Below are 55,122 nucleotides of genomic sequence, written 5' to 3' on the forward strand. Positions count from 1 at the left end.
ACCACGGAATCCCCATGCCGACACCGACGCGTCCGCGTGCCCTGCCCGTCCTGCTCTGGCTCGCCCAGTCCTTCATCGCCATCTCCTTCGCCTGGGCCGCCTGGATGAAGCTGACGCAACCCATCGCGCAGCTGGCGGCGATGTGGCCCTGGACCGGCGAGCTGCCGGCGCCGGCCGTGCGGCTGCTGGGCCTCGTCGACCTGGCCGGCGCCGTCGGGATCGTGCTGCCGGCGCTCACCGGCATCCGGCCCGGCCTGACGGTGCCGGCGGCCCATGGCTGCATGGCGCTGCAGGCCTGCGCGCTGCTGTTCCATGCGTCGCGCGGCGAATGGTCGGTGCTGCCCGTCAACCTGGTCTTCTTCGCGGTGGCCGCCTTCGTTGCGCGGCAATGGCGCGGCCGGCCGGCCAGCGCGTAGTCACAAGCGCGCCGCCAGTTCCGCCCCTTCGCGGATCGCGCGCTTGGCGTCCAGCTCCGCCGCCAGCGCGGCCCCGCCGATCTTGTGGAAGCGCGGCCCGCCCCTGGCGCCGTCCGGGGGCATCAGGTCCGCCAGGCTTTCCTGCCCGGCGCAGATCACGACGTTGTCCACGTCCAGCAGCTGGTTGTGGCCGCCGACCACGATGTGCAGGCCGGCATCGTCGATGCGTTCGTACTGCACGCCCGCCATCATCGTCACGCCGTTGCGCGCCAGCGTGGCGCGGTGCACCCAGCCGGTGGTCTTGCCCAGGCCGGCGCCGGGCCGGGTGGTCTTGCGCTGCAGCAGCCAGATGCGGCGCACCGGTGCCGGCGCGCGCGGCGGCGCCAGGCCGCCCGGCGTGGCGACCCGCGGGTCGACGCCCCATTCTTCCATCCAGTCGTCCACCGGCACGGGCAGCGGCGCCTGCGGGTCGTGCAGCAGGAACTCGGCCGTGTCGAAGCCGATGCCGCCGGCGCCCACGATCGCCACGCGGGGCCCTACCTGCGCGCCGCCGCGCAGCACGTCCAGGTAGGACAATACTTTCGGATGCGCGATGCCCGCGATGCGCGGATGGCGCACGGTCACGCCGGTGGCGACGATCACGTCGTCGTAGCCGCCCGCCAGCAGGTCCTCTCGCGTCGCGCGCGTCCCCAGGCGGACGTCGACACCGGACAGTTCCAGCTCGCGCCCGAAGTAGCGGATGGTCTCGGCGAATTCTTCCTTGCCGGGGATGCGCATGGCCACGTTGAACTGGCCGCCGATGCGGTCCGCCGCGTCGAACAGGGTCACCGCGTGGCCACGCCGGGCCGCCACCGTGGCCGCCGACAGCCCGGCCGGGCCGGCGCCGACCACGGCGATGCGGCGCCTCGCGGCGGTCGGGCGATACACCAGCGTCGTCTCGTGGCAGGCGCGCGGATTGACGAGGCAGGAGGCGCGCCGGTTGGCGAACGTGTGGTCCAGGCAGGCCTGGTTGCAGGCGATGCAGGTATTGATGCGGTCGGCATGGCCGGCGGCGGCCTTGGCCACCCAGTCCGGATCGGCCAGGAAGGGCCGCGCCATCGACACCAGGTCGGCCTGGCCCTGCGCCAGCAGGCGCTCGGCGTCCACCGGCATGTTGATGCGGTTCGAGGCCACCACCGGGATGCCCACCGCCTGCTTCAGGCGCGCCGCCACCGACGCGAAGACGGCGCGCGGCACCGAGGTGACGATGGTCGGGATGCGCGCCTCGTGCCAGCCGTAGCCGGTGTTCAGGATGGTGGCGCCGGCCGCTTCCAGCGCGCGGGCGCTTTCCACGATCTCGTCCCAGGTGTTGCCGCCCTCGACCAGGTCGAGCACGGAATGGCGGTGCATGATGATGAAGTCGCGCCCGACGGCGGCGCGGATGCGGCGCACGATCTCCACGGCCAGGCGCATGCGGTTGCCGATGGCGCCGCCCCAGCGGTCGGTGCGGCGGTTGGTGCGCGCGCACAGGAACTGGTTGATCAGGTAGCCTTCGCTGCCCATCACCTCGACGCCGTCGTAGCCGGCGCGCCGGGCCAGGCGCGCGCAACGCACGTAGGCGGCGATGGTCTGCTCGATGCCGCGCTCGTCCAGCGCCTTCGGCTTGAACGGCGAGATCGGCGACTTCAGGGCGGAGGCCGACACGACCAGGGGCTGGTAGCCGTAGCGTCCGGCGTGCAGGATCTGCAGCAGGATCTTGCCGCCCTCCGCGTGCACGGCGCGCGTCACGCGGCGGTGGTTGAGCACGTCGCCGGCGACGTTGAGCGTGCCGCCGAAGGGCAGCAGCCAGCCCTGGCGGTTCGGCGAGATGCCGCCGGTGACGATCAGGCCGACGCCGCCGCGCGCCCGTTCGCGGTAGAACGCGGCCAGCTTGCCGTAATGGTAGAAACGGTCTTCGAGCCCGGTATGCATCGAGCCCATGATCACGCGGTTCTTCAGCGTGGTGAAGCCGAGGTCGAGCGGCGCGAGCAGGTGCGGATAAGGCGTGGTGTCGGGCATCGGTGAAGGCGAAGAAAAAACAATCCCGGCATTACACCGGGATTCGCTGGAGCCGTGCCTCTAAACGGCGTTACACCGGGTAGCTCTCGGGCGAACGCAGCTCGGCGAACTGCTCGATGCTGCCGATGCGCACCACGACCGGGTTCAGGCTGGCCTGCGGCGACATCGAGCGCCAGGCGAACTTCCACACCTTTTCGCGCGCCTGCGCGATGGGCGCCGAGAAGGCCTGGCCCAGGCGCGAGCGGATGCCGTATTCGACCGGGCCGTCGATGCCGGCCCAGTTGGGCAGCGTGCGCTGCACGGCGCGGTGCAGGCGCTCGCCGAACTCCTCGCTGTTGTGGATGACCAGGCAGCTGTCGGCCGGGCCGAGCATGTCGAACAGGTCGCGGTCCCAGGCGCTGGAAAAGGTCAGGATCAGGAAGCCGCCGGACGGCGTCAGGCGGAACTGGCCGGCGGTCAGCGCCTGTTCCAGGTCGGTGCGCATGCCATAGCGGTGCAGGGTCGGAGGACGTTGGTAGTCTTGCATGATGGTCTCGATTCGGTGTCGGTAGGTGGGTCGGCGCGGTCACTGCACGATGTTCGGGTAGTCGTGCATGTGCATGCGCATGTAGCGGAACGAGACGAAGGTTTCGCGCAGCAGGAACACGAAGCTGGCGATCAGGGCGACCATCGCCAGCACGAACATGCCGGCGATGTACTTGTCGAGCTGGATGTCGGTGGTATCGCCCAGGAACAGGCAGGCGATCACCAGGCACACGAGGAAGCCGCAGATGGTGCTGCCGGTCAGCGCGTAGTTGATCAGCTGCCAGCGCTGGTACAGCACGTCCAGCTCTTCGCGGTATTCCGGATCCGGTCCCTTGCGCAGCGCGTCGCGCAGCACGCGGGTGCGGTCGATGATCCGCGCCAGGCGGTTCATCAGCACCGTGAGCTTGGTCGCCACGCCGGTCAGCAGGAAGACGGGCGCGATCGCCAGTTGGATGATGTGGCCGATGTCGCTGATCTGGATGTTCATTCGCTGGCTTGCTTCGTCGCGTGGTGGGTGTGTTGTCAATAGTGTAGCAGCGCGTCCCGCTTCACTCGAAACGACCGTGGCGCTTGAACTGCTCGGTGGCGCCGACCAGGGCGCGCGCGATGCCGGTCTCCAGCGCGCCGTGGCCGGCGTCCGGGATCATGCGCAGGCGCGAGCCGGGCCAGGCCTGGTGCAGGCGGTACGCCGACAGCGGCGGGCAGATCACGTCGTAGCGGCCCTGCACGATCACGGCCGGCAGGTGGGCGATGCGCCCGACGTCGCGCACCAGCTGGTCGTCCTCGAGGAAGCCGCCGTTGGCCATGTAGTGCGACTCGAGCCGGCCGACGCCCAGGTCGAGCGTGTCGGACGGGTGGTCCTCTTCCTGCGGCAGCAGGAACACGCGGCGCCCCTCGAAGCGGCTCCAGGCGCGCGCCGCCGGCCAGTACTGCGCCGGATCGTCGCACAGCAGGCGCCGGGTATAGGCCCCCAGCAGGTCGCCGCGCTCCTCGAGCGGGATCGGCGCCACGAATTCCTCGTACAGCTCCGGATAGAACCAGCGCATGCCGTACAGGAAGAAGTCGATCTCGCCCGGCGTGCACAGGAAGATCCCGCGCAGCACGAAGCCCAGGCAGCGCTCGGGATGGGCCTGGCCGTACGCCAGCGCCAGCGTGGAACCCCAGGAACCACCGAACACCAGCCAGCGCTCGATGCCGAACATGGCGCGCAGGCGTTCGATGTCCTCGATCAGCAGTTGCGTGGTGTTGTTGCGCCACTCGCCCAGCGGGGTCGACTTGCCGGCGCCACGCTGGTCGAACAGGATCACGCGGTAGGCGGCCGGGTCGAAGAAGCGGCGGTGCTGCGGCGACAGGCCGGCGCCGGGGCCGCCGTGCAGGAAGACGACCGGGATGCCGTTCGGGTTGCCCACCTCCTCCCAGTAGATCGTGTGCAGCGCGTCGACGGCCAGCATGCCGTGGCGGTTCGGGAGGATGGGCGGGTACAGCGACGGAGGCATGGCGGTCATGGCGGTCTGGGGAACGGATGGGCGACGGTCGATTGTAGCCGCCCGGCCGCCCTAAAAAAAGGTGTTCAGTCCCTGGCGTACCGTGTAGTCGTCGTCCACGCCCAGCAGCAGCTGCCAGCGGTCGAAGGTCGTGCACGGGTGCGAGATGCCGCAGCCGACCAGGTCGCCCACCGCCAGCAGTTCGCGCACCGGCCCCTCGGGCAGCGACAGGTAGGCGTGCTGGTCGTTCATCCTGGCGATCGCGCAGCCGTCCGGCAGCCGCTGCGGCGTGCCGGGTCCGGGAGCGTGGCGGTACAGCGCGACCGGCAGGCCGGCATCGTGCGAGGCGTCGCGCTTGCCCATCGACAGGATCGCCAGGCCCGGCTCAGGGCGCGACAGCACCACGCTCCAGACTTCCAGCGCCGGGCGCAGGCCGGCGCCGGGATCGATGCCCTCGCGCACGTCCAGCTCGGCGATCGCGTCCAGGTACATGCCGTGGTCGCTGGTGACGTAGCAGCCGCTGCGCAGCACGACGCGCAGCGGCCGCGACAAGCCGGGCAGCGCGCGCAGGCCGCGCGCCACCAGGTCGAAATAGGCCGAGCCGCCGGCCGTCACCAGCACCTCGCCGGCGCCGAACAGGCCTTCGTCGTCGGCCTCGCGCACCAGCGCGCCCAGGTCGGCCACGAAGGCGGCGACGGCGCGCAGGTCGGCCGCGCGGTCGTCCGACACCAGCAGGCCCTCGTAGCCCTCGAAGCCGGCCAGCGCCAGCCCGGGCGCATGCGCGACGGCGCGCGCGACCGTCAGCGCCGCGTCGAGCGTGCGGCAGCCGGCGCGCTTGCCGGGCAGGCCCAGCTCGACCAGCACCGGCAGCGGGCGCGCCAGCGGGTGCAAGGCGACTTCCTCGGCCAGGCGCGCCACCCCGGCCAGCGAATCGGCCAGCACGACGCATTCGAAGTCGGGATCGTCGCGCAGCAGCCGCAGCAAGGCGCGCACGTCGCTGCGCGCCACCAGCTCGTTGGCCAGCAGCGCGCGGCGCACGCCGAAGCGGTGCGCCACCTGCACCTGCACGGCATTGGCCAGCGTGATGCCCCAGGCGCCGTGCGCCAGTTGCGCGCCGAACAGCTGCGGGCACATCGTCGTCTTGCCGTGCGGCGCCAGCGACACGCCGTGGCGCAGGCAGAAGTCGCGCATCCATTCCAGGTTGTGGCGCACGACGGACGTCTTGAGCACGGCGACCGGGTAGCTGGTGTCGCCGTGCAGCACGTTCCAGCCCTGCACGCCGATCGCGCCCTGGCGCAGCGGTGCCGTGACGGCCAGGCCCTTGGTGCCGGGCGGCAGCAGTTGTTCATCGAGGCCGGACAGGGCCAGGCCGCCGGGCAGCAGGGGATTCATCTCAGTCGTCTCCAGCGCGGGCTCGCCGCATCGATTCCTGTCGCTTCAGTTCGTCCTGCAGGTCGGCGCGCAGCAGGCCGGGCGTCGGCATCGTGCCCTTCGACCCCGGGGTGCGGAAGATGCCGGGCACGATGCCGTCCTGCTGCAGCTGGGGCAGCAGGCCGTCGAGCAGCTCGTCCAGGCCGAACGCCTGCGCCTCGTAGCCTTCCCATTCGAACTCGGCGCACAGCTGCGCGAATTCGCGCTGCGGCCACATCGCGAACACCAGGGTGCCGTCGTCCTTCGTCGCCAGCGCCCAGCCGTTGCGGTACAGGCCCCACGCGACGCCGCTGCGCGCCACGTCGGCGACAAACACCGTGTAGCGCTGCGGCGCCGGCAGCCTGACCGTTTCCTTCAGTTGTTGCGCATCGATCGTCATCGCCTTCTCCACCGGGCCCGGCGGCCGCCGTCGCTCCGAGGATACGCCAAGCGGGAGGCAGCGCGGCGCAGCCTTCATTCCTCGTCATCGAGCAATTGTTCGAGGCGGCGGGGATAGTGGTTCAGGAAATCGCGCGTGATGGCGTAGTGCTCGGTGTCCTCGTAGGCGACTTCCGTGATGCCGGTGGCGTCGAAGGCCAGGCGCTTCGCGCGCGGATAGGCCAGCAGGATCGGCGAATGGGTGGCGATGATGAACTGGGCGCCGGCCTTCACCAGCCGGTCGATGACGGCCAGCGCGGCCAGCTGGCGGCTCGGGGACAGCGCCGCCTCCGGCTCGTCCAGCAGGTACAGGCCGTCGCCGCCGAAGCCTTGCAGCACGTCCATGAAGGATTCGCCGTGCGAGCGCAGGTGCAGCGACGGGCCGCCGCCGGGCGGGAGTTCGTCGAGGTAGGTGAATACGTTGAACAGGCTCTCGGCGCGCAGGAAGTAGGAAAAGCGCGGGCGCTTCCAGCCCTTGGCCAGGCGCAGCACGGCGTGCAGCGGCGACGCTTCCTGCTGGACGCGGTGGACGTTGCGCGAGCCGCCCTCGGCCGGCAAGCCGAGCGCCACCGCGATCGCTTCCAGCACCGTCGACTTGCCGGCGCCGTTTTCTCCCACGAAAAACGTCACGTCGGGATGCGGCTCGAGCAGGCCCATGTCGCGCACGGCCGGGATGTCGAAGGGGTAGCGCGTGACGTCGATGGCGGCACGCGGGTCGATGTGGACCGAGCGCAGGTAGGGCTTGGCGGCGAGGGACATGGCGGCTCCAGCGGATCCGGACCGGCAAAAAACATCGTCCCGGCGCAGGCCGGGACCCAATGTGCACGCGCTTCGATCACGTGCGCAGCACTTGGATCCCGGCCTGTGCCGGGACGACGGGTCTGGTGACAATACTACCTTACTGCATGTGCTGACCGCCGTTGATGGCGATGTTGGCGCCGGTCACGAACGCCGCTTCGTCCGAGGACAGGTAGGCGACCAGGCCGGCCACTTCTTCGGGCTTGCCCAGGCGGCCCATCGGGATCTGCGGCAGGATCTTCGATTCCAGCACCTCGCTCGGGATGTCGGTAACCATCTTGGTGCCGATGTAGCCCGGCGAGATGGTGTTCACGGTCACGCCCTTGCGCGCCACTTCCAGCGCCAGCGCCTTGGTGAAGCCATGGATGCCGGCCTTGGCCGCCGAGTAGTTGGTCTGGCCGAAGGCGCCCTTCTGGCCGTTGACCGACGAGATGTTGATGATCCGGCCCCAGCCGCGTTCGACCATGCCGTCGGCGACCGGCTTGGTCATGTTGAACACGGAATCCAGGTTCGTCTTCATGACCGCGTCCCAGTTGACCTTGTCCATCTTCTTGAAGGTCATGTCGCGCGTGATACCGGCATTGTTCACCAGCACGTCGACCGGGCCGACTTCCTGCGCCACCCTGGCCACGCAGGCCTGGGCCGAATCGTAGTCGGACACGTCGCATTCGTAGGCCTTGAAGTCCTGGCCCTGCTCGCGCATCGACGCCAGCCAGCCTTCGGCCTTCTTGCTGCCGGGCGAGTAGGTCGTCACGACGCTGTAGCCGAGTGCCGCCAGTTTGATGCAGATTGCTTCGCCGAGGCCACCCATGCCACCGGTCACTAATGCCACTCTAGCCATTGTCTTCTCCTGTTTTTCAGTACTGTGGTTCGAAATTACCTGGATTGCTGCGCGTGCGGCCGCCTGCACGCGGCCGGCCGCACGCCTGCCCGCTCAGCGCTCGACCGCCAGGGCCACGCCCATGCCGCCGCCGATGCACAGGCTCGCCAGTCCCTTCTTGGCGTCGCGGCGCACCATCTCGTGCAGCAGCGTGACCAGCACGCGCGCGCCGGAGGCGCCGATCGGGTGGCCCAGCGCGATGGCGCCGCCGTTGACGTTGATCTTCGAGGTGTCCCAGCCCATCTGCTTGTTGACGGCGACGGCCTGGGCGGCGAAGGCTTCGTTGATTTCCATCAGGTCGACCTCGTCGTGGGTCCAGCCGGCCTTTTCCAGGCACAGCGTGGCGGCCGACACCGGCCCCATGCCCATGATGGCCGGGTTCAGGCCGGTCAGCGCATAGGCCTTGATCTTCGCCAGCGGGGTCAGGCCCAGTTCCTTGGCCTTGGAGGCCGACATCATGATCACGGCGGCGGCGCCGTCGTTCAGGCCGGACGCGTTGCCGGCGGTGACGCTGCCTTCCTTGTTGAAGGCCGGACGCAGGCTGGCCAGGCCTTCCAGCGTGGCGCCATGCTTCGGGTACTCGTCGGTATCGAACACGACGGTGCCCTTCTTGGACACGATCTCGACCGGGACGATCTCGTCCTTGAACTTGCCTTCCTTCATGGCGGCCTCGGCCTTGAGCTGCGACTGCAGCGCGAACTCGTCCTGCTCGGCGCGCGAGATCTCGTATTTCTTGGCCACGTTCTCGGCCGTCACGCCCATGTGGTACTGGTTGTACACGTCCCACAGGCCGTCGACGATCATCGTGTCGGTCAGCTTGGCGTCGCCCATGCGGAAACCGTCGCGCGAGCCGTTCAGCACGTGCGGCGAGGCGCTCATGTTTTCCTGGCCGCCGGCGATCACGATCGAGGCGTCGCCGGCCTTGATGGCCTGCGCCGCCAGGTGGGTGGCGCGCAGGCCCGAGCCGCACACGACGTTGAGGGTGGAGGCCGGCACGCTTTCCGGCAGGCCGCTCTTGATGACGGCCTGGCGCGCCGGGTTCTGGCCGGCGCCGGCGGTGAGCACCTGGCCCATGATGACCTCGCTGACCGAGGCCGGATCGATGCCGGTCTTGGCCAGCAGGTGCTTGATCACCGTGGCGCCCAGCTCGGTGGCGGGAATCTTGGCCAGCGTGCCCCCGAATTTGCCGATGGCGGTTCGGCCGGCGGCCACGATTACGACGTCTTCCATATCAGTCTCCGGTAGCCCGGCCCCAGCGGCCGGGGTTCATTGATGGACAGCCCTGCTGTCGGCATGCCGGTCCGCGGGCAAGCGGCCGTCGTCGCGCCACGGCAGCCTGGCGCGTGGATGACGAGCGATTCGAAGTTTTTGCCCATGCTTGGACCGAAGCCAACAATGTTATCTACTTCACATAGCGAATGTTTAAGCAAAATCAATCTTATCAGCTTATTCAAGAAAACGACCGAAGATTTGCGGCAATTGTGTTATTGCAGAGCATGTTTTTTGCCTCGATTTTTACCCCAAGAAACAGGCGTTGCCGACCATAAGCACGGTTGCGGAACCTTTCCCGTTTTAATAAATTTCACAGTAGAATGCTCGGGCTAGTGCCCAACCACATTCCCCATGACAAATAGCCAGAGCTCCCTGCCCATCGAGATCAAGATATCCACGGTCGTGGCCATTTCGACCATCCTGCATTCGGCGGATCCGGTCGCGATCGATGCCGCGCTGAAGCAGATGACGGGGGGCGTGTCGGACTTCTTCGAGGACGAGTTCGCCGTCATCGACGTCGCGGGCATCGCCGAGGACGCGGCCCAGATCGACTGGGAAGCGCTGGTCGCCCTGCTCAAGCGCTACCGCCTGAACGCCGTGGCGGTGCGCGGCGCGCCACCCGCGCTGCACGACGTGATCCGCGCGCACGACCTGTTCCTGGACGACGGCTCGGGCGCGCATGCGCGCCCGCATGCGGACAACGACGCGGCGCCGGCCCCGGCGGCGCCGGCACCTGCCGCCCCCGCGGCGGCGCCGACCCTGGCGCCGGCCGCGCCCGCCTTCACGCCGGCCGTGGTCATCGATACCCCGGTGCGCGCCGGCCAGCGCATCTACGCACGCGGCACCGACCTGATCGTCACCGCCGTGGTCAACAATGGCGCCGAACTGATCGCCGACGGCAGCATCCACGTGTACGCGCCGCTCCACGGCCGCGCGCTGGCCGGCGCCTCGGGCAATGCCGCGGCGCGCATCTTCGCGATGCAATTGGCGCCGGAACTCGTATCGATCGCCGGCGTGTATCGCACGTTCGACGAAGGCGTGCCCGCAGACATGGCGCGCCAGCCAGTACAAATCCGTTTGGTCGGCGACCGAATCGAGATATCATCGCTGGGTTCGGCGAGTCGCAACTGAACACCGGATCTTTCGGCACTCCCAGAACTGAAAAGGACTCAGATCTTTCATGGCAAGAATTATTGTTGTAACGTCCGGCAAGGGCGGTGTGGGCAAGACCACTTCGAGCGCCAGTTTCTCGACCGGCCTGGCGTTGCGCGGCCACAAGACGGCGGTGATCGACTTCGACGTCGGCCTGCGCAATCTCGACCTGATCATGGGTTGCGAGCGCCGCGTCGTGTATGACCTGGTCAACGTCATCAACCGCGAAGCCAGCCTGACCCAGGCGCTGATCAAGGACAAGCACTGCGACAACCTGTTCATCCTGCCGGCCTCGCAGACGCGCGACAAGGACGCGCTGACCGAGGAAGGCGTCGAGCGCGTGCTGAACGAGCTGGTCCAGATGGGTTTCGATTACATCATCTGCGACTCTCCGGCCGGCATCGAGCACGGCGCGCTGATGGCGCTGACCTTCGCCGACGAGGCGATCATCGTCACCAACCCCGAAGTCTCGTCGGTGCGCGACTCCGACCGCATCCTCGGCATCCTGCAGGCCAAGTCGCGCCGCGCCCAGAGCGGCGGCGAGCCGGTCAAGGAACACCTCTTGATCACGCGCTATTCGCCGCGCCGCGTCGAAGCGGACGAAATGCTGTCCTACCAGGACGTGCAGGAGATCCTGCGCATTCCGTTGATCGGTATCATCCCGGAATCCGAAGCGGTGCTGCATGCATCGAACCAGGGCAATCCGGCCATCCATTTCAAGGAGACCAGCGTGGCGCAAGCCTACCAGGACGTCGTCGCGCGCTTCCTCGGCGAAGACGTCCCGCTGCGCTTTACCAACTACGAGAAGCCCGGTCTCCTGCAGCGTTTGTTTGGGGTAAAGTAATATGGCCTTGCTTTCATTCCTGTTTCCTCAGAAACAGAAAAGCGCGAATGCGGCGAAGGAAAGGCTGCAAATCATCATCGCCCGCGAGCGCACCAACCGCGCGGGCCCGGATTTCCTGCCCGCGCTGCATCGCGAGCTGATCGAGGTGATCTCGAAGTACACCAAGGTCAACGCCGAAGACATCAAGATCTCGCTCGACCGCCAGGGCAACCTGGAAGTGCTCGACGTCAACGTCGTCCTGCCGGACGCCTGAGTCGCGCCGCCGGGCCGGCCGGCGGCACCTCCCCTATTCCTTTTCCTGCGGCGCGTTGAGCACCACCTCGCGCGCCACCTTCACGCACGCCTCGACGTGCTGGTACCCCATCTGCCGGAACAGCGCGAAGCCGATCGCCGCCGAGGCGATCTGGCCCGCCAGCGGCACGACCTTGGCCGCCGACTTGGCGGCCAGCTTGGCGCCCGACTTTTGCAGCAACTTGATCACCAATTCTTTCGTGACCAGCTTGCCGACCAACATTCCACCCAGCGTGCCGACTGCCTGGTAGGCAACCACGCGCATGCGTGGATTCAACCTTTCGATCTGTTCCGGCGTCAGGCCGAACGCACGATTGATGTCTTCGACCATGCTGGCGAAGCTGGTCAGGTCGGCGGCGATGTCGACTCCTGGTATCGGTACCGCGGCCACGCCGGCCGAGATGACGGCGCGCTTGCGCACCAGCGCCCGGCAATGCTCGCGGACTTGCTCAATTTCGTCATTTGAAACGGGCAGCAATACCAGTTCACTACCAGGCTTCCTCTTTTTGAACATATTCCCTCCGATCGGCTGCGTCAGCCCCAGTGTAACCGCGAGTCCGTTGGCAAGCTGTCACGAGTGTGACGTAATTACCCAACGAAAATGTGAATTTATTTTCGGCATGAGTAGCATTGCTTTTTGGATGTCTGTTATATTTAGTGACATTGTAGGAGTGTTCCTACATCAACTCAGTTACAACTGTCGAGACAGCCCCATCATGAGAATAGCCGTACTGGATAACGATAACTCCCAGGCAGAACTCATCTGCCAGGTTTTGAATGGCGCTGGACATAGCTGCCAGGCGTTTCATAACGGCAAAGACATGTTGGGGCAGTTGCGCAAGGACAGCACCGATCTCCTGATCGTCGACTGGCAGGTCAACGATGTGCCGGCCACCGAAGTATTGCGTCGCGCCAAGGAAAAAATGGCGCCGAACACGCCGACCATGTTCCTGGCCGGCAGCTCGGCCGAGGACGACATCGTGGCCGGCGTCACCGCCGGCGCCGACGACTACCTGGTCAAGCCGCTGCGCCGCGGCGAACTGGTGGCCCGCGTGCAGGCCCTGCTGCGCCGCGCCTACCCGTCGCAGAACGGCGCCGAGCAGCTGCAGTTCGGTCCGTACATCTTCGAAACCCGTCCGGGCCGCCTGATGATGGATGGCGAACAGATCGATGTGACCCACAAGGAATTCAACCTCGCCCTGTTGTTCTTCCGCAACCTCGGCCGTCCGCTGTCGCGCGCCTACATCCACGAATCGATCTGGGTGCGCGAGACCGCGGTACCGTCGCGTACGATGGATACCCACGTTTCGCGCGTGCGCAACAAGCTGCGCCTGCGGCCGGAAAACGGTTTCCGCCTGGTCCCTGTCTATAGTTATGGATACCGTCTGGAAAAGCTGGGGGCATGAAACCCTGCGCGCAATCGGGGTATAATGCGCGGACTGCCTAATTTTTGATCAACCATGCAACTCCTTGCCGTCGGCCTGAACCACACCACCGCACCGGTTTCCCTGCGCGAGCAACTGGCGCTGGGGCCGGAGCAGCTGGGCGCGGCGGTGCAGGCGGCGCGCGGCTGGTTTTCCAGCCATAACAGCCGCGACGCCCACGGCGAGCACGAGGCGGCGCTGCTCTCGACCTGCAACCGCACCGAGATGTATGCCGCCAGCGACGCGCCCGATCCGCTCGACGCCTCGGCGCGCTTCCTGGCCGACTACCACCGGCTGAACTTCGCCGACCTGCGCCCCCACCTGTACATGCTGCCGCAGCACGACGCCGTGCGCCACGCCTTCCGCGTCGCCTCGGGCCTCGATTCGATGGTGCTGGGCGAGGCGCAGATCCTGGGCCAGATGAAGGATGCGGTGCGCGTGGCCGACCAGGCCGGCGGCCTGGGCACCTACCTGCACCAGCTGTTCCAGCGCAGCTTCGCCGTCGCCAAGGAAGTGCGCACCACCACCGAGATCGGCGCCCACAGCGTGTCGATGGCCGCCGCCGCGGTGCGCCTGTCGGAACGCATCTTCGATCGCATCAGCGAGCAGAACGTGCTGTTCATCGGCGCCGGCGAGATGATCGAGCTGTGCGCCACCCACTTCGCGGCCCAGAACCCGAAGTCGATCACCATCGCCAACCGCACCCTGGAGCGCGGCGAACTGCTGGCCGCGCGCTTCTCGGGCCGCGCGATCCGCCTGGCCGACCTGCCGGACATGCTGCCGCAGTTCGACATCGTGATTTCCTCGACCGCCTCGACGCTGCCGCTGATCGGCAAGGGCCTGGTCGAGCGCGCGCTGAAGGCGCGCCGCCACCGCCCGATGTTCATGGTCGACCTGGCGGTGCCGCGCGACATCGAGCCGGAAGTGGCGCGCCTGAGCGACGCCTTCCTGTACACGGTCGACGACCTGGCCGACGTCGTGAAAAGCGGCGTCGAGAGCCGCCAGGCCGCCGTTGCCCAGGCCGAGGCCATCATCGAGACGCGCGTGCAATCCTTCATGCACTGGATCGGCGACCGCGCCGTGGTGCCGGTGATCCGCGACATGCACGACTCCAGCGAGGCGCTGCGCCTGGCCGAGCTGGAGCGCGCGCGCAGGCTGCTCGCCCGCGGCGAGGACGTCGACGCCGTGCTCGAGGCGCTGTCGAAGGGCCTGACCGCCAAGTTCCTGCACGGCCCGCAGCAGGCGCTGCACCGCGCCCAGGGCGACGAGCGCGCGCGCCTGGCAAGCCTGTTGCCGCAGCTGTTCCGCGGCCGCCGTTAGCACCGTTCCGCCGTCCGCGCCCGCTTCTGCTATCCTGCGGCGGGCGCCGCCCCATGCCGCCCCGCGGCTCCGTTCGTTCCTTCACACCCGAATACTATGAAACCATCCATGCTGGCCAAGCTGGACCAACTGGCCAACCGCCTCGTCGAACTGGACGAACTGCTGATGTCCGAGGACGCCACCGCGAACATGGACAACTTCCGCAAGATGAACCGCGAGCGCGCCGAACTCGAGCCGCTGGTCCTCGTCTACCGCCAGTACCAGACGGCGCAGGGCGACATCGCCGCCGCGCAGGAGATGCTGGGCGATCCCGACATGAAGGCATTCGCCCAGGACGAGATCGATGCGGCCAGGGAACGCATCGCCGCGCTCGACCTCGAACTGCAGAAGATGCTGCTGCCGAAGGACGAGAACGACGAGCGCAACATCTTCCTCGAGATCCGCGCCGGCACCGGCGGCGACGAATCGGCCCTGTTCGCCGGCGACCTGCTGCGCATGTACACGCGCTATGCGGAGCGCAACCGCTGGCAGGTGGAGATGGTGTCCGAATCGCCGTCCGACCTGGGCGGCTACCGCGAGGTGATCGTGCGCGTGGTCGGCCAGGGCGCCTATTCGAAGCTGAAATTCGAGTCGGGCGGCCACCGCGTGCAGCGCGTGCCGGCCACCGAGACGCAGGGCCGCATCCACACCTCGGCCTGCACGGTGGCCGTGATGCCGGAAGCGGACGAGGTCGAGGACGTGAACATCAACCCGGCCGACCTGCGCATCGACACCTACCGCGCCAGCGGCGCGGGCGGCCAGCACATCAACAAGACCGATTCCGCCGTGCGCCTGACCCACCTGCCGACCGGCATCGTGGTCGAATGCCAGGACGACCGCAGCCAGCACAAGAACAAGGCGCAGGCCATGAAGGTGCTGGCGGCACGCATCAAGGACGTGCAACTGCGCGAACAGCAGAGCAAGGAAGCGGCCACCCGCAAGAGCCTGATCGGCTCGGGCGACCGCAGCGAACGCATCCGCACCTACAACTTCCCGCAAGGCCGCCTGACCGATCACCGCATCAACCTGACGCTGTACAAGCTCGACATGATCATGGACGGCGACCTGACCGAACTGACGAACGCCCTGTCCGCCGAACACCAGGCCGAACAACTGGCCGCCCTGGGCGATTGACCCACAACAAACCGGGGTCAGAGCCGGGGTCAGAGCCCGATTTTTGGCAATTTACCAAAACGGGGCTCTGACCCCGGCTCTGACCCCGGTGTTCTAAGCTGGGTCTAAGTTGCCAGAGTGAAAATGGCGGACCGCACGGCGCTGCTGCGCTTGTGCGAGAATCCGAAGATTGTTCCATCGACCACGCAACCAGGAAGCTTTATGCCCTCGTCCCGCAATCTCCTGCTTTCCATCGCCGCCATCAGCTTCGCCCTGGTCGGCGCGGCCCTTTATCTGCAGCACGCGAAGGACATGCTGCCCTGTCCGCTGTGCATCATCCAGCGCTACCTGTTCCTGGGTATCGGCATCTTCAGCCTGATCGGCGCGTTCTCCGGCAAGATCAAGACCTGCGCCGGCCTGGCGCTGCTGTCCGCCCTCGGCGGCCTGGGCGTCGTCGGCAAGCACCTGTACGTGATCGCCCACCCGGGCTTTTCCTGCGGTATCGATCCGATGGAAACCATGTTGAACAAGATCCCGACCGCCACCTTGCTGCCCTCGGTGTTCCGCGCCGACGGCTTCTGCGAGGCGACGCTGGACACGGTGCTCGGCCTGTCCGTGCCGCAGTGGTCGGCCGTCTGGTTCGTGCTGCTGACCCTGGCCCTCGTGGCCGTGCTGGCAAGGCGCGCCGGCCGATGACCGTTCGTGCCGGCACGCCCCTGGGCGCGGCGCTGGCCGCGCTGCCGCTCGATCCGCTCGAGAACCGCATCCTGCTGTGCCATGCGACGGGCCTGAGCCGCGTCCAGCTGATCACCCGCGCCGACCAGCCGCTGGGCGCGGACGAGGCGGCGCGCCTGGACGCGCTGGTGGCGCGCCGCCTGCACGGCGAACCGATCGCCTACATCGTCGGCAAGCGCGAATTCTTCGGCCTCGACTTCGAGGTCGGCGCGGCCGTGCTGATTCCGCGCCCGGACACCGAACTGATCGTCGAACTGGCGCTGGAACGCCTGCCCGCCGGCGCGCGCCTGCTCGACATGGGCACCGGCAGCGGCGCGATCGCGGTGGCGGCGGCGCATGCGCGGCCGGACGCGCGCGTCACCGCGTTGGACGTCAGCGAAGCGGCGCTCGAGATCGCCCGGCGCAACGCCGCCGCCAACGGCGCGCGCGTGGACTTCCTGCGCAGCGACTGGTTCGCAGCGCTGGACGCGGCCGACCGCTTCGAGGTGATCGCCTCCAATCCCCCCTACATCGCGGCCGGCGACGCCCACCTGTCCCAGGGCGACCTGCGCTTCGAGCCGGCGGGCGCGCTGACCGACCATGCGGACGGCCTGTCCGCGCTGCGCATCCTCGTCGAGGGCGCCCCCGCCTGCCTCGCCGGCGCCGGCTGGCTGCTGCTGGAACACGGCTATGACCAGGCCGCCGCCGTGCGCGCGCTGCTGGCCGCGCGCGGTTTCACCGAGGTGCAGAGCTGGCGCGACCTGGCCGGCATCGAGCGGGTCAGCGGCGGGCGGCTGGCGGCGTAGCACGCGATCGCCGCCACGGCGGCAAGACGGCGCGCGGCCCGCGCAACCGGTTTGTTACAATTCCCGATCCCCATCCCGGAGCCCTGCCGATGCGTCGACTGCTATCGACAATCCTCCTGCTCGGCCCCCTGGTCGCCGTTGCCGCCAGGGTGGAACCCGCACCACCCACCACCACCCCGGCCAGCGCCGCCGACCAGGCCCGCGCGCTGTTCGAACGCGACTGGCAATGGCGCCTGAAGCACCAGCCGGAACTGGCCACCAGCGTCGGCGACCACCGCTACGACGCGCAGCTGGCCGACACCTCGCTGGCCGGCGCCGCCGGCGCGATCGCGCACGAACGCCGCATGCTGGAGCTGGCGCGCGCCATCGACCGCGAGCAGCTGGCGGGCCAGGACCGCCTGTCGTGGGACCTGTTCGTGGCCGACAAGGAACGGCGCCTGGCCGGCGCCGCCATCGTCGCGTTCGACCCGCAACCCATCACGGCGCAGGACGGCCTGCAGATCCGCCTGCCGCAGCTGGTGGCGCAGATGCCCTTCGTCACCGAGGACGACTACCGCAACTACCTGGCGCGCCTGAACGCGCTGCCGCAGCACGTCGACGGGCTGGTCGAGCAGATGCGCGAGGGAATGCGCACCGGCTGGACCGCGCCGAAGGCCATCATGGCCGCGTTGCCGGAGCAGTTGCGCGCGCTGCGCGAGCACCTGCTCGACGGCGCCGTCGGCGCGCCGCTGCGGACCATGCCGGCCACGGTGGCGCCGGAAGCGCGCGAGCGGCTGGCGCTGGAAGGCACCGTCGCCCTCAAGACCGCCGCCGACGCGCTGCAGCTGCTGGAAGACTTCGTGCGCGACGAGTACCTGCCGGCCGCGCGCGCCACCATCGGCGCATCCAGCCTGCCCGGCGGGCCGGCCTGGTATGCCTGGCTGGCGAACGGCGCCACCACGACGACGCTGGCGCCGGCCGAACTGCATGCGCTGGGCCTGAAGGAAGTGGCGCGCCTGCGCGGCGAGATGCAGGCCCTGGCACCGCTCACCGGCTTTCGCGGCGGCTATGCGCAGTTCCTGGCGTTCGTGCGCAGCGACCCGCGCCTGTTCTACGACGACCCGGAAATGCTGCTGAACCGCTACCGCCGCACCATCGCACGCGTGTATGCGCGCCTGCCGCTGCTGTTCGGCGTCATCCCCGACGACGAGATCGCGGTCAAGCCGGTGCAGCAGGCCGGCGCCGAGGGCCAGGGCGGCGCCTACTACGAGGCCGGCAACGCGGCGCGCACGGCGGCGCTGGTCGTCAACACCTCGCGCCTGGACACGCGGCCCATGTGGGAAGTGGAGACATTGACGCTGCACGAGGCCGTGCCCGGCCACCACCTGCAGGTGGCGCGCGCGCGCGCCATCGCCGAACTGCCCGCGTTCCGCCGCTACGGCTGGTATCCGGCCTTCGGCGAAGGCTGGGCGCTGTATGCCGAGGGACTGGGAGCGGAACTGGGCCTGCTGCGCGATCCGTTCTCGCAGTTCGGCCGCCTGGCCGACGAGCAGCTGCGCGCGGCGCGCCTGGTGGTCGATACCGGCATCCACGCGCTCGGGTGGTCGCAGCGCCAGGCCGTCGACTGGCTGAACGCCAACACCGCCAATCCGCCGGCGGACAACGAGGTCGAGGTGGCGCGCTACATCGCCCAGCCGGGCCAGGCGCTCGCCTACAAGGTCGGCCAGCTGCGCATCGCCGCGCTGCGCGCCCGCGCCCAGGCCGCGCTGGGCGCGCGCTTCGACGTGCGCGCCTTCCACGACGCCGTGCTGGCCGAGGGCGCGCTGCCGCTGGACGTGCTGGAGCGGCGCATGGACGACTGGACCGCCGCGCAGCGCAACCCGGCGCCGGCCGTGCCGGCGGCACCCGCGGACACGGCGACGTTCGGGGCGCCCGCGCCCGCCGTCGCGGCGCCGTCCGCACCGGCAAAACCGGCCCCATCCCCGTAGTCAGGAAGCGGTCACTTTTTCTTGCTACGATAGCTTCGTGCATACAATCGTGATATCGATGGACGCCCGGCGCGCTCGGCGGATTTCGGTTACTCTCTGCACCTTCACGGCAGTATAAGAAAGGAAACCCTGTGTCGAACCAACTGACCCGCCGCCTGGCCCTGCTGGACGACGATGCCCACCGCGGCCTGCTCCTGCAGGGCCTGCGCGGCATCGAGCGCGAAACGCTTCGCGTCGACAAACAAGGCCACCTGGCGCGCACGCCCCATCCGGTCGGATTGGGCTCGGCCCTGACCCACGCGCAGATCACCACCGACTACGCCGAAGCCCTGCTCGAATTCATCACGCCGGCCGAGCACGACATCAGCCTGGCCCTGCACCGCCTGGACGCCATCCACCGCTACGCGTATTCCAAGCTGGGCGACGAGATGCTGTGGAGCCAGTCGATGCCCTGCGACCTGCCGCCCGAGGAAGACATCGAGATCGCCTGGTACGGCACATCGCACATCGGCATGCTCAAGCACGTCTACCGCCGCGGCCTGGCGCTACGCTACGGCAAGGCCATGCAGTGCATCGCCGGCATCCACTACAACTACTCGCTGCCGGAAGCGCTGTGGAAGGTGCTGGCCGAGCACGAAGGCATCGTGGAAGAACGCCGCAATGCGCTGCGCGACTTCCAGTCCGAGAGCTACATCGCCACGATCCGCAACTTCCGCCGCTACAGCTGGCTGCTGATGTACCTGTTCGGCGCCTCGCCGACGCTGGACAAGGGTTTCCTGCGCGGCCGCCAGCACCAGCTCGAGACGCTGTCCGACGACACGCTGTACCTGCCCTACGCGACCAGCCTGCGCATGAGCGACCTGGGCTACCAGAACGACGCCCAGTCCGGCCTGCGCCCGCATGAGAACAGCCTGGAAAGCTACGTCACCTCGCTGATGGACGCGGTCAACCGCCCGTATCCGCCGTATGCCGAGGTCGGCACCAAGAAGGATGGCGAGTGGGTCCAGCTGTCGACCAACATCCTGCAGATCGAGAACGAATACTATTCGACGATCCGGCCGAAGCGCGTGATCCGCACCGGCGAGCGCCCGGTGCAGGCGCTGTGCAACCGCGGCGTGCAGTACATCGAGGTGCGCTGCCTCGACGTCGACCCGTTCGAGCCGGTCGGCATCGCGCTCGAGACCGGCCGCTTCCTGGACGCCTTCCTGCTGTTCTGCGCGCTGGAAGACAGCCCGCTGGTCAACGCCATGGAAGGCCAGGTCTATGCGCGCAACTTCGCGCGCACCGTCAAGGAAGGCCGCCGCCCGGGCCTGACGCTGACCCGCAACGACCACGAAGTGCTGCTCAAGGACTGGGCCGAAGAGCTGCTGGAACGCATCCGCCCCATCGCCGAACTGCTGGACAGCGAGCACAATTACAAGGGCGCCCACGTCGAAGCGCTCGACGCGCAAAAGTCGAAAGTCGCCGACCCCGACCGCACGCCGTCGGCCCGCGTGCTGCAGGAAGTGCGCACGCTCGGGTCGTTCGCGAAATTCGGCCTGCGCCAGAGCGAGCTGCACGCGCAGGCCTTCCGCGCCGATCCGCTGATGCCGGCCGAGACCGCCCTGTTCGACGACATGGCCCGCGCCTCGCTGGAAGAACAGGAACGGATCGAGCGCGCCGACAGCGGCAGCTTCGACGATTTCGTTGCCGCGTACAACAGCAGTACACTATGCGGTAACAACTGAGTCGTCGCCGCTTCGGCACGCTTGCCGCCGTCGCCGGCGCCCGGTGTCACCGGCGCCGGGCGCCGCCGGGCAGGACGACCGGTTCATCCCATCGGATCCGCCACGAGGCCGCGTTGCTCACCTTCTTCAACGAACACCACGCCCACCACGCCACGCCTGCCGAACGGACCGAGCGGCCCGAACGGATCGACGCGGTGGCGGCCGAACTCGCCCGGCGCGGCCTGGGACGCATCGTCACCCCGCACGGCGTGCCGCCGTCCTCGCTGGAACGCGTGCACACGCCGCGCTACCTGCACTTCCTGCGCAATGCCTGGAGCGAATGGCTGGCGCTCGACGCCGGCAATGGCGGGCGCGCGCCGCTGCCATCGGCGTGGCCGGTGCACGGCATGCGCCGCGACATCGAGCCGGACAGCTTCGCGGGCAGGCTCGGCCTGTACGCGCAGGACCACGAGACGCCGCTGACGGCCGGCACCTGGATCGCCGCCAAGACCGGCGCCGACTGCGCCATCAACGCCGCGCACGCGCTGCGCCTGGGCGAACGCGGCAGCTTCGCGCTGACGCGCCCGCCCGGCCACCACGCCGGCGCCGACCAGTTCGGCGGGGGCTGCTTCCTCAACAACGCCGCGCTGGCGGCCCAGCACCTGCTCGACGACGGCCTGCAGCGCGTGGCCATCCTCGACATCGACTACCACCACGGCAACGGCACCCAGCAGATCTTCTATCACCGCAAGGACGTGCTGGCGATCTCGATCCACGCCGACCCGCGCACCGACTACCCGTTCTATGCCGGCCACGCCGACGAGACCGGCGCCGGCGACGGCATCGGCTGCACGATGAACCTGCCGCTGGCGCGCGGCGCCGGCGCCATCCCGTGGTTCGCGGCGCTGGAGACGGCCTGCCTCAGGATGGCCGGCTTCGCGCCGCAGGCGCTGGTGGTGTCGCTGGGCGTGGACGGTTTCGCCGGCGATCCGCATGCGCATTTCGGCCTGTCCAGCGCCGACTTCCTGCGCATCGGCGAACGCATCGGCTACCTGGGCCTGCCGACGGCCTTCGTGTTCGAAGGCGGCGCGGTCGTGCCGGAACTGGGCATCAACGCGGTCAACGTGCTCGAAGGCTTCGAGACGGCGGCCTGAATGTCGTCGCATCCCGTCGCACCTCAGCGTGTCTCATCGTATCTCTTGAATGGAATCCCAATGATCGAATGGCAGTTCAGCGGCTTCGACGACCTGGCGGTCGGCGAGCTGTACGCGATGCTGGCGCTGCGCCAGCAAGTGTTCGTCCTCGAGCAGACGTGCCTGTATCCCGACATCGACGGCCTCGACCCCGGCGCCCATCACCTGCTCGGCTGGCGTACCGCCGGCGGCCAGCGCGAACTGGTGGCCACGCTGCGCTGCCTGGCGCCGGGCGCGAAGTACGCGGAGATGTCGATCGGCCGCGTGGTCACCAGCGCCGCCATGCGCGGCACCGGCCTGGGCCGCGAACTGGTGGCGCGGGGCCTGGCCTGCGCCGACCGGCTGCACCCGGGCCATGCGATCCGCATCGGCGCCCAGGCGCACCTGGAAGGCTTCTACGGCGGCTTCGGCTTCGCCACGGTGTCGGCGCCGTATGACGAGGACGGCATCATGCACGTCGACATGGTGCGGCCGGCGGCCGGACCGACGGCATGAGCGACACGCCTACTTGAGCAGGCCCGACTTGCTCGGGTCCGGCATGCGGATCGCCACGACGCACGCGACGGCGCACATGACGCTCACGTACCAGTAGAAATACGGCTCGGTCCCCGCCTGCTTGAACCACAGCGCCACGTATTCGGCCGACCCGCCGAACACCGCGTTGGCCACTGCGTACGACAGGCCGACGCCGAGCGCGCGCACCTCGACCGGGAACATCTCCGCCTTGATCAGGCCGCCGATCGACGTGTACAGGCTGACGATGGCCAGCGCGCAGGTGATCAGCACGCCCGCCATCACCGGGCTGGTCACGCCGCCCAGCGCCGTCATGATCGGCGTGGTGCAGATCGCGGCCAGCAGGCCGAAGGCGATCATCGACGTGCGCCGGCCGATGCGGTCGGACAGCGCGCCGAACAGCGGCTGCATCGCCGCGTAGATCAGCAGGCAGACCGTCATCACGCGGCTGGCGGTCGTGGTGCTCATGCCGGCCGTGTTCACCAGGTATTTCTGCATGTAGGTGGTGAAGGCGTAGAAGATCAGCGAGCCGCCGGCGGTGAAGCCGAGCACGGTGACGAAGGCGCGGCCGTGGTTGCGCAGCAGCGAGGCGACGCTGCCGGCTTCCTCGCTCTTGCGCGCGTGCGCGGTGGTGGTCTCGTGCAGGGAGCGGCGCAGGTACAGCGAGACCAGCGCGGCGCCGGCGCCGGCCACGAAGGGAATGCGCCAGCCCCAGGCCACCAGTTCGTCGTGGCTGAGGAACAGTTGCAGGATGCCCAGCACCAGCAGCGCGGCGAGCTGGCCGCCGATCAGGGTCACGTACTGGAACGAGGCATAGAAGCCCTTGCGGCCCGGCTCGGCGACTTCGCTCATGTAGGTCGCGCTGGTACCGTACTCGCCACCCACCGACAGGCCCTGGAACAGCCGCGCCACCAGCAGCAGCACGGGGGCGGCCGTGCCGATCGTCGCGTAGGTGGGCAGCGCGGCGATCATCAGCGAGCCGCCGCACATCATCAGCACCGAGATCATCATCGCATTGCGGCGGCCGTAGCGGTCGGCGATGCGGCCGAACATCCAGCCGCCGATCGGACGCATCAGGAAGCCGGCGGCGAAGATGCCGGCCGTGTTCAGCAGCTGGGTCGTGGGATTTCCCTTGGGGAAGAACGCCGCCGAGAAATACAGGGCGCAAAACGAGTAGATGTAGAAATCGAACCACTCGACCAGGTTGCCGGACGAGGCGCCGACGATGGCGTAGATCCGCTGGCGCGGGGTGAGATCGTGGATGGCCTGGGCTTCCGCGGCATCCGAGGGGGCACTGGTGCTCATGGTATTCCTCCGTATCGTTCTTCGCATGCCCGGCAGCGCTGAACGTTTCACGGAAGGTCCGCCGGGCCAGCACGGCCGGTAAGCAAGGATAGCAGTTTCCGTGCTTCCGCGTTCGCGGCGCCGCGCCTGCGGTGCCTGTCAAGACAGGCGCGGCGCGGGCGCCGGATCCGCGCTGCGCCGTCAGAACGCGATGACGAAGCGCGCGCCGCCGGCCAGCGAGCGGGCGTAGCGCACCGTGCCGCCGTTCGCGTGCACCAGGTGGCGCACCATCGCCAGGCCGATGCCGCCGCCCTGCTTGCGGGTCGTGAAGAACGGCGTGAAGATGTGGGCCAGCAGCGCGTCGGGCACGCCCGGGCCGTCGTCGCTCACCTCGATGCGCAGGCGGGCGCCGCGCACCAGGCGCGCCTCCACCCGCACGCGGCCGCCGCCAGGATTGGCGGCCGTCGCCTCGAAGGCATTCTTGAGCAGGTTGAGCAGCGCCTGCTCGAGCTGGCCCGGATCGGCCACCAGCTCCAGCGACGCCGGTTCGACCGCGAACACGGCGTCGCCGCCGCGCGCGCGCCAGGCCGGCGCCGCCAGCGCCGCCACCCGGTCGAACAGCGCTTCCAGGCGCACCACTTCCGGACGCGCCGGCGCCAGGTCCGACAGGCTCCGGTAGCCGGTCACGAAGGCGACCAGGCTGTCGGCGCGGCGGCCGATCGCATCCAGTGCCACCGCGAGGTCGGCGCCGACGTCGGCCGGCAGCGCCGCATCGGCATCGGCGTCGTCCAGCAGCTCGCGCGCGGTGCGCGACAGCGAGGCCACCGGCGTCAACGAATTCATGATCTCGTGCGTCAGCACGCGCACCAGCTCGCGCCAGGCGTTCAGCGCCTCCGCTTCCAGCTCGCTCTCGACCGGCATCAGCGCGGCCAGGCGCCGGGGCCGGCCGTGCACGGTGAGCGAGGACAGCGCCGCCAGGCCGCGCTCGGCGCCGCGCTCGGTCTCGAACTGCAGCAGCGCGCGCCGGCCACCCGGCTGGGCCAGCAACTGGCGGTACAGGTCGGCCGGATCGCTGGCGCGGCCGGGCGCCACCAGCTTGCGCGCGCTGGCGTTCAGCGGCGCCACCCGCCCGTCGTCGCCGGCGCCGGCGCCGTCGTCGACCAGGAACAAGGCGATCGGCGCGTGTTCCAGGTGCGCTTCCAGCGCCAGCGCCTGGTCCAGCAGGCGACGCGCCTCGCTGCCGCCCGCGCCGTCGATGCCGGCCGGCGCTGCCGGCACGCGCAGCGCCGCCAGCATGCCGAGGCGGCGCCACAGCCAGGCCAGCGACGCCAGCGCGGCCAGCGCGCACAGCAGCGCCGGGCGCGGCGACGCGTGCAGGTAACCGGCGCCCCAGGCCAGCGCCGCGGCGGCGCCGGCGGGCGCCAGGACCGCCGCCTTCGCGCGCGCGTCAGATGCCATGCTTGCCCAGCTTGCGGTACAGCGCCGCGCGGCTCACGCCCAGCATGCGCGCGGCCAGGCTGATGTTGCCCCTGGCCTTGTCGAGGGCGGCGGCGATCGTCTCGCGCTCGAGCGTCCCGAGGCGGAAATCCTGCGCCGCCGACCCGGCCGGCGCGGGCGCCGCAACGGCATCCGGTAAGGGCGCGGACGCAGGCGCCGGCGCGGACAAGCCGAAATCCTCCCAGCGGTAGTCGGCGGCGGCGCCGAGGATGACGGCGCGCTCGCAGGCATGGCGCAGCTCGCGCACGTTGCCCGGCCACGGCCAGTCGCACAGGCGCTGCAGCGCGCCCGGGTCGAGTTCGCGCACGGGCCGTCCATACTGGCCTTCGTACAGCGACAGGTAGTGGTGCAGCAGGCCGGGCACGTCGTCCCGGCGCGCGCGCAACGGCGGCACCCGGATCACGATGGTGTTCAGGCGGAACAGCAGGTCGGGACGGAACACGGCCGCATCGAACAGGCGCGCCTCGTCGAGATTGGTGGCGCTGACGATGCGCGCGTCGATCGGCTCGGCGCGGTCGGCGCCGAGCGGCGTGACCTCGCGCCGTTCCAGCGCCGTCAGCAGCCGGGCCTGCGCCGCCAGCGGCATGTTGCCGATCTCGTCGAGGAACAGCGTGCCGCCGCGCGCGGACTGGAAGCGGCCGGCGCGCGCTTCCCTGGCATCGGTGAAGGCGCCCTTGCGGTGGCCGAACAGTTCGCTCTCGAACGTGGACTCGGGCAGCGCGCCCATGTCCACCGCCAGAAAGACGCCGGCGGCGCGGCGCGATTGCGCGTGGACGGCGCGCGCCACCACTTCCTTGCCGACGCCGTTCTCGCCCAGCACCAGCACATTGGCCTCGGTGGGCGCGACGGCGGCGACCAGGGCCTTCAGCTCGCGCATCGGCGCCGAATCGCCCATCGGTCCGGATGCCGCGGCGCCGGCCGTGGCGGCGCGCCGCGCCAGCGCCGCGTCGACGGCGGCCAGCAGGCGCGCATTGTCCCAGGGCTTGGTGATGAAATCTGCGGCGCCGCGCTTGAGCGCCTCGACCGCGAGCGGCACGTCGGCATACGCGGTCAGCGTGATCACGGCGGGCGGACGCGCCAGGGCGCGCAGGCGGTCCAGCACGGCCAGGCCCTCGGCGCCGTCGATGCGGCCCGGCGTGAAATTCAGGTCGAGCAAGACCACGTCGGGCACCTGCGCGCCCGCGACGGCGCCGGCGCCGGCCAGCAACGCCTCCAGGCGCGCCGGATCGTCCAGCGTGGCGACCGCGCCGTGACGCCGGCGCAGCAGCATCTGCGCGGCGCAGGCGACGTCGCGGTCGTCGTCGAGGATCAGGATGCGGGCGGTGGAATCGGCCATCGGAGCGGTAGGAAGGAATCGCCGTCATTCTAGCAGCGCGATCCGGCGGCGCGACCGGCGGCCGCGCACCTGTCCGCAAGCGCACACGTGTACCTGTCCGGAACCGGACAGTCGGCGGCGCGACGGCCCAGGACAGCCGCTTCCGCCCGCCGGATGGGCCATGGCACGGCGCTTGCAAAAGACAGCCGCATGACCACTTCCACGAACCCCATGGACCACATTCCTCCGCGCGCCGTCACCGGCGCCGCGATGGACGAGCACGTCCCGCGCCGTCGGCGCGGCCGGCGCGCCGTGCGTGCCGGCGCCGGCGCCGCCCTCCTCTGCCTCGCCGCCTGGGGCGGCTGGCAACTGCTGCCGCGCGGCCTCGAGGTCGCGGCGCGCGACGTGCGCATCGCCCGCGTGGCGCCGGGCGTCTTCCACGACGACATCATGGTGCGCACCAGCGCCGAACCGCTGCGCTCCGTCGTGCTCGATGCGGTCGAATCGGGCCGCGTCGAAGAGGTGTTCGCGCGCGACGGCCAGCACGTCGAGAAGGGCGACCTGCTGTTTCGCCTGTCGAACCCGCAGCGCCACCTCGAACTGCTGGCGCGCCAGACCGAGTACGCGCAGCAGATCTCGAACCTGGCCAACCTGCGCGTGGCCCGGGAAGCCGGCCGCACCGACCACCTGCGCCGGCTGTCCGAGCTCGCGTTCGCGCTGGAACAGGCGCGCAAGCAGCACGCGCGCAACGCCGGCCTGGCGGCGCGCGGCTTCCTGTCGGCGGCGGCGCTGGAGGACGCCGCCGACAGGCTGGCGCAGCAGCGCCGCGCGCTGGACGAGGAACGGCGCGCCAGCGCCGCCGAGGAACGCGTGCGCGAAGGCGCGCTGCGCCAGGTCGGCGGCGTGATCGAAGGGCTGCAGTCGGGCCTGAAGCTGGTGAGCGCGAGCGTCGACGCGCTGGCCGTGCGCGCCCCGGCCGCCGGCATGCTGACCGGCTTTCGCCTGCAGGTCGGCGAGACCGTGCGCCCCGACCAGCGCATCGGCCGCATCGACGATCCGCAGCGCTTCAAGCTCAGCGCCAGGATCGACGAGTTCTACCTGAGCCGCGTGCGCGTCGGCCAGCCCGGCCGCGCGCTGCAGGACGAGCGGAGCTATGCGCTGAAGGTCGCCACCGTCTACCCGCAGGTGCAGGACGGCCGCTTCACCGCGGAGCTGGAATTCGCCGGCGCGCAGCCGCAGGTGATCAGCGCCGGCCAGGGCATCGACGCGCAGCTGACGCTGGGCGAGCCGGCCCGCGCCCTGCTGCTGCCCAACGGTGCCTTTGCCCTCGATGGCGGCGGCGCCTGGGTGTTCGTGGTGGCGCCCGATGGCGTGCATGCGCGCAAGCGCAGCGTGCGGCTCGGACGGCGCAGCAATACCCAGGTCGAGGTGCTGGCGGGCCTGGCCGCCGGCGACGCCGTGATCGTGTCCGGCTACACGTCGTTCGGCAAGGCCGAGCGGCTCCGATTGACGAAGCGCTAGGGGCACCCGTGCCCACCCAACGAACGTCTTAAGATGCATCCATTACAGGGAACCCACACCATGCTCAAGCTATCAGGCGTCAGCAAGATCCACACCGCGGGCGAGATCCGCACCACGGCCCTCGACCGCATCGACCTCGAGATCGCCGCCGGCGAATACGTCGCCATCACCGGGCCGTCCGGCTGCGGCAAGTCCACGCTGCTGGGGGTGCTCGGCCTGCTCGACGTGCCGACCTCCGGCGACTACTGGTTCGACGGCCAGAACGTGGCCGGCTGGAGCGAGGCGAAACTGAACGCGCTGCGGCGCGGGAAGATCGGCTTCATCTTCCAGAGCTTCAATTTGATCGAGGAACTGAGCGTGCACGAGAACGTCGAGCTGGCGCTGGAATACAGCGGCGTGGCGGCCTCCGAGCGGCGCCGCCGCGTGAAGGGGATGCTGGAGCGCCTGGGCATCGACCACCGCGCCAGGCACCGCCCTTCGCAGCTGTCCGGCGGCCAGCAGCAGCGCGTGGCGATCGCGCGCGCGCTGGTCGCCAACCCCGTCATGCTGCTGGCCGACGAACCAACCGGCAACCTCGACACCGCACACGGCGAGGAAGTGATGCGCCTGCTGCGCGCCATCAACGCCGAGGGCACCACCGTCGTCATGGTCACGCACTCGCCGGCGCACGCCGCGCAAGCCTCGCGCACGCTGCGCCTGCTCGACGGCCGCGTCGTCGTCGACGCGCTGCTGGCGGCATGAAGGAGGCACGATGAACCTGCGCGATTTCCGCATCGGCTGGCGCCTGCTGCGCAAGGAGCCGGCGTATTCCCTGGTCACCATCCTGGGCCTGGCTGTCGGCATCGCCGCCTGCTTCCTGCTGCTGGGCTATGTGCGCCACTCGTTTTCCTACGACGAGCACGTACCGCAGCGCGAGCGCGTCTACCAGCTGACCAACCGCTGGAACCTGGCCCTGCTCGGCGACCGCTGGAGCGCCCTGTCGCCGCTGCCGCCGCGCGACGCCGCGCTGGCCAGCGGCCAGCCGCTGCTGGCCACGGCCTTCCTCGACCGCGCCATCGAGGCGCGCCTCGGCGGCCAGTTGCACAAGGTGCACGTGGGGCTGGTCGATCCCGACTTCGCGCGGATCTTCGCGCCGCAGGTGCTGGCCGGCGACCTGCACGCGGCGCTCACGCGCCCGGAAGCGCTGGCGCTGACGCGCGAGACGGCGCTGCGGCTGTTCGGCCGCGTCGACGCGGTCGGCAAGACGCTGGTGGACGACCGCGACACCTATGTCGTGGCGGCGGTGGTGGCCGACCCGCCGCCGGCCAGCACCCTGCCCTACGAGGCGCTGGGCGGCATCGGCGGCATCACGGTGCCGGACGAGTTTCGCAGGATGGCCAGGGAAAAGTGGGGCTTTTCGCCGGGCCGCGTGTACCTGAAACTGCTGCCCGGGGCCGACCCGGACGCCGTGGTCGAGGCGATGCGGCGCGGCCTGCGCGCGTCGCCGCTGGTGCGGCGCGAATACGCCGAGCAGGTGGCGGCGCTGGGCGGACGCGACCTGATCGAATACAGCCTGATGCCGCTGGCCGACGCCTACCTGGCCGACGTCGAGGACCCGATCGGCCAGCACGGCAACCGCCTCGCGGTGCTCGGCCTGGCCGCGGTGGCGCTGCTGATCCTGCTGCTGGCGGCCAGCAACTACGTCAACCTGGCCACCGTGCGCACGCTGGCGCGCCGGCGCGAGATCGCGATGCGCAAGGTGCTGGGCGCGTCGGCGCCGGCGGTGGCGCGCCAGTTCCTGGCCGAATCGGTGCTGGTATGCCTGGTCGCGACCGTGCTGGGCCTGCTGCTGGCCTGGCTGCTGCTGCCGGTGTTCGCCGACCTGGTGCAGCGCCGGCTCGACGCCGTGTTCGACGCCCCCGCGCTGGGCGCGGCCCTGGCGCTGGGCCTGGTGCTGGGCCTCGTCGCCGGCATCTGGCCGACCTGGTCGGCGCTGGGCGTGCGCGCCGGCGCGGCGCTGGCCGGGCGCGGCCACGCGGAGTCGGGCGGCGGCCTGTGGGCGCGGCGCGCGCTGACCGTGCTGCAGTTCGCCGCCGCCATGGGCCTTACCGCCACCACCCTCGCCGTCGCCTGGCAGACCCGCTATGCCAGCACCCTCGATCCCGGCTTCGACCCGGCGCCGCTATTGATGTTCCCGGCCGCGAACACCATGCAGGATCCGCGCCTGCGCGCCTTCCGCGACGAGGTCGCGCGCCTGCCCGGCGTGGCCGGCGTGGCGGTGTCGCACCTGCCGTTCAGCGTCGGCGACAACATCGTCACGCTGCGCCGCGACGGCGGCCAGGCGACGGACCTGAACCTGTATGCGGTCAGTCCGGAATTCTTCGGCGTGTATGGCCTGAAGCCCGTGGCCGGGCGCCTGTACGATCCGACGCTGGACCAGCCCAACGAACCCGAACGGGTGGTGATCAACACGGCGGCCGCGCGCCGGCTCGGTTTCGCCAGCCCGGCGGACGCGGTCGGCAAGACGGTCGCCAACCCCGCCGGCGGCAAGCCGATGCAGGTGGTCGGCGTGGCGCCGGACATGCGCCACCGCTCGGCGCGCAGCGAGCAGCGGCCGGTGGCGTTCTACCTGCGCGACCGGGTCGGCACGTTCACCGTGCGCTGCCAGGGCGACGTCGAGCCGGTGCGGCGCGCCATCGAGGCGGCCTGGCCGCGCTACTTCCCCAACGAGAGCCTGGGTGTGTTGCGCGTGCCGGCCCTGATCGTCGAGCTGTTCTACGCCGACGACCTGCGCCTGGCCCAGCTGCTGGCCGCGGCCAGCGTCACCGCCACCGCCATCGCCGCCTTCGGCATCTACGTGCTGGCCGCCTACAGCGTGCGCCGGCGCGAGAAGGAAATCGTACTGCGCAAGCTGTACGGCGCCGGCGGCGCGGCGATCGGGAAGCTGGTGGCGCGCGAGTTCGCCGCGCTGGTCGGCGCCGGCGCCCTGCTCGGGCTGCCGCTGGCGTACCTCGCCATCGAGCGCTGGATGGGGGGCTTCGCCGAGCGCGCGCCGATCGGCGGCTGGACGCTGGCGGCGGCGCTGCTGGTGGCGGGCGCCGTCGCGCTGGCCGCCACGCTGCGCCACGCGCTGGCGGCGCTGCGCATCCGTCCGGCGCTGGCGCTCAGGGAGTGAACGCGCGGCGCGTCAGATCTCGACCTGGGTACCGAGTTCGATGACGCGGTTGGTCGGGATCTGGTAATAGGCCGCCGCGGTGCGCGCATTGCGCTGCATCGCCACGTACAGGTGCTCGCGCCACGGCATCATGCCCTGGCCGGGCACCGAGATGATGGTCTGGCGCGTGATGAAGAACGAGGTCTCCATCATCTCGAACGTGAGCCCCTTGGCGGCGCACAGGCGCAGCACGCCCGGGATGTCGGCTTCGTCCTTGAAGCCGTAGCTGACGTTCACCTGGTAGCAGTCGTGTCCCAGCGCGACCACCTCGACCTGTTCCTGTTCCGGCACGTACGGCTCCTCGCGGATGCGCACGGTGAGGAACACGACGCGCTCGTGCAGCACCTTGTTGTGCAGCAGGTTGTGCAGCAGCGCGTGCGGCACGCCGTCGGTCTCGCCGCGCAGGAAGATGGCGGTGCCGGCCACGCGGTCGGGCGGGGCGATGAACAGCGAATCGAGGAATTCCTCGAGCGGGATCGCATGCTTCTCGAGGTTCTCGTAGACCAGTTCGCGGCCGCGCTTCCAGGTCAGCATGATGGTCAGCAGCACGGCGCCCAGGCACAGCGGGAACCAGCCGCCGTGCAGCAGCTTGAGGGTGCTGGCCGAGAACAGCATCACGTCCATCAGCATGAAGAAGCCGGTGGCGCCCAGGCACAGCGCCAGCGGCAGGTGCCAGCGGTAGCGGATCACGAAGAAGGTCAGGAAGGTGGTGGCGAACATGGTCGCCGTCACCGCGATGCCGTAGGCGCCGGCCAGCTTGTCGGACGAGCCGAAGCCGATCACCGCGATCAGCACCACGACCAGCTGCAGCCAGTTCACGGCCGGGATGTAGATCTGGCCGATCTCGCTTTCCGACGTGTGCATCACGCGCATGCGCGGCAGCAGCCCCAGCGCGATGGCCTGCTTGGTCATCGAGAAGGTGCCGGAAATGGTGGCCTGCGAGGCGATCACCGCGGCCATCGTCGACAGCACCACCAGCGGCAGCACGCTCCAGCTGCCGAGCTGGTGGAAGAACGGGTTGTCGATGGCTTCCGGATGCGTGATCAGGAGGCCGCCCTGGCCCAGGTAGTTCAGCGCCAGCGCCGGAAACACGACCAGGAACCAGGCGACGCGGATCGGCTTCTTGCCGAAATGGCCCATGTCGGCGTACAGCGCCTCGGCACCGGTGAACGCCAGCACCACGGCGCCCAGCGCGACAAAGGCGATGAACTGGTTGCGCACCACGAATTCGACGGCGTAATAGGGATTGAGCGCCTTCAGGATCACCGGCGCCTGCACGATGTTGATGATGCCCATGACGGCCAGCGCGGCGAACCACAGGATCATCACCGGACCGAACCAGCGGCCGATGCCCGCCGTGCCGTGGCGCTGCACGCTGTACAGGATCACCAGCACGACGATGGTCAGCGGCACCACGTAGTGCGACAGCGCCGGCGTGGCCACTTCCAGGCCCTCGATCGCGCCGAGCACGGAAATCGCCGGCGTGATCACGGAGTCGCCATAGAACATGGTGGCGCCGAACACGCCGATCAGCATCAGCGGGTACTGCCAGCGCGAATGGCGCTTCACCGAGTTCAGCGCGAGCGCCATCAGCGCCATGATGCCGCCCTCGCCGCGGTTGTCGGCACGCAACACCAGGGTCACGTATTTCAGTGAGACGATCATCGTCAGGCCCCAGAAGATCAGGGACACGATGCCGAGCAGGTTGGGGGTACTCAGTTCCAGGCCATGGGTAGGGTCGAAGATGGTCTTGAGCGTGTACAGCGGGCTCGTCCCGATGTCGCCGTAGACGATGCCGACCGCAGCCAGGGTCAGCGCCGCAACGCTGCTTTTCTTATGTTCGGACGTCAAGTTGTCACCGTAGGTTGTTCTGGTGCGTTGCACAATAGAATAATCAATCCGGAAAGACAAGGTTGTCCTTTCCGTCAGCGCTGTTATTTTCTCAAAGTTTTTTGCTTTGGATTCAGGCGCAAAGTGTGCACCATCGGGCGCGCGGCGAGCGCGCGACAGTGCGGCCGGCGGTGCGCCGCCGGATCGACCGCCTGCACGTTACACCGGGTTGCGGGATAATGACAGGTTCGCCAATCCATCCCCTCCATTCCCATGCGTACCGGCATCCTGTCCGCGGCCCTCGCCTTCCTGTGCTGGGGCCTGTTCCCGCTGTATTTCCACGCCATCGACGCCATCCCGCCGCTGCAGATCCTCGCGCACCGCATGCTGTGGTCGCTGCTGTTCCTGGCGATCGTGCTGCTCGTGCGGCGCCAGTGGGCCTGGCTGCACCTGGTGCGCCAGCCACGCGTCTTCTTCAGTTTCGTCGCCTCGGCGCTCCTGCTGAGCATCAACTGGCTGATCTATATCTGGGCCGTCAACAACGGCCACGTGATCGAGGCCAGCCTGGGCTATTTCATCAATCCGCTGGTGAACATCATGCTCGGCTACGTGATCCTGAAGGAACGCCTGCGGCCGGCGCAATGGATGGCGATCGCGGTGGCGGCGCTGGGCGTGGCCTGGCTGACCTGGCAGGCCGGCACGGTCCCCTGGATCGCGCTGGCGCTGGCGGCGTCGTTCGGCGGCTACGGCCTGCTGCGCAAGACGGCGGCGCTGGGCGCGCTGGAAGGCCTGTCGTTCGAGACCATGGTGCTGTTCCCGCTGGCGGCCGGCTACGTCGGCTGGCTGACGGCGCACGGCGCGAACGCCTTCCTCACCACCCCGTCGGACACGACCCGGCTACTGCTGGTGATGGCCGGGCCGATCACCGCGATCCCGCTGCTGCTGTTCGCCTCCGGGGCGCGACGGATCCCGCTGTCGATCCTGGGCCTGCTGCAATACATGTCGCCGACGCTGCAATTCCTGCTGGGCGTGTGGATCTTCCACGAAGCCTTCAGCCTCGACCGCCTGGTCGGCTTCGCCCTGATCTGGACCGCGCTGGCCCTGTTCGCCGCCGAAGGCCTGCTGCGCCGCCCCGTTCCCGCACCGAAACAAGCTTGACCTTCCACAAACCGGGGTCAGAGCCGGGCTCTGACCCCGGTTTGTGTTTGCGCAAATGGGGAATGGCGGGGCGGCGCGGAAAAGAGTGCTCTGGCCCCGAATTTTCAGTATGCTGTCGTCCTTTCAATCGCATTCACCAAATACTGATTACATGGCCAATTACGTCTACACCATGAACCGCGTGGGCAAGATCGTCCCACCGAAACGCCAGATCCTGAAGGATATTTCGCTGTCCTTCTTTCCGGGCGCGAAGATCGGCGTGCTGGGCCTGAACGGCTCCGGCAAGTCGACCTTGCTGAAGATCATGGCCGGCATCGATACCGACATCCAGGGCGAAGCGCGCCCGATGCCGGGCCTGAACATCGGTTACCTGCCGCAGGAGCCGCAGCTGGATCCGGACAAGACCGTGCGCCAGGAAGTGGAAAGCGGCCTGGGCGAAGCCTTCGAGGCGCAGGGCAAGCTGGAAGCCGTGTATGCTGCCTACGCCGAGCCGGACGCCGACTTCGACGCGCTGGCCAAGGAGCAGGAGCGCCTGGAATCGATCATCGCCGCGGCCGACGGCGGCAACCTCAACCTGCAGCTGGAAATGGCCGCCGACGCGCTGCGCCTGCCGCCGTGGGATGCGAAGATCGGCGTGCTGTCGGGCGGCGAGAAGCGCCGCGTGGCGCTGTGCAAGCTGCTGCTGTCCAAGCCCGACATGCTGCTGCTGGACGAGCCGACCAACCACCTGGACGCCGAATCGGTCGACTGGCTGGAACAGTTCCTGGTGCGCTTCCCCGGCACCGTGGTCGGCATCACCCACGACCGCTACTTCCTCGACAACGCCGCCGAATGGATCCTGGAACTGGACCGCGGCCACGGCATCCCCTGGAAGGGCAATTACTCGAGCTGGCTGGAGCAGAAGGAAGCCCGCCTGAAGCAGGAAGAAGCGACGGAATCGGCGCGCCAGAAGGCGCTGGCCAAGGAACTCGAGTGGGCGCGCCAGAATCCGAAGGCACGCCAGGCGAAATCCAAGGCGCGCATGGCCCGCTTCAACGAACTGTCCGAATACGAATACCAGAAGCGCAACGAGACCCAGGAGATCTTCATCCCCGTCGCGGAACGCCTGGGCAACGAAGTCATCGAGTTCAACAACGTCTCGAAGGCCTTCGGCGACCGCCTCCTGATCGACAATTTGTCGTTCACGATTCCGCCGGGCGCCATCGTCGGCATCATCGGCCCGAACGGCGCCGGCAAGTCGACGCTGTTCAAGATGATCGCCGGCATCGAGCAACCGGACAGCGGCGAAGTCAAGATCGGCCAGACCGCCCGCGTCTCGCTGGTCGACCAGTCGCGCGACAGCCTGGAAGCCAACAAGACCGTGTTCGAGGACGTCAGCGGCGGCGCCGACATGCTGTCCGTCGGCCGCTTCGAGATGCCGTCGCGCGCCTATCTCGGCCGCTTCAACTTCAAGGGCGCCGACCAGCAGAAGCTGGTGGGCAACCTGTCGGGCGGCGAACGCGGCCGCCTGCACCTGGCCAAGACGCTGCTCAAGGGCGGCAACGTGCTGCTGCTGGACGAACCGTCGAACGACCTGGACGTCGAGACCCTGCGCGCGCTGGAAGACGCCCTGCTGGAATTCGCCGGCAGCGTGATGGTCATCTCGCACGACCGCTGGTTCCTGGACCGCATCGCGACCCACATCCTGGCCTTCGAAGGCGATTCCCAGGTTACCTTCTTCAACGGTAACTACCAGGAATACGAAGCGGACAAGAAGAAGCGCCTGGGCGAAGAAGGCGCCAAGCCGAAGCGCATCCGCTACAAGCCGCTCACGACCTGATCCGTATCGGTCCGATGCACGAAAGCTCCCCGCGGGGAGCTTTTTTTTCGCCGGTTTGCCACATGTATCACATTGATTTATAAGCGGAAATGGATCGGCACCCCATCAAAGTCATGTGTAGAATCGGTCGGAGTTGAGCTTGTTCAAGCCAATGCGTGATTGCACCGAACCGTTACGAGGCGGGCTTCGCGCCTGGCAGACCACATTCATGACACATTACCGCGACAACCGCGTTCCAGGCGCCACCTTTTTTTTCACGGTACGCCTGCTGGACCGGGAAAGCACCCTGCTGACCGACCATTTCTCGGCATTCGGCGAAGCGATGCGCCAGGCGCGTATCCGCAAGCCCTTCCACGTCGATGCCTGGGTCGTCCTGCCCGACCATGCGCATGCGATCTGGACCTTGCCGCCCGGCGACCACGATTGCGCCATGCGCTGGCGCGCCGTCAAGATCGCCTTCTCGAAAGCCCTGCACAAGGCCTGCCTGCCGGGCGGCGCCAGGGCGGCGGCGAACGCCACCGGCGACGGCACCATCTGGGAACGCCATTACCGCGACTACAGGATCGGCGACGACGCGGAATATGCGGCGCTGGTCGATTACCTGCATGCCAATCCGGTACGGCACGGCCATTGCGCGCGGCCGGAAGAATGGCCGTGGTCCTCGCTGCATCGCTTCGTCGCGGCCGGTTGTCCGCCACCCTCGCTGGCGCAGGTAGCATTGCCGTGGATGCGCACCGGCACCCGGACGATGCGCCACGCCTCCGCCACCCCCGCGGGACTGCACGACCAGCCGTAGGGCAGCTCCCCGCGCTGCACGGACGGCACCGACCGTCCCGCCCAATGCAAAAAGGGGCCCGAAGGCCCCTTTACTCCAGGAATGCCTGCGCCGCTCAGAAGCTGTAGCGCGCACCCACGGTCACCACGTCCGGCTTGGCGCCGAAGTCCTTCGACTTGCCATAACGCTCGTACTCGGCGATCAGGGCGACCTGCGGATTGACGTTGTACTGCACGCCCAGCGCGCCATAGGCGCCGGTGTCGTCGTCCTTCAAGTTGACCAGCGTGGTACGCAGTTCGCGCTGGCTGTGCTGGATGCCCAGCTTGCCGTAGACCGAGAACTGGTCGTTGATCGGCTTGGTGGCCTTGGCGGCGACGTAATAGCCGTAACCTTTCGTATCACCGCGGTTGGTGGCCGAGCTCACGTCGGCCTTGCGGAAGTCGGTATAGCCGACTTCGGCGGCCCAGGTCTGGTCGAATTCGTAGCCGCCGAAGATCTTGCCCGAGGCCTTCCAGCCATCGCTGTCGAGACCGCGTGCGTCTTCATGGTCCGCACTGGCGACGCCGACGCCGACATAGGCACGGGGTTGGGTGGTGGTCTGTGCCTGGGCTGCCGAGATGGCGGCGGTGGTGGCGAGCAGTGCAACGATGAGCTTTTTCATACCGTTTCCTCTTTCATTGTTTGACTGGTTCGCAATACCCGAATTGGATCGCGATGTAGCCAAGATAGCACTGCAGCTCGACCACGTCCGTGCCCATTTGGTAAGAACTGTAATCAGTTGTAACTTACTGACCGAAAGTTCAGTAATGCGATGAAGAAATTTAAAAGAAGATAAGCACAAGTTAGACCACGAAGCGGAAAGTCAGGTTCACCCTCAATGCCGTCGGCCTCGCCGTCTTGTTTATCCCATGCAACCAGTTATGCTGCAGGGCACCGCCCATCAGCAACAGGCTGCCGTCGGTGAGATCGAGTTTCAGGGTGCGCTTGCTGACCTTGTGGCGCAGCACGAACGTGCGGGTGGCGCCGAAGCTGAGCGAGGCGATGACGGGGCAAGGCCCCAGTTCCGGCTCGTCGTCCGCGTGCATGCCCATGCTGTCGGCGCCGTCGCGGTAGCAGTTCAGCAGCACGCTGTTGTAGCGGTGGCCGGTCGCCGCTTCGACGGCGGCGCGCAGGCGCTCCAGCAGCGGCGTCATCGGCAGGGGTTCCAGGCGCAAGCCGGAATAGGTGTAGCTGGCCTCGCCGTACCAGGCCGACAGGCGCGGCTGCAGCCAGCGCTTGCCATAGACGACGATGGTGTCGGCGCGCCACGGCGTCTCGTCGACCAGGCGCGCCAGGACCTCGGCGCTGCTGATCGGCAGGGGAAGCGGGGCCAGCATGGCGAGTTCGCCATCCTCGACCGGGATGGACACCAGCTCGGTGCCCGATGAAAACAAATCCATGGCGACAAATTACTCTAAGATGGGACTCCCATCGAATCCACATTCTCTCATGCGCATTCTTTCATGCTCGTTTTCCCATGGATAAACGCCAGTTCCTCGGCGCCGCCGCGCTCGCCGGTGCCCTGCCGCTTCCCGCCCAGGCAGCCCGTCCCGCGCAGCGCGGCCCCACGCTGCTGACCGTCACCGGCGCCATCGGGCGCGGCAACCGCGGCCCGCTCGACCCGGTGCGCGACCAGATGATGTACAAGCAGCAGCTGAAGTTCGACAAGGCCCACGCGTTCGACCATGCCGACCTGCTGCAGCTGGCGCCGCACACGATCCGGCCGACGCTGGAATACGACGCCAAGCCGCACCTGTTGCGCGGCCCGCTGCTAGTGGACGTACTGGCGCGCGCCGGCGCCAGGCTGGACGACGGGACGCTGCTGGTCCTGCGCGCGGTGGACGGCTACAACGTCGAGCTGCCGCTGGCCGATGCCCGGCGCCGCCGCTTCATCGTCGCCACGCATGTGGACGGCCAGCCGATGGCGCTGGGCGGACTGGGGCCGCTATGGGCGGTCTACGATGCCGACCGGGTGCCGGAAATGGCCAGGCTGCCGCTGCCGCAGCGCTTCGCCGCCTGCCCGTGGGCGCTGTACCACGTCGAGGTGAAAGCGAACTGAAGGGTCTGGGCCGAGGCTCAGGCGTAGGCTTCCGCCAGGCTCATCACCCGCGGCGTCACCTTGATGCCGAAGTTGCCGAACAGCGTGTCGATCGCGTTCAGGTTGTGCGCGCATTCCTCGGTTTTCCAGCCATTGAACAGGTCGGTGCCATCCTTCTGGAAATGCAGGTCGAGCACCTTGCCCTTGTCCTTGTGCACGTAGCTCTGCTGGAAAGTATTCTGGAAACCGAGTTCGGCCAGCGCGGTCAGCACGGCGTTCGGCGGGTTGTCCGGATCGGTCGCCATGAACACCCCGAAGGTCTTGCCCGGAGGCTTGGCCGCCACGTCGACTTCATAGATGCCGGGCGCCTTGGTGACGCTGGTACTCTTCAGGAACAGCATGCCATCTCCTTTCCGGACCGGACGGCTGCTGGGACGTCCGGCGTTTGACTGGATACACAGGCGGCTAGCTTATTGCACCAAGGGAACTTTGTCGACAAATCGACGCCATTTTTTTGCCTTACTGCAACGCTTACGGTTGCAGCAACATGCCGATGGCGCTGGCGGCGAGGAGCGCGCCGCATGCGAGCATACCGATCACGAAGCCGGCCTCGCGCCGGGCCGGATCGCGGTAATAGCCCAGCGCATACAGGATGCGGCCGCAGCACCACAGCAGGCCGCCCCCCGCCGCCCACGCATCGCCCAGGAAATGGGCGCACAACCACAGCGGCGCCAGCACCAGCGGCAGCTGTTCCAGCGTGTTCGCCTGCACGCGCTGGGCGCTCTGGAACGGCAGCGGCCCCTCCATCGACGGTGCCGGCACCTTGTACTTGACGCGCGCCCATCCGGCCATCACGCCGGTCCAGAAGTAGACGCCGAGGATGGCCAGCGTGGTCCAGGCGGTTAGTTGCATTCTTGTATTCCTGTCGATAAAGGTCGAGGGTCAGGCGCTGCCCGCATGCTTGCGCCGCGCCAAGTCCCAGGTAGACGTGGCCAGCGCCGCATAGAGGTCGCCGGTGGGCGCGTCCCAGCCGGCGACGGCCGCCTGCTGGCGCGCCACGGTGGCGGCGTCGCCACGTGCGATCGGGCCGGACAGCGCGGTCTCCGGCCCCAGCCGGAACACGTTCGCCAGCGTCTCGCTCGCCAGCGGCCGCGCCAGTTCGCGCGCCACCGCGGGCGGCACGCCGGCCGCCGCGTAGGCGCGCAGCGCGGCATCGAGCACCGTCACCAGGTAGTTCGAGGCGAATACCGAGGCCGCGTGGTAGACGGTCTTGGCGGCCGCGTCGATGTGCACCGGGCGGGCGCCGATCGCCTCGAACGCCGGCAGCAGCACGGCCAGCGCGTCCTCGTCGCCCTCGACGCCGCAGAAGGTGCCGGCGAAGCCGGATGCCACCGCGGCCGGATCGGCGAAGCTGCGCACCGGATGCACGCTGGCGACACGCGCGCCGGCGTCGCGCAGCGCCTCCAGCTCGCCGGACGCCTTGGCGCCGCTGCAGTGGAACACGACGGCGCCGCGCACCGGCACGGACGCCGCCAGCGCGGCGGCCACGCCGGCGATACGGTCGTCCGGCACGGCCAGCATCCATACCTGCGCAGCGCGCAGCGCGGCGGCATCGGCCAGCGCGCGGCCGGCGCCGATGAAGGCGACGGCATCGCGCGCGCTGGCGGCGCCGCGCGTGAGCACGTCCTGCACGGCGAACGCGCCGGAGGCCGCGAACAGGCGCCCGAGCACGCGGCCGACGTGGCCGGCGCCGACGATGTTGAGCGGGTTCGCCATCAGAAGCGCGACCCCGGCTGGCGCAGGAATTCCTGCTCTTGCGGCGTCGACGCGCGCCCGAGGATCGCGTTGCGGTGCGGGAAACGTCCGAAGCGCGCGATCACGCCGCGGTGGCGGTGCGCGTAGTCGAGCGTCTGGTCGAAGCCCGGGTGTTCGGCGGCCAGCGCCGAGAACAGCGCCACCGCGCGCTCCTGCATGGCCGCATCCTCGGCATGCTCGAACGGCATGTAGACGAAGGAGCGCTGCCAGGGCGCCAGCGTCCGGTCGGCGCCGCCGTCGACCAGCGCGCGCGCGGCCGCCAGCGCCAGCGCGTCGCCGGCGAAGCTGCGCGGCGTGTTGCGGTAGGCGTTGCGGGTGAACTGGTCGAGCACGAGGATGCGCGCCAGCACGCCCTGCGGCCCTTCCTCGTCCCATGCGCGCAGGCCGCCGGCCAGCGCCTCGTCGATGGCGGCGCCGAAGCGCGTGCGCACCTGGTCGTCGAATTCGTCCTTCTTGACGAACCATTCGCGGCGCGGCTGGCCGTCGGTGGCGCTGCCGGGCGCGCCGAACCAGAAGTCGAGTACTTCGCGGGGTCTCATGTCTTGTCCTTGTCGTGATCCATGCGCTGCGCGCGTCGTCCCGGCGCGGGCCGGGACCCCATTCTATCCACGCGCCGGCCATGCCGCGCACGGCGGCTAATTGCGGGCATGGGACAGCTCGAAACCGTCCACGCCGTCCAGCGCCGACAGCTCGCCCGCCAGCGCCGACAGCGGCGCCCCGGCCGCGCCAGCCAGCGCGACGAAATGCCATTCCTGGACGCCCGCGCTGCTGCCGATGGTGAGCGAGGCGGCGGCGATCTCGTAGCCGCGTTCGCGCGCCGCGTGGCGCAGCTGGTCCTCGCTGGGCCGCACGCCCGGCTTGAAGCGCAGCGTCACCGCCACCGCGTGGTGCGAAGGCAGCTTGCTGACGGCGCGGTTCAGGTAAATCATGATCATGGTGGCGAAGAAGGCCAGGCCCATCGCCGCCATGTAGAAGCCGACGCCGACCATGATGCCGATGACCGACGAGGCCCAGATCGACGCCGCCGTGGTCAGGCCGCTGATGGTGAAGCCCGAGCGCGTGATCACGCCGGCGCCGAGGAAGCCGATGCCGGTGACCACGCCCTGGATCACGCGGGTCGGGTCCACCAGCGCCACCGCCGCGCCATGCCCGCCGTACCAGAAGTGCGGGTAGCCGGAGACGATGACCAGCGCGCACGAGGCCATGCACACCAGGCCATAGGTGCGCATGCCGGCCGCGCGGCCGTGGTAGGAACGCTCGTAGCCGACCATCAGCCCGAGCGCCAGCGCGCCGACCAGGTTCAGCAGGATCAGGCCGTTGGTCGCCAGTTCCGCCGGCGACCAGTAGGCCGCGAACAGCTCGGCCCAGGACGGCACCGGATCGTGCAGGGAAACGGCGGCGGCGGCGCCCCGGTTCAAGGTTTCTTCCTGACCAGCTGCTTCTCGAACGCGATGTCGTTCTTGGTCATGCGCTTTTCGGGCTGCGGGCCGAGGCCGTCGACGAAGGCCACGAAATCGTCCATCTCGAGCGGCGGGCACAGCGGCGGCGCGCCCGGCTTCTCGGACAGGAAGAAATGACCGGCGCCGGTGCGCGCCATCGAGTACGAGGTGATGCCGGTGCGCCGCTTGAGCCGCTCGACGGCGGCGCTGGCACGGGTGGAACGCGCGCCGGCCATCTCAGATCTCCCGGGTGCGCAGTTCGAGCCAGTCGCGCGCGGCGCCGTCCACCAGCGGCAGCAGGCGCGCGCGCACCTCGCGATGGTAGGCGTTCAGCCACGCGACCTCGTCGCCGCGCATCAGCGAAATGTCGATGCAGCGCGTGTCGATCGGGCACAGCGTCAGCGTCTCGAAGCCGAGGAATTCGCCGAACCCGGTGCTTTCCTCGACGCGCGCCAGGACCAGGTTCTCGATGCGGATGCCCCAGTGGCCGGGACGGTAGATGCCCGGCTCGTTCGACGTGATCATGCCCGGCTCGATCGCCGTGTGCGGTTCCGGCATGGCCGCCGGGGAGATCACCTGCGGGCCCTCGTGCACGTTGAGGAAGTAGCCCACGCCGTGGCCGGTGCCGTGGCCGTAGTCGATGCCGGCGGCCCAGATCGGGGCGCGCGCCAGCGCGTCGAGCATCGGGCCCCTGGTGCCGCGCGGGAAGCGCGCCACCGACAGGTTGATCATGCCTTTCAATACCAGCGTGAAGTCGCGCTTGTGCGCGGCCGTGGGCGTGCCCACCGGGACCACGCGCGTGATGTCGGTGGTGCCGCCCAGGTACTGGCCGCCGGAATCGATCAGCAGCAGGCCGTCGCCCTCGATGACGGCATGGGCCTCGGGCGTGGCGCGGTAGTGCATGATCGCGCCGTTGGCGTTGAAGCCGGCGATGGTGCCGAAGCTGGGCGACACGAAGCCGGGCCGGCGCGCGCGCGCGGCGGTGATCTCGGTGTCGATGTCGACCTCGGTGAGCGGCGCGCGCTGCGCGTCCGCCAGCAGCGGCTCGAGCCAGGCGAAGAATTCGCACAGCGCGGCGCCGTCCTGTTCCATCGTGGCGCGCACGTGGTCGGTCTCGGCGTCCAGCTTGCGCGACTTGGCGAAGGTGGTCGGGTTGATCGCCTCGACCACGCGCACCGTGTCCGGCACCGCGGCGCGCATGCCGGCCGTGACGCGGCGCGGATCCAGCAGCAGGGTGCCGCCCGGCAGCGCGGCCAGCGCCGCGGCGGCGTCCGCGTAGGGGGCGACGCGCACGCCGTCCTGCGCCAGGCGCGCGCGCAGTGCCGCGTCGATCTTGCCGTCGGCGACGAACAGCGTGGCGCCGTCCGGCTCGACCAGGGCGTGGGACACGAACACCGGGTTGTAGCTGACGTCGGCGCCGCGCAGGTTGAACAGGTAGGCGATGTCGTCCAGCGTGGAAATGAAGTGACGCCCGGCGCCCAGCTCGTCCATGGCCGCGCGGGTGGCGCGCAGCTTGTCGGCGCGGGTGGCGACGGCGTAGGGGGCGACGTGCTCGAACACCGCCTCCGCCGGCAGGCCCGGGCGGTCGTTCCAGACGTCGTCGAGCAGGTCGAGGTCGGTGCGCAGATGGATACCGCGCGCCTTCAGGGCGTCGCCCAGCAGGCGCGCCACGGCCAGGCCCAGCACGCGGGCGTCGACGGCGACCGTCTGGCCGGCCTGCAGCGTGGACGCCAGCCAGTCGATGTGCAGCAGGCTGGCCGCCGCCGGGATCTTCATCAGGCGGATGTCGGTGCCGGCCAGCTCCTGCTCGGCCTGGGTGTAGTAGCGGCCGTCGGTCCAGACGCCGGCGAAGTCCTGCGTGGCGACGAAGGTGCCGACCGATCCGGTGAAGCCGGACAGCCATTCGCGGCCCTTCCAGCGGCCGGGCAGGTATTCGGACAGGTGCGGATCGGCGGACGGCACGATGAAGGCGTCGACCTGGTGGCGGGCCATCGCGGCGCGCAGCCGGGCAAGGCGTTCGGCGCGCACGCCGGTGGTGTCAAGTGCTGGCATGGTGTGGTGCTCGGCTTGTTCGTTTCTCAAGGCATGTATGATACGCCCGTCCGCGCCGGCGTGGCGCAATCCCCCACGCCGCCAGGATGACGGATAATCGCTCCCAGACACGTTTCAAAAGACCAGCCATGCAAGATTTTCACTACACCCGCGCCCGCGAATTGATGGCGCATGCCGAAGAAATCGTCAGCGCCGACCAGGTCCAGGCGGCCGTCCGCAACGTCGCCGACGTCCTCAACCAGCGTTTCGACGACGACGCCACGGGCGCCTTCCCGCTCGTGCTGGGCGTGATGGGCGGCGCGGTCGTCTTCACCGGCAGCCTGCTGCCGCAACTGCGCTTCCCGCTCGAATTCGACTACATCCACGTGACCCGCTACGGCGACCTCGACAAGGGCGGCGAAGTGGTCTGGAAGGTGGTGCCGCGCCAGAGCGTCGAGGGCCGCGTCATCATCGTCGTCGACGACATCCTCGACGAAGGCGAGACGCTGGCCCACGTGAAGCAGCGCCTGCTCGACATGGGCGCGGCCGAGGTGATCCTGGCGGTGTTCGCCGACAAGGACCTGGGCAAGACCAAGCCGGTAACGGCCGACATCGTCGGCCTGACGATCCCGAACCAGTTCGTGGTGGGCTTCGGCATGGATGCGCACGGCTACTGGCGCAACCTGCCGGGCTTGTGGGTGATCCGCGACCAGGACAAGAAGACCGAAGCCTGAGCGCTTCGCCTCGTTCCCACGACAATCCGTAGGGTGGGCAGCTCTACCTGTGCGGCAAGAACCGCCGCAGAGAGCGCGCTGCCCACGCGTGACGCATGCGTAGCCTGCGGACGCGAACCAAGACGCGCCAACATGACGCGAACGTCACGCGTGGGCAGCGCCGATGCCGCGTCATTTCGGGCGCAAGGGTGGAGCTGCCCACCCTACGAGCCGCGGTTCGGCAGTTCAACGGTTCAGAGTTTCAGCCGCGCGCGCGCCGCCTCGTACTGCGCCTTCAGCCGCGCCACCATCTCCTCCACGGTCGGCACGTCGTCCATCAGGCCGACGCCCTGCCCCGCGCCCCAGATGTCGCGCCACGCCTTGGCGCTGCCGGAACCGAAGCTCATCTTGCTCTTGTCCGATACCGGCAGGTTGTCCGGGTCCAGGCCCGCCGCCACGATCGATTTCTTCAGGTAGTTGCCGTGCACGCCCGTGAACAGGTTGGTGTACACGACATCGGCCGCGCTCGATTCGACGATGGCGTCGCGGTAGGCGTCGCTGACGTTGGCTTCCTTGGTGGCCAGCCAGCGCGAACCGATGTAGGCCAGGTCGGCGCCCATCGCCTGGGCCGCCAGGATCGCGTCGCCGCTGGCGATCGCGCCCGACAGGGCAATGGGACCGTCGAAGAACTTGCGCACTTCGCCCACCAGCGCGAACGGCGACAGCGCGCCCGCGTGGCCGCCGGCGCCGGCCGCCACCAGGATCAGGCCGTCGACGCCCGCCTCCAGCGCCTTCTCGGCATGGCGAATCGAGATCACGTCGTGCAGCACGATGCCGCCGTAGGCGTGCACGGCGTCCAGCATCTCCGGCGGCGGCGCGCGCAGCGAGGAGATGATGATCGGCACCTGGTGCTTCACGCACACCTCCACGTCGTGCGCCAGGCGGTCGTTCGACTGGTGCACGATCTGGTTGACGGCGATCGGCCCCACCTTGCGGTCCGGATGCGCGTCCTGGTAGTCCTTCAGCTCGCGCTGCAGGTCGGTCAGCCAGGTGTCGAGCAGCTCGGCCGGACGCGCGTTCAGCGCCGGGAAGGAGCCGACGATGCCCGCCTTGCACTGCGCGGCCACCAGCGCGGGACCGCTGGCGATGAACATCGGCGAGGCGATGACGGGTAAGGTGAGGTCTTGCAGGACGGTGGGCAGCGCCATGGGTGGTCTCGCGGGAGTTGATCGGATCGGTCGATTATGGGGCAAAAAAGCACGACCGTGCTAGATACCCGACTCTAAATTGTCGTCCGCGGTGGTTTATGCTGCCGCCATCATCCACCAGGAGCGAGTCCATGAACGACAACCACGACGGCGTCATCCTTCCCGAACGCGTGCTGCCGGTACCGGCGTCCATCAGCCCCGAGGCGCAGGCCGCGCTGCGCCGCCTGGTCGGGCCGGACGGCGTTCCGCACAACGCCCGCCACGTCATGCCGGCCCCCGATGACCTGGCCGGCTGGCGGCGCGTGCGGGCCGATGCCGACGCCTGGTACGCGTCCGCCCTCGGCGAGCGCATGGGTGCCGTGCGCGCGGGCGTCGAGACCATCCGGGCCGGCGGCGCCACCCTCCACGTCGCCGCGCCGGCGACGGCGGCGGCGGCCTTCGCGGACTGCGCCTGGATCGACCTGCACGGCGGCGCCCTGGTGTTCGGCGGCGGCGACGCCTGCCGCGCCTCGACGCGCCTGCAGGCCGACCGCCACGGCATCCTGTGCTACGGCGTCGACTACCGGATGCCGCCCGAGCACCCCTACCCGGCCGCGCTGGACGACTGCCTGGACGCCTACCGCCACGTGCTGGAACGTCACGCGCCGCAGCGCATCGCCGTGGTCGGCCGCTCGGCCGGCGGCAACCTCGCCGCCGCGCTGCTGCTGCGCGCCCGCGCCGAGGGCCTGCCGCTGCCGGCGGCGCTGGTGCTGCTCTCGCCCGAGGCCGACCTGACGGAATCCGGCGACAGCTTCCAGCTCAACCGCCTGGCCGACGTGGTGCTGCCCGGCTCGCTGATGGCGAACAACCTGCTGTACGCGCACGGCGCCGACCTGGCGCACCCCTACCTGTCGCCGCTGTTCGGCGACTTCACCGGCGGCTTCCCGCCCACCTTCCTCCAGAGCGGCACGCGCGACCTGTTCCTGTCCAACACGGTGCGCCTGCACCGCGCCCTGTGCCGCGCGCGCGTGCCCGCCGAGCTGCACGTGTTCGAGGCGATGCCGCACGGCGGCTTCGGCGACACGCCCGAGGACCGCGAACTGGCCGAGGAAATCACGCGTTTCGTGGGCATGCACCTCGGCGTCGTCTCAGGGTGAGCCCACCCATTTCATGCAGTGCTGCGCCGCGCGCCGCAGCCGTCGCCATGCCCGCCGCCAGGCAGAAGACCGCCCCGAGGACGCCCGCCGGCAGGCGCCCCGTTGCGCATCGGTGACCGTCTCGTTCCGTTCAGGTTTTCCGCTCAACCGAAATCGATCTGCCCCTCGCGCCGCCGGATCTCGGCCCAGATCGCGCGCTTGTCGTCGTCGCTGGCGGCGCGCCAGGCGCGGATCTCGTCGATGGTGCGCAGGCAGCCTTCGCACAGGCCGGTGGCGGGCGACATCTTGCACACATTGATGCAGGGAGAAGGTACCGGCGTCTGCTGTTCCGGCGGCAATGCTTGTTGGTTCATGCTGCGGTGGCTGTTGGTTTCATCGCGCGCAGATTACCGCATCCATCGTGAACGCGGTTAATTTACGCAACATCAAGGTACACTGGCACTCATCCATCCAAAACCTTGACACGTAAGGTTGACGCAAGCTTGGCAACCAAGACTGGGACCGATCCCGTCCCGGCATTGCCGGCTGTACCGAAGGAGCGCCCATGAGCCTCAGCAACAAATTCCTGGCGCAGATGCGCGCCGCGACCCGCTCGCTGATGCGCCGCGGCCCCTCGGTGGCGCGCAGCGTCATCCGCGAATCCGTCAAGACCGCCACGGCCATGCAAACCGGTGCGACCAAGGCGGCGCTGGACCAGGCCGAGCAGGCCCAGGCCGCGGCCCGGCAGGCCTCGAACCAGGCCAGCTACGATCCCGCGTCCGACATGCTCGCCGACCTCAGCCGGCTGGGCGGCAACCCGTTCAACGTGCCGCCGCTGTCCACCGGCGCCGCCGCCGCCGGGCTGCCGGGCCGGTTCATCGACGGCAGCTACGGCAACGAGGCCGGCACCCGCGACTACAAGCTCTACGTGCCCGGCAGCCATGCCGGCCAGGCGGCGCCGCTGCTGGTGATGCTGCACGGCTGCACGCAGAACCCCGACGATTTCGCGCTCGGCACGGGCATGAACGAGATCGCCGAGGAAACCGGCTGCCTGGTCGTCTATCCGGCCCAGTCGCAGCAGGCCAACCCGTCGCGCTGCTGGAACTGGTTCAACGCGGTCGACCAGCAGCGCGGCCAGGGCGAGCCGTCGATCATCGCCGGCCTCACGCAAGCCGTCATGGAACGCCATGCGATCGATCCGGCGCGCGTCTACGTCGCCGGCCTGTCGGCGGGCGGCGCGATGGCCGCCATCATGGGCACGCTGTATCCCGACCTGTACGCGGCGGTCGGCGTGCATTCCGGGCTGCCGTTCGCGGCCGCGCACGACCTGCCGACGGCGGTGGCGGCGATGAAGGGCGATTTCCGCGCCCACCACGCCCCCGGCAAGGCCTTGCCGATCATCGTGTTCCACGGCGACAAGGACGCCACCGTCCATCCGGCCAACGGCGCCGAACTGATCGCGCGGCGCCGCCGCGATCCGGCCGACATCACGGTCGTCGAACCGGGCGCGATGCCGGACGGCCATGCCTGGACGCGCACCGTGCACCGCCTGCCCGATGGCGCGGTCCATGCCGAGCACTGGGTCGTGCACGGTTCCGGCCATGCCTGGTCGGGAGGCGATACCCGCGGCACTTATACCGACAGCAAGGGCCCCAGCGCCAGCCGCGAAATGATGCGGTTCTTCCGCACCGCCCGCTAGCTTTCTTTTCCTGGCGGCATGGAGGGCGACGGTCCCTCCCGAAGCGCGATATGCTGTTCCAGGCAGGCCGGGCACCAGCAGCCGGCGGCCGTCCCGTCGGCCGGCACCGGCACGACCGCCGGCAAGCGCGTGCACCAGCACGGCGCGCCGTCGCCGCCGTCGGCCATGGCGCAGCCGAAGGCCGCGCCGCAGCGTGCGCAGGCACTCACGCGGCGCCCTCCGGCCACGCGGCGAGGCGCGGGAAAAAAGCGGAAAATGACAGGGATGTATCCATATGTAATCCACCTTAACGGCGGGCGTCGGAAAATACAACATTGAGCTTCCATAAAGCCCCAAGCGGCGGCGTGTTGCCGTAAAATCTCGCACATTCTTTTTCGGACCCCCATGAACGCTATGCTGACCTCTCTGACGGGCGACGACCAGAACAATGACCTGACTGCGGTCTCGCCGCAGATCAAGGCGCAGATCCTGGCCGAAGCGCTCCCCTACATCCGTAACTTCCACGGCAAGACCATCGTCATCAAGTACGGCGGCAATGCGATGACCGACGAGCGCCTGAAACACGGCTTCGCCCGCGACGTCATCCTGCTGAAACTGGTGGGCATGAACCCGGTCGTGGTGCACGGCGGCGGTCCGCAGATCGACAATGCGCTGCGCAAGATCGGCAAGCAGGGCACCTTCGTGCAAGGCATGCGCATCACCGACGAAGAGACCATGGAAGTGGTCGAGTGGGTGCTGGGCGGCGAAGTGCAGCAGGACATCGTCATGCTGATCAACCACTACGGCGGCCAGGCCGTGGGCCTGACCGGCAAGGACGGCGGCCTGATCCGCGCACGCCGCATGGCCATGCCGGACAAGGAAAAGCCGGGCGAATTCCTCGACATCGGCTTCGTCGGCGAGATCGAGGCGATCAATCCGGCGGTGGTGAAGGCGCTGCAGGACGATGCGTTCATCCCGATCATCTCGCCGATCGGCTTCGGCCAGGATGGCCAGGCGTACAACATCAACGCCGACGTCGTCGCCGGCAAGATCGCGGAAATCCTGAAGGCCGAAAAGCTGATCATGATGACCAATATCGCCGGCGTGCAGGACAAGCAGGGCAACCTGGTCACCGACCTGTCGGCGCGCGAGATCGACGAGATGTTCGCGGACGGCACGATTTCTGGCGGCATGCTGCCGAAAATCTCGTCGGCGCTGGACGCCGCCAAGTCGGGCGTGAACACCGTGCACATCATCGACGGCCGCATCGAACACTCTTTGTTGCTGGAAGTCTTGACCGAACAGGCCTTTGGCACTATGATCCGGTCTCACTGAAATTTTGCAGCGAATCAAATCGCCGCAAAATGACCTGATGCCCTTGTAGCTCAGTGGTAGAGCACTCCCTTGGTAAGGGAGAGGCCACGTGTTCAATCCACGTCAAGGGCACCACCTGGAGCGGTAGTTCAGTTGGTTAGAATACCGGCCTGTCACGCCGGGGGTCGCGGGTTCGAGCCCCGTCCGCTCCGCCAGGATTCGATGAAAGATGCTCCCTTCGGGGGGCATTTTTCATTTCTGCCGTCGCATTCCGCTACCATCTCCCAACGAATGTCACGCCGCGCTTTTCCATGACCACCACTTCCTCCCCCGTCTGGCTGTTCGACCTGGACAACACCCTGCACGACGCCTCGCACGCGATCTTCCCGGCGATCAGCGCCAACATGAACACGTACATCGCGCGCGTGCTGGGCGACGGCACGACGCCGGCCGCGCAGGAACTGGTGGACGCCACGCGCACCGGCTACTGGAAGCGCTACGGCGCGACGCTGCTCGGCATGATCCGCCACCACCACGTCGATCCGGCCGATTTCCTGCGCCGGACCCACGACATCGGCGCCTTCCAGGACCTGGTGCGCACCGAGCGCGGCCTTTCCAGGCTGCTGCGCCGCCTGCCCGGCCGCAAGATCCTGCTGACCAACGCGCCGACCGCGTATTCGACCGGCCTGGTGAAGCACATCGGCCTGCAGCGCCACTTCGCCCACCACATCGCCATCGAGGACATGCGCGTGCACGGCCAGCTGCGTCCCAAGCCGTCGAAGCTGATGCTGCGCCGGCTGCTGCGCCGCCACGGCCTGGCGCCCGGGCGCTGCATCCTGGTCGAGGACACCCTGGTCAACCTGAAGCACGCCAAGCAGCTCGGGCTGCGCACGGTGTGGGTCACGCAATACCTGCGCTACGGCGACCCGATCGGCAAGGCCCCGCTGCCGCGGATGGTCAAACGGCCCGCCTGGGTCGATGTCAAAGTAAAATCCGTACTTCGACTGCCGGCGACAATGAACCGGCTGCGACGACAAGACTAGAATTCAACACACTGAAAGAGCTAGGAAAACATGGCAAGCACCAAGCCAGGCCAGCGCAAACTGCAGATCCTCCAGACCCTGGCCGCGATGCTCGAACATCCGAAGGGCGAGAAGATCACCACGGCGGCGCTGGCCGCCCGGCTGTCCGTATCGGAAGCCGCCCTGTACCGCCACTTCGCCAGCAAGGCGCAGATGTTCGAGGGCCTGATCGACTTCATCGAGTCGAGCGTCTTCGGCCTGTTCAACCAGATCGCCGAGCGCGAGGAAGACGGCGTGGCCCAGGCCCACGCGATGCTGCAGATGCTGCTGTCGTTCGCCACCAACAACCCGGGCATGACGCGCGTGCTGATCGGCGACGCGCTGGTCGGCGAGGACGAGCGCCTGCAACTGCGCATGAACCAGTTCCACGACAAGGTCGAGATGGCGTTCCGGCAGGCGCTGCGCCTGGCCGTCACCCAGGGCCACGGCCGCGAGGAAGACGTGACCGCGCGCGCCGCCCTGCTGGTCTCCTACGTGACCGGACGCTGGCACCGTTTCGCCAAGAGCGGCTTCAGGCAGCAGCCGGGAGAGAACAGCCCCGTGCAGCTGGCCCTGCTGCTCGCGGCCTGACACCGCCATGAGCGACGTCTTCGCCCTGCTCGACGACGCCAGTCCGGAAGGCGCGCGCCAGGCCCGCTCGCGCCTCTACCGCGAGCATGCCGGCACGCTGGCCTGCCAGCGCATCGAGGACTGGCCGAAGCTGCTGGCCGGGCTGGAGGACGCGCTGCGGCGCGGCCTGTACGCCGTGCCGGTGCTGACCTACGAGCTGGGCGAACGGATGCTCGGCATCGCCGCCCACCCGCAGGACGCGCAGGCGCCGCTGGCCCAGGTGCTGCTGTTCGCGCGCGTCGAGCTGCTCGACGCCGACGGCGTCGCGGCCTGGCTGGCGGCGCGTGATGCGGCGGCGGAAGATGCGACGGCGGACGATACGGCGGCGGGCGCTGCGGCAGCGGACGATGCCCCCGCCGGCATCGCCAGCCTGCGCGCCAACGTCGACGAAGCCGCCTTCACGCGCGCGATCGAACGCATCCGCGACTACATCGCGGCCGGCGACACCTACCAGGTCAACTACACCTACCGCCTGCGCTTCGACGCCTTCGGCGCGCCGTCCGCGCTGTATGCGCGCCTGCGCGCGCGCCAGCCGGTGCCCTACGGCGCCCTGATCGCGCTGCCCGACGGCAGGACCGTGCTGTCGCTGTCGCCGGAACTGTTCGTGCGCCACGACGCCGGGCGCCTGCTGGCCCGGCCCATGAAGGGCACGGCGCCGGCCAGCGGCGACGACCTGATCGACGCCGTGCGCGCGCGCCAGCTGGCCGCCGACGAGAAGAACCGCGCCGAGAACCTGATGATCGTCGACCTGCTGCGCAACGACCTGGGACGCGTCGCGCGCACCGGCAGCGTCGGCGTGCCCGCGCTGTTCGAGGTCAAGCGCTACAGCAGCGTGCTGCAGATGACGTCCACCGTGCAGGCCCGGCTCGCGCCAGGCGCGACGCTGGACGGGATCTTCGCCGCGCTCTACCCGTGCGGCTCGATCACCGGCGCGCCCAAGCGCCGCACGATGGAAATCATCCACGAACTCGAGCCGGCCGCGCGCGGCATCTACACGGGCGCGCTCGGCTGGATCGACCCGCCGGCGCATCCCGGCGCCGGCTTCGGCGACTTCTGCCTGTCGGTGCCGATCCGCACCCTGGTGCTGCAGCCCGAGCGGCACGGGGTGCGGCGCGGCGAACTGGGCGTGGGCGCCGGCATCGTGCACGACAGCGTGGCCGAGTCCGAATTCGCCGAATGCCGCCTCAAGGCGCGCTTCCTCACCGGCCTGCCGAACGCGTTCGAGATCTTCGAGACCCTGTACGCGACGCGCGAGGACGGCGCCCGCCACCTGGAACGCCACCTGGCGCGGCTGGCCGCCTCGGCCGACTATTTCGGCTATCCGTACAGCGAGGAACTGGCGCGCGCCGGCGTCCTGGCCGCCTGCGAGGTGCTGCCGCCGGGCGTGCCGCACCGCCTGCGCCTGGCGCTGCAGGCCAACGGCGAGGTGACGGCGCAGACCGCCGTGCTGGCGCCGCTGGCCGGTCCCGTGAAGGTGCTGCTGGCCGATGCGCCGGTGCGCTCGCACGACCTGTTCCTGCGCCACAAGACCAGCGTGCGCCGGCGCTACGACGCCGCCTGGCGCGCGGCGGAACGCGCGGGCGCGTTCGACACGCTGTTCTTCAACGAACGCGGCGAACTGACCGAGGGCGGGCGCAGCAACGTGTTCGTGCGCGTCGCCGGCCGCTGGGTTACGCCGCCGCTGTCGGCCGGCGTGCTGCCGGGCGTGATGCGCGCCGTGCTGCTGGACGATCCGGCCTGGGGCGCGGTCGAGGTCCCGATCACGCGCGAGACGCTCGAACGGGCGCAGGAGATCGTCGTCTGCAATGCGCTGCGCGGCCCGCTGCCCGCGGTACTGGCGCGGGCATAAAAAAACCGGCCAGCGGCCGGTTGTAAAGCCGGCAGGGACCGGCTGCGCTTTTGGAGAAAGCGGCAATCGTTACAGGAATCAGAAGCGGTAGCCCACGCCCACGCCGAACAGCACCGGGTCGACCTTGACGCGGCTGGCCTTGGCGCCGCCGATCATGACGTCGCTGCGGATCTGGGCCTTCTTGACGTCCAGGTTGACCGACCATTGGTTGTCGATCTTGAAGTCGACGCCGGCCTGGATGGCGCCGCCGACGCTGTCGTGCTCGAGGCTGGCGCCGCCGTTGAGCAGGCGCACCTTCGACAGCAGCGTGTAGTTGATGCCGGCGCCGACGTAGGGATCGATGGTGGCGCCCGGCAGGAAGTGGTACTGCAGCGTCAGGGTCGGCGGCAGATGCTTGAAGGTGCCGATGCTGGCGCCGTCCAGCGTGACGGTGTGCTTCTGCGGGTAGGTCAGGATCAGCTCGGCCGCCCAGTTCGGGGTAAAGAAGTACGAGATGTCGACTTCGGGAATCCACTTGTCTTCGACGTGCAGGCGATTGCTGGCGCCGGTACCGCCGACCGGGTCGGATTTGTCGGCCGGGTCGATGTGGACCGCGCGCGCACGTACCAACCACGGCGACGACTGGTCCTGCGCCATCGCGGGTGCAGCGAACGCTGCACAACCCAGGGCGGCCAACATCAGTTTCAGCATCGACTTGTTCATGGTGTTACCTTTCTTCGCGTTGTTTGTGATTCAGCGAAGTTAAGTTTATTGATGCGCTGCAACGAAATCGTTGATGTGCATCAAAAATGACCATGAAGCGAACAGGTGTAGGGAATTTCGTATATCTCTGCCACAAAACGGTGCACACCGTCACACCGGCGGAGGCCGGGGTCCAATCTGGCGAGCGTTTCGACTATGCGTGCAAATTGGGTCCCGGCCTGCGCCGGGACGACGACTTGCGATCAGCCTTTCAGCGCCTTCTCGATCCGTCCCACCAGCGCCGGATCCTCCGGCGTCACCTTGCTCGGGAAGTACTCGAGCACCTTGCCGTCGCGCCCGATCAGGTATTTGTTAAAGTTCCACTTGGGCGCGTTGCCGGTCGCCTTGATCAGTTCCGCGTACAGCGGATTGGCGCCGCTGCCGCTCACGACGGTGCTGGCGAACATCGGGAACTTCACGCCGTAGGTGTTGTAGCAGAGGTCGGCGATCTTCTTGGCGTCGGCGTCTTCCTGCTTGAAGTCGTTGGACGGGAAGCCCAGCACCACCAGGCCGCGCGGCGCATAGGTCGAGTACAGTTTTTCCAGGCCCTGGTACTGCTTGGTGAAACCGCAGTAGCTGGCCGTGTTCACGACCAGCACGACCTTGCCGGCGTACTGGCACAGGTCCTGCGGCGCTTCGTCCTGCAGGCGCTTGAACGTGTGGTGCAGCACGGCCGGGCAGCTCGCCGGGGCGGCGGACGGCTGGGCGGCGGGGGTT

Annotated in this window: 55 protein-coding genes and 2 tRNA genes (1 of these 57 running past the window's edge); 29 read left to right on the forward strand and 28 right to left on the reverse strand. The window is 68.8% G+C overall.

The features are described 5' to 3' along the window. The first annotated feature begins 14 nt into the window (after positions 1-14). A complete protein-coding gene (locus QZ749_RS22250) occupies positions 15-416 on the forward strand; it encodes a DoxX family protein (protein WP_296951622.1) in 402 nt (133 codons plus the stop codon). On the opposite strand, the gene QZ749_RS22255 is transcribed toward QZ749_RS22250, so the two are convergent. The 9 genes from QZ749_RS22255 to QZ749_RS22295 form a co-directional block, all read right to left on the reverse strand. Further along, positions 417-2,453: an NADPH-dependent 2,4-dienoyl-CoA reductase gene (locus tag QZ749_RS22255; protein WP_296951623.1), complete on the reverse strand. Its 2,037-nt coding sequence runs from the start codon at positions 2,451-2,453 to the stop codon at positions 417-419. It abuts the gene before it with no gap. 70 nt (positions 2,454-2,523) lie between these two features. After that, positions 2,524-2,979, reverse strand: a complete 456-nt coding sequence (locus QZ749_RS22260; protein WP_296951624.1) for a hypothetical protein — start codon at positions 2,977-2,979, stop codon at positions 2,524-2,526. A 39-nt stretch (positions 2,980-3,018) separates the two neighbouring features. Next, positions 3,019-3,465: a DUF2721 domain-containing protein gene (locus QZ749_RS22265; RefSeq protein WP_296951629.1), complete on the reverse strand. Its 447-nt coding sequence runs from the start codon at positions 3,463-3,465 to the stop codon at positions 3,019-3,021. Positions 3,466-3,526: 61 nt separating this feature from the next. Further along, positions 3,527-4,483, reverse strand: coding sequence for a prolyl aminopeptidase (gene pip, locus QZ749_RS22270; RefSeq protein ID WP_296951631.1), 957 nt, complete (start codon positions 4,481-4,483; stop codon positions 3,527-3,529). A 51-nt stretch (positions 4,484-4,534) separates the two neighbouring features. Continuing rightward, positions 4,535-5,854: an amino acid deaminase gene (locus tag QZ749_RS22275; protein ID WP_296951634.1), complete on the reverse strand. Its 1,320-nt coding sequence runs from the start codon at positions 5,852-5,854 to the stop codon at positions 4,535-4,537. A gap of 1 nt (position 5,855) precedes the next feature. Further along, positions 5,856-6,272 (reverse strand): DUF2750 domain-containing protein, encoded by a 417-nt coding sequence (locus QZ749_RS22280; protein ID WP_296951638.1) that lies wholly within the window; start codon positions 6,270-6,272, stop codon positions 5,856-5,858. A gap of 74 nt (positions 6,273-6,346) precedes the next feature. After that, positions 6,347-7,069 (reverse strand): AAA family ATPase, encoded by a 723-nt coding sequence (locus tag QZ749_RS22285; protein WP_296951640.1) that lies wholly within the window; start codon positions 7,067-7,069, stop codon positions 6,347-6,349. 139 nt (positions 7,070-7,208) lie between these two features. Next, positions 7,209-7,949: an acetoacetyl-CoA reductase gene (phbB, locus tag QZ749_RS22290; protein WP_296951643.1), complete on the reverse strand. Its 741-nt coding sequence runs from the start codon at positions 7,947-7,949 to the stop codon at positions 7,209-7,211. A 93-nt stretch (positions 7,950-8,042) separates the two neighbouring features. Then, complete coding sequence (locus tag QZ749_RS22295; RefSeq protein ID WP_296951646.1) at positions 8,043-9,218, reverse strand: acetyl-CoA C-acetyltransferase; 1,176 nt, start codon at positions 9,216-9,218, stop codon at positions 8,043-8,045. A gap of 393 nt (positions 9,219-9,611) precedes the next feature. Here QZ749_RS22295 and minC point away from each other — a divergent pair, with 393 nt between their 5' ends. From minC to minE, 3 genes are read left to right on the forward strand one after another with little or no spacing between them, the layout of a single operon-like run. After that, a complete protein-coding gene (minC, locus tag QZ749_RS22300; RefSeq protein WP_296951650.1) occupies positions 9,612-10,391 on the forward strand; it encodes a septum site-determining protein MinC in 780 nt (259 codons plus the stop codon). Between the two features lie 49 nt (positions 10,392-10,440). Next, complete coding sequence (gene minD, locus QZ749_RS22305; protein ID WP_296951652.1) at positions 10,441-11,256, forward strand: septum site-determining protein MinD; 816 nt, start codon at positions 10,441-10,443, stop codon at positions 11,254-11,256. 1 nt (position 11,257) lies between these two features. Beyond that, entirely contained in the window at positions 11,258-11,509 is a 252-nt protein-coding gene (gene minE / locus QZ749_RS22310; protein ID WP_290413031.1) for a cell division topological specificity factor MinE, read from the forward strand. Positions 11,510-11,542: 33 nt separating this feature from the next. Here the strand turns inward: minE and QZ749_RS22315 are convergent, their stop codons facing one another. Next, positions 11,543-12,061 carry a DUF697 domain-containing protein gene (locus tag QZ749_RS22315; RefSeq protein ID WP_296951658.1) on the reverse strand — a complete coding sequence of 173 codons (519 nt, stop codon included), beginning with the start codon at positions 12,059-12,061 and terminating at the stop codon, positions 11,543-11,545. Between the two features lie 202 nt (positions 12,062-12,263). On the opposite strand from QZ749_RS22315, the gene QZ749_RS22320 reads away from it, so the two are divergent. The 9 genes from QZ749_RS22320 to QZ749_RS22360 all read left to right on the forward strand — a co-directional run bounded on the left by QZ749_RS22320 (position 12,264) and on the right by QZ749_RS22360 (position 22,324). Continuing rightward, positions 12,264-12,953, forward strand: a complete 690-nt coding sequence (locus QZ749_RS22320; protein WP_296951779.1) for a response regulator transcription factor — start codon at positions 12,264-12,266, stop codon at positions 12,951-12,953. A 54-nt stretch (positions 12,954-13,007) separates the two neighbouring features. After that, positions 13,008-14,291, forward strand: a complete 1,284-nt coding sequence (hemA, locus tag QZ749_RS22325) for a glutamyl-tRNA reductase (RefSeq protein ID WP_296951662.1) — start codon at positions 13,008-13,010, stop codon at positions 14,289-14,291. A 96-nt stretch (positions 14,292-14,387) separates the two neighbouring features. Next, complete coding sequence (prfA, locus tag QZ749_RS22330) at positions 14,388-15,464, forward strand: peptide chain release factor 1 (RefSeq protein WP_296951664.1); 1,077 nt, start codon at positions 14,388-14,390, stop codon at positions 15,462-15,464. Between the two features lie 201 nt (positions 15,465-15,665). Continuing rightward, positions 15,666-16,139 carry a disulfide bond formation protein B gene (locus QZ749_RS22335; RefSeq protein WP_296951667.1) on the forward strand — a complete coding sequence of 158 codons (474 nt, stop codon included), beginning with the start codon at positions 15,666-15,668 and terminating at the stop codon, positions 16,137-16,139. Continuing rightward, positions 16,136-16,963, forward strand: a complete 828-nt coding sequence (gene prmC / locus QZ749_RS22340; RefSeq protein ID WP_296951670.1) for a peptide chain release factor N(5)-glutamine methyltransferase — start codon at positions 16,136-16,138, stop codon at positions 16,961-16,963. The genes QZ749_RS22335 and prmC overlap by 4 nt, the downstream gene beginning before the upstream one ends. Before the next feature lie 89 nt (positions 16,964-17,052). Then, positions 17,053-18,930 carry a DUF885 family protein gene (locus QZ749_RS22345; RefSeq protein WP_296951673.1) on the forward strand — a complete coding sequence of 626 codons (1,878 nt, stop codon included), beginning with the start codon at positions 17,053-17,055 and terminating at the stop codon, positions 18,928-18,930. Positions 18,931-19,061: 131 nt separating this feature from the next. Then, on the forward strand, positions 19,062-20,657 hold the full coding sequence (gene gshA, locus QZ749_RS22350) for a glutamate--cysteine ligase (protein WP_296951676.1): 1,596 nt from the start codon (positions 19,062-19,064) through the stop codon (positions 20,655-20,657). A 113-nt stretch (positions 20,658-20,770) separates the two neighbouring features. Next, positions 20,771-21,790, forward strand: coding sequence for a histone deacetylase family protein (locus tag QZ749_RS22355; protein ID WP_296951679.1), 1,020 nt, complete (start codon positions 20,771-20,773; stop codon positions 21,788-21,790). Positions 21,791-21,850: 60 nt separating this feature from the next. Then, positions 21,851-22,324: a GNAT family N-acetyltransferase gene (locus tag QZ749_RS22360; protein WP_296951681.1), complete on the forward strand. Its 474-nt coding sequence runs from the start codon at positions 21,851-21,853 to the stop codon at positions 22,322-22,324. 9 nt (positions 22,325-22,333) lie between these two features. On the opposite strand, the gene QZ749_RS22365 is transcribed toward QZ749_RS22360, so the two are convergent. The 3 genes from QZ749_RS22365 to QZ749_RS22375 all read right to left on the reverse strand — a co-directional run bounded on the left by QZ749_RS22365 (position 22,334) and on the right by QZ749_RS22375 (position 26,459). Continuing rightward, positions 22,334-23,647, reverse strand: coding sequence for an MFS family transporter (locus QZ749_RS22365; protein ID WP_296951683.1), 1,314 nt, complete (start codon positions 23,645-23,647; stop codon positions 22,334-22,336). A 180-nt stretch (positions 23,648-23,827) separates the two neighbouring features. Beyond that, entirely contained in the window at positions 23,828-25,084 is a 1,257-nt protein-coding gene (locus QZ749_RS22370) for a PAS domain-containing sensor histidine kinase (RefSeq protein WP_296951685.1), read from the reverse strand. After that, on the reverse strand, positions 25,074-26,459 hold the full coding sequence (locus tag QZ749_RS22375) for a sigma-54 dependent transcriptional regulator (RefSeq protein ID WP_296951689.1): 1,386 nt from the start codon (positions 26,457-26,459) through the stop codon (positions 25,074-25,076). Before QZ749_RS22375 ends, QZ749_RS22370 begins: the two co-directional genes overlap by 11 nt. Positions 26,460-26,648: 189 nt before the next feature. Between QZ749_RS22375 and QZ749_RS22380 the strand changes: the two genes are divergently transcribed. The 3 genes from QZ749_RS22380 to QZ749_RS22390 are packed head-to-tail and all read left to right on the forward strand — an operon-like array spanning position 26,649 to position 31,113. Then, positions 26,649-27,959, forward strand: coding sequence for an efflux RND transporter periplasmic adaptor subunit (locus QZ749_RS22380; protein ID WP_296951692.1), 1,311 nt, complete (start codon positions 26,649-26,651; stop codon positions 27,957-27,959). A 60-nt stretch (positions 27,960-28,019) separates the two neighbouring features. Next, positions 28,020-28,700 (forward strand): ABC transporter ATP-binding protein, encoded by a 681-nt coding sequence (locus tag QZ749_RS22385; RefSeq protein WP_296951694.1) that lies wholly within the window; start codon positions 28,020-28,022, stop codon positions 28,698-28,700. A gap of 10 nt (positions 28,701-28,710) precedes the next feature. Further along, positions 28,711-31,113, forward strand: a complete 2,403-nt coding sequence (locus QZ749_RS22390) for an ABC transporter permease (RefSeq protein WP_296951697.1) — start codon at positions 28,711-28,713, stop codon at positions 31,111-31,113. A 12-nt stretch (positions 31,114-31,125) separates the two neighbouring features. Here the strand turns inward: QZ749_RS22390 and QZ749_RS22395 are convergent, their stop codons facing one another. After that, complete coding sequence (locus QZ749_RS22395) at positions 31,126-33,003, reverse strand: potassium transporter Kup (protein WP_296951700.1); 1,878 nt, start codon at positions 33,001-33,003, stop codon at positions 31,126-31,128. Positions 33,004-33,255: 252 nt separating this feature from the next. Between QZ749_RS22395 and rarD the strand changes: the two genes are divergently transcribed. The 3 genes from rarD to QZ749_RS22410 all read left to right on the forward strand — a co-directional run bounded on the left by rarD (position 33,256) and on the right by QZ749_RS22410 (position 36,755). Next, complete coding sequence (rarD, locus tag QZ749_RS22400) at positions 33,256-34,140, forward strand: EamA family transporter RarD (RefSeq protein ID WP_296951702.1); 885 nt, start codon at positions 33,256-33,258, stop codon at positions 34,138-34,140. Positions 34,141-34,291: 151 nt separating this feature from the next. Further along, positions 34,292-35,959, forward strand: a complete 1,668-nt coding sequence (gene ettA, locus QZ749_RS22405; protein WP_296951704.1) for an energy-dependent translational throttle protein EttA — start codon at positions 34,292-34,294, stop codon at positions 35,957-35,959. Positions 35,960-36,167: 208 nt separating this feature from the next. After that, entirely contained in the window at positions 36,168-36,755 is a 588-nt protein-coding gene (locus QZ749_RS22410; RefSeq protein WP_296951707.1) for a transposase, read from the forward strand. A 94-nt stretch (positions 36,756-36,849) separates the two neighbouring features. Here the strand turns inward: QZ749_RS22410 and QZ749_RS22415 are convergent, their stop codons facing one another. Further along, on the reverse strand, positions 36,850-37,395 hold the full coding sequence (locus tag QZ749_RS22415; RefSeq protein WP_296951710.1) for a porin family protein: 546 nt from the start codon (positions 37,393-37,395) through the stop codon (positions 36,850-36,852). A gap of 181 nt (positions 37,396-37,576) precedes the next feature. Then, a complete protein-coding gene (locus QZ749_RS22420; RefSeq protein ID WP_296951715.1) occupies positions 37,577-38,173 on the reverse strand; it encodes an alpha-ketoglutarate-dependent dioxygenase AlkB in 597 nt (198 codons plus the stop codon). Positions 38,174-38,250: 77 nt separating this feature from the next. Between QZ749_RS22420 and QZ749_RS22425 the strand changes: the two genes are divergently transcribed. Next, entirely contained in the window at positions 38,251-38,832 is a 582-nt protein-coding gene (locus QZ749_RS22425) for a molybdopterin-dependent oxidoreductase (RefSeq protein ID WP_296951717.1), read from the forward strand. A 17-nt stretch (positions 38,833-38,849) separates the two neighbouring features. Here the strand turns inward: QZ749_RS22425 and QZ749_RS22430 are convergent, their stop codons facing one another. From QZ749_RS22430 to QZ749_RS22460, 7 genes are all read right to left on the reverse strand, one after another. Beyond that, positions 38,850-39,212, reverse strand: a complete 363-nt coding sequence (locus QZ749_RS22430) for a hypothetical protein (RefSeq protein WP_296951719.1) — start codon at positions 39,210-39,212, stop codon at positions 38,850-38,852. A 130-nt stretch (positions 39,213-39,342) separates the two neighbouring features. Continuing rightward, the gene (locus QZ749_RS22435; RefSeq protein ID WP_296951721.1) at positions 39,343-39,723 is read right to left on the reverse strand and encodes an MAPEG family protein; all 381 of its coding nucleotides are present in this window, start codon (positions 39,721-39,723) and stop codon (positions 39,343-39,345) included. Between the two features lie 30 nt (positions 39,724-39,753). Next, the gene (locus QZ749_RS22440; protein ID WP_296951723.1) at positions 39,754-40,587 is read right to left on the reverse strand and encodes a Rossmann-like and DUF2520 domain-containing protein; all 834 of its coding nucleotides are present in this window, start codon (positions 40,585-40,587) and stop codon (positions 39,754-39,756) included. After that, positions 40,587-41,165, reverse strand: a complete 579-nt coding sequence (locus tag QZ749_RS22445; RefSeq protein WP_296951725.1) for a DUF924 family protein — start codon at positions 41,163-41,165, stop codon at positions 40,587-40,589. The genes QZ749_RS22440 and QZ749_RS22445 overlap by 1 nt, the downstream gene beginning before the upstream one ends. 96 nt (positions 41,166-41,261) lie before the next feature. After that, positions 41,262-42,044, reverse strand: a complete 783-nt coding sequence (locus QZ749_RS22450; protein WP_373896849.1) for an MgtC/SapB family protein — start codon at positions 42,042-42,044, stop codon at positions 41,262-41,264. After that, positions 42,041-42,301 (reverse strand): hypothetical protein, encoded by a 261-nt coding sequence (locus QZ749_RS22455; RefSeq protein ID WP_296951728.1) that lies wholly within the window; start codon positions 42,299-42,301, stop codon positions 42,041-42,043. The genes QZ749_RS22450 and QZ749_RS22455 overlap by 4 nt, the downstream gene beginning before the upstream one ends. Before the next feature lies 1 nt (position 42,302). After that, positions 42,303-44,117 (reverse strand): aminopeptidase P family protein, encoded by a 1,815-nt coding sequence (locus QZ749_RS22460; RefSeq protein WP_296951729.1) that lies wholly within the window; start codon positions 44,115-44,117, stop codon positions 42,303-42,305. Between the two features lie 128 nt (positions 44,118-44,245). Here QZ749_RS22460 and QZ749_RS22465 point away from each other — a divergent pair, with 128 nt between their 5' ends. Then, entirely contained in the window at positions 44,246-44,830 is a 585-nt protein-coding gene (locus QZ749_RS22465) for a hypoxanthine-guanine phosphoribosyltransferase (protein ID WP_296951731.1), read from the forward strand. Between the two features lie 233 nt (positions 44,831-45,063). Here the strand turns inward: QZ749_RS22465 and QZ749_RS22470 are convergent, their stop codons facing one another. Beyond that, positions 45,064-46,017: a nitronate monooxygenase family protein gene (locus QZ749_RS22470; RefSeq protein ID WP_296951733.1), complete on the reverse strand. Its 954-nt coding sequence runs from the start codon at positions 46,015-46,017 to the stop codon at positions 45,064-45,066. A 131-nt stretch (positions 46,018-46,148) separates the two neighbouring features. On the opposite strand from QZ749_RS22470, the gene QZ749_RS22475 reads away from it, so the two are divergent. Beyond that, the gene (locus QZ749_RS22475) at positions 46,149-47,153 is read left to right on the forward strand and encodes an alpha/beta hydrolase fold domain-containing protein (protein ID WP_296951734.1); all 1,005 of its coding nucleotides are present in this window, start codon (positions 46,149-46,151) and stop codon (positions 47,151-47,153) included. Between the two features lie 143 nt (positions 47,154-47,296). Here QZ749_RS22475 and QZ749_RS22480 read toward each other — a convergent pair whose 3' ends face one another. Further along, entirely contained in the window at positions 47,297-47,506 is a 210-nt protein-coding gene (locus QZ749_RS22480) for a DUF1289 domain-containing protein (RefSeq protein WP_296951736.1), read from the reverse strand. A 191-nt stretch (positions 47,507-47,697) separates the two neighbouring features. On the opposite strand from QZ749_RS22480, the gene QZ749_RS22485 reads away from it, so the two are divergent. Further along, complete coding sequence (locus tag QZ749_RS22485; RefSeq protein ID WP_296951740.1) at positions 47,698-48,831, forward strand: PHB depolymerase family esterase; 1,134 nt, start codon at positions 47,698-47,700, stop codon at positions 48,829-48,831. Here QZ749_RS22485 and QZ749_RS22490 read toward each other — a convergent pair. Continuing rightward, positions 48,828-49,040 carry a cysteine-rich CWC family protein gene (locus QZ749_RS22490; RefSeq protein WP_296951742.1) on the reverse strand — a complete coding sequence of 71 codons (213 nt, stop codon included), beginning with the start codon at positions 49,038-49,040 and terminating at the stop codon, positions 48,828-48,830. The two genes, QZ749_RS22485 and QZ749_RS22490, sit on opposite strands and share 4 nt — an antisense overlap. Before the next feature lie 184 nt (positions 49,041-49,224). On the opposite strand from QZ749_RS22490, the gene argB reads away from it, so the two are divergent. The 6 genes from argB to pabB all read left to right on the forward strand — a co-directional run bounded on the left by argB (position 49,225) and on the right by pabB (position 53,664). Then, positions 49,225-50,145, forward strand: coding sequence for an acetylglutamate kinase (gene argB, locus QZ749_RS22495; RefSeq protein ID WP_373896850.1), 921 nt, complete (start codon positions 49,225-49,227; stop codon positions 50,143-50,145). Between the two features lie 39 nt (positions 50,146-50,184). Next, positions 50,185-50,259, forward strand: a tRNA-Thr gene (locus QZ749_RS22500). A 3-nt stretch (positions 50,260-50,262) separates the two neighbouring features. Continuing rightward, positions 50,263-50,339, forward strand: a tRNA-Asp gene (locus tag QZ749_RS22505). A 96-nt stretch (positions 50,340-50,435) separates the two neighbouring features. Continuing rightward, positions 50,436-51,167, forward strand: a complete 732-nt coding sequence (locus QZ749_RS22510; RefSeq protein ID WP_296951747.1) for an HAD-IA family hydrolase — start codon at positions 50,436-50,438, stop codon at positions 51,165-51,167. 30 nt (positions 51,168-51,197) lie between these two features. Next, on the forward strand, positions 51,198-51,776 hold the full coding sequence (slmA, locus tag QZ749_RS22515; RefSeq protein WP_296951749.1) for a nucleoid occlusion factor SlmA: 579 nt from the start codon (positions 51,198-51,200) through the stop codon (positions 51,774-51,776). Between the two features lie 7 nt (positions 51,777-51,783). Next, complete coding sequence (gene pabB, locus QZ749_RS22520; RefSeq protein ID WP_296951751.1) at positions 51,784-53,664, forward strand: aminodeoxychorismate synthase component I; 1,881 nt, start codon at positions 51,784-51,786, stop codon at positions 53,662-53,664. 78 nt (positions 53,665-53,742) lie between these two features. On the opposite strand, the gene QZ749_RS22525 is transcribed toward pabB, so the two are convergent. Continuing rightward, positions 53,743-54,366: an OmpW family protein gene (locus tag QZ749_RS22525; protein ID WP_296951753.1), complete on the reverse strand. Its 624-nt coding sequence runs from the start codon at positions 54,364-54,366 to the stop codon at positions 53,743-53,745. A gap of 242 nt (positions 54,367-54,608) precedes the next feature. After that, positions 54,609-55,122: the 3' portion of a glutathione peroxidase gene (locus tag QZ749_RS22530; protein WP_296951756.1), read on the reverse strand. 83 nt of this gene lie beyond the right edge of the window; only the last 514 of its 597 coding nucleotides appear in the window; its start codon lies off the right edge, out of view; its stop codon occupies positions 54,609-54,611.

The organism is uncultured Massilia sp. (assembly GCF_913773735.1).
Classification (GTDB): domain Bacteria; phylum Pseudomonadota; class Gammaproteobacteria; order Burkholderiales; family Burkholderiaceae_D; genus Telluria.

Coding starts and splice junctions, on each gene's coding strand:
- QZ749_RS22375 (WP_296951689.1), bottom strand. CDS start 26,459: ATGGCCGATTCCACCGCCCGCATCCTGATCCTCGACGACGACCGCGAC.
- QZ749_RS22410 (WP_296951707.1), top strand. CDS start 36,168: ATGACACATTACCGCGACAACCGCGTTCCAGGCGCCACCTTTTTTTTC.
- QZ749_RS22475 (WP_296951734.1), top strand. CDS start 46,149: ATGAACGACAACCACGACGGCGTCATCCTTCCCGAACGCGTGCTGCCG.
- hemA (WP_296951662.1), top strand. CDS start 13,008: ATGCAACTCCTTGCCGTCGGCCTGAACCACACCACCGCACCGGTTTCC.
- prmC (WP_296951670.1), top strand. CDS start 16,136: ATGACCGTTCGTGCCGGCACGCCCCTGGGCGCGGCGCTGGCCGCGCTG.
- slmA (WP_296951749.1), top strand. CDS start 51,198: ATGGCAAGCACCAAGCCAGGCCAGCGCAAACTGCAGATCCTCCAGACC.
- QZ749_RS22345 (WP_296951673.1), top strand. CDS start 17,053: ATGCGTCGACTGCTATCGACAATCCTCCTGCTCGGCCCCCTGGTCGCC.
- QZ749_RS22455 (WP_296951728.1), bottom strand. CDS start 42,301: ATGGCCGGCGCGCGTTCCACCCGTGCCAGCGCCGCCGTCGAGCGGCTC.
- QZ749_RS22255 (WP_296951623.1), bottom strand. CDS start 2,453: ATGCCCGACACCACGCCTTATCCGCACCTGCTCGCGCCGCTCGACCTC.
- QZ749_RS22315 (WP_296951658.1), bottom strand. CDS start 12,061: ATGTTCAAAAAGAGGAAGCCTGGTAGTGAACTGGTATTGCTGCCCGTT.
- QZ749_RS22365 (WP_296951683.1), bottom strand. CDS start 23,647: ATGAGCACCAGTGCCCCCTCGGATGCCGCGGAAGCCCAGGCCATCCAC.
- QZ749_RS22460 (WP_296951729.1), bottom strand. CDS start 44,117: ATGCCAGCACTTGACACCACCGGCGTGCGCGCCGAACGCCTTGCCCGG.
- QZ749_RS22485 (WP_296951740.1), top strand. CDS start 47,698: ATGAGCCTCAGCAACAAATTCCTGGCGCAGATGCGCGCCGCGACCCGC.
- QZ749_RS22295 (WP_296951646.1), bottom strand. CDS start 9,218: ATGGAAGACGTCGTAATCGTGGCCGCCGGCCGAACCGCCATCGGCAAA.
- prfA (WP_296951664.1), top strand. CDS start 14,388: ATGAAACCATCCATGCTGGCCAAGCTGGACCAACTGGCCAACCGCCTC.
- QZ749_RS22435 (WP_296951721.1), bottom strand. CDS start 39,723: ATGCAACTAACCGCCTGGACCACGCTGGCCATCCTCGGCGTCTACTTC.
- pabB (WP_296951751.1), top strand. CDS start 51,784: ATGAGCGACGTCTTCGCCCTGCTCGACGACGCCAGTCCGGAAGGCGCG.
- pip (WP_296951631.1), bottom strand. CDS start 4,483: ATGACCGCCATGCCTCCGTCGCTGTACCCGCCCATCCTCCCGAACCGC.
- QZ749_RS22260 (WP_296951624.1), bottom strand. CDS start 2,979: ATGCAAGACTACCAACGTCCTCCGACCCTGCACCGCTATGGCATGCGC.
- minE (WP_290413031.1), top strand. CDS start 11,258: ATGGCCTTGCTTTCATTCCTGTTTCCTCAGAAACAGAAAAGCGCGAAT.
- ettA (WP_296951704.1), top strand. CDS start 34,292: ATGGCCAATTACGTCTACACCATGAACCGCGTGGGCAAGATCGTCCCA.
- QZ749_RS22430 (WP_296951719.1), bottom strand. CDS start 39,212: ATGCTGTTCCTGAAGAGTACCAGCGTCACCAAGGCGCCCGGCATCTAT.
- minC (WP_296951650.1), top strand. CDS start 9,612: ATGACAAATAGCCAGAGCTCCCTGCCCATCGAGATCAAGATATCCACG.
- argB (WP_373896850.1), top strand. CDS start 49,225: ATGCTGACCTCTCTGACGGGCGACGACCAGAACAATGACCTGACTGCG.
- QZ749_RS22385 (WP_296951694.1), top strand. CDS start 28,020: ATGCTCAAGCTATCAGGCGTCAGCAAGATCCACACCGCGGGCGAGATC.
- QZ749_RS22250 (WP_296951622.1), top strand. CDS start 15: ATGCCGACACCGACGCGTCCGCGTGCCCTGCCCGTCCTGCTCTGGCTC.
- QZ749_RS22320 (WP_296951779.1), top strand. CDS start 12,264: ATGAGAATAGCCGTACTGGATAACGATAACTCCCAGGCAGAACTCATC.
- phbB (WP_296951643.1), bottom strand. CDS start 7,949: ATGGCTAGAGTGGCATTAGTGACCGGTGGCATGGGTGGCCTCGGCGAA.
- QZ749_RS22380 (WP_296951692.1), top strand. CDS start 26,649: ATGACCACTTCCACGAACCCCATGGACCACATTCCTCCGCGCGCCGTC.
- QZ749_RS22280 (WP_296951638.1), bottom strand. CDS start 6,272: ATGACGATCGATGCGCAACAACTGAAGGAAACGGTCAGGCTGCCGGCG.
- QZ749_RS22440 (WP_296951723.1), bottom strand. CDS start 40,587: ATGGCGAACCCGCTCAACATCGTCGGCGCCGGCCACGTCGGCCGCGTG.
- QZ749_RS22370 (WP_296951685.1), bottom strand. CDS start 25,084: ATGGCATCTGACGCGCGCGCGAAGGCGGCGGTCCTGGCGCCCGCCGGC.
- QZ749_RS22480 (WP_296951736.1), bottom strand. CDS start 47,506: ATGAACCAACAAGCATTGCCGCCGGAACAGCAGACGCCGGTACCTTCT.
- QZ749_RS22465 (WP_296951731.1), top strand. CDS start 44,246: ATGCAAGATTTTCACTACACCCGCGCCCGCGAATTGATGGCGCATGCC.
- QZ749_RS22470 (WP_296951733.1), bottom strand. CDS start 46,017: ATGGCGCTGCCCACCGTCCTGCAAGACCTCACCTTACCCGTCATCGCC.
- minD (WP_296951652.1), top strand. CDS start 10,441: ATGGCAAGAATTATTGTTGTAACGTCCGGCAAGGGCGGTGTGGGCAAG.
- QZ749_RS22360 (WP_296951681.1), top strand. CDS start 21,851: ATGATCGAATGGCAGTTCAGCGGCTTCGACGACCTGGCGGTCGGCGAG.
- QZ749_RS22415 (WP_296951710.1), bottom strand. CDS start 37,395: ATGAAAAAGCTCATCGTTGCACTGCTCGCCACCACCGCCGCCATCTCG.
- QZ749_RS22335 (WP_296951667.1), top strand. CDS start 15,666: ATGCCCTCGTCCCGCAATCTCCTGCTTTCCATCGCCGCCATCAGCTTC.
- QZ749_RS22265 (WP_296951629.1), bottom strand. CDS start 3,465: ATGAACATCCAGATCAGCGACATCGGCCACATCATCCAACTGGCGATC.
- QZ749_RS22425 (WP_296951717.1), top strand. CDS start 38,251: ATGGATAAACGCCAGTTCCTCGGCGCCGCCGCGCTCGCCGGTGCCCTG.
- QZ749_RS22390 (WP_296951697.1), top strand. CDS start 28,711: ATGAACCTGCGCGATTTCCGCATCGGCTGGCGCCTGCTGCGCAAGGAG.
- QZ749_RS22445 (WP_296951725.1), bottom strand. CDS start 41,165: ATGAGACCCCGCGAAGTACTCGACTTCTGGTTCGGCGCGCCCGGCAGC.
- rarD (WP_296951702.1), top strand. CDS start 33,256: ATGCGTACCGGCATCCTGTCCGCGGCCCTCGCCTTCCTGTGCTGGGGC.
- QZ749_RS22510 (WP_296951747.1), top strand. CDS start 50,436: ATGACCACCACTTCCTCCCCCGTCTGGCTGTTCGACCTGGACAACACC.
- QZ749_RS22525 (WP_296951753.1), bottom strand. CDS start 54,366: ATGAACAAGTCGATGCTGAAACTGATGTTGGCCGCCCTGGGTTGTGCA.
- QZ749_RS22285 (WP_296951640.1), bottom strand. CDS start 7,069: ATGTCCCTCGCCGCCAAGCCCTACCTGCGCTCGGTCCACATCGACCCG.
- QZ749_RS22420 (WP_296951715.1), bottom strand. CDS start 38,173: ATGGATTTGTTTTCATCGGGCACCGAGCTGGTGTCCATCCCGGTCGAG.
- QZ749_RS22275 (WP_296951634.1), bottom strand. CDS start 5,854: ATGAATCCCCTGCTGCCCGGCGGCCTGGCCCTGTCCGGCCTCGATGAA.